Source organism: Enterobacter sp. A103 (assembly GCF_034427535.1).
Lineage (GTDB): Bacteria > Pseudomonadota > Gammaproteobacteria > Enterobacterales > Enterobacteriaceae > Enterobacter > Enterobacter asburiae_B.
In genome coordinates this window covers 1-56,890 of sequence record NZ_JAXQPQ010000006.1, presented here as the reverse complement: position 1 = coordinate 56,890, position 56,890 = coordinate 1, and the positions used below count along the sequence as shown (strand labels likewise).

At 56.4% G+C, this 56,890-nt stretch carries 56 protein-coding genes (1 of these 56 cut by a window edge); 34 read left to right on the top strand and 22 right to left on the bottom strand.

Annotated elements, in window-relative coordinates; all coding sequences use genetic code 11:
• The 4 genes from feoB to greB all read right to left on the bottom strand — a co-directional run.
• A protein-coding gene (gene feoB / locus SPH27_RS16760; protein ID WP_182071596.1) for a Fe(2+) transporter permease subunit FeoB crosses the window boundary here: on the bottom strand, positions 1–1,804 show its 5' portion. Its footprint begins 515 nt before the window's first position; the window shows 1,804 of its 2,319 coding nt (coding positions 1–1,804); it begins with the start codon at positions 1,802–1,804; the stop codon falls past the left edge of the window.
• A 30-nt stretch (positions 1,805–1,834) separates the two neighbouring features.
• Positions 1,835–2,062 carry a ferrous iron transporter A gene (gene feoA, locus SPH27_RS16755; protein WP_008503050.1) on the bottom strand — a complete coding sequence of 76 codons (228 nt, stop codon included), beginning with the start codon at positions 2,060–2,062 and terminating at the stop codon, positions 1,835–1,837.
• Positions 2,063–2,398: 336 nt separating this feature from the next.
• Positions 2,399–4,729, bottom strand: a complete 2,331-nt coding sequence (locus SPH27_RS16750; protein WP_182071595.1) for a Tex family protein — start codon at positions 4,727–4,729, stop codon at positions 2,399–2,401.
• 87 nt (positions 4,730–4,816) lie between these two features.
• On the bottom strand, positions 4,817–5,290 hold the full coding sequence (greB, locus tag SPH27_RS16745) for a transcription elongation factor GreB (RefSeq protein ID WP_014885539.1): 474 nt from the start codon (positions 5,288–5,290) through the stop codon (positions 4,817–4,819).
• A gap of 232 nt (positions 5,291–5,522) precedes the next feature.
• Here greB and ompR point away from each other — a divergent pair, with 232 nt between their 5' ends.
• On the top strand, positions 5,523–6,242 hold the full coding sequence (gene ompR / locus SPH27_RS16740; protein ID WP_001157751.1) for a two-component system response regulator OmpR: 720 nt from the start codon (positions 5,523–5,525) through the stop codon (positions 6,240–6,242).
• Positions 6,239–7,585 (top strand): two-component system sensor histidine kinase EnvZ, encoded by a 1,347-nt coding sequence (gene envZ, locus SPH27_RS16735; protein ID WP_010436407.1) that lies wholly within the window; start codon positions 6,239–6,241, stop codon positions 7,583–7,585. Before ompR ends, envZ begins: the two co-directional genes overlap by 4 nt.
• A gap of 96 nt (positions 7,586–7,681) precedes the next feature.
• Here envZ and pckA read toward each other — a convergent pair whose 3' ends face one another.
• The 5 genes from pckA to SPH27_RS16710 all read right to left on the bottom strand — a co-directional run bounded on the left by pckA (position 7,682) and on the right by SPH27_RS16710 (position 13,879).
• On the bottom strand, positions 7,682–9,301 hold the full coding sequence (pckA, locus tag SPH27_RS16730; protein WP_023309493.1) for a phosphoenolpyruvate carboxykinase (ATP): 1,620 nt from the start codon (positions 9,299–9,301) through the stop codon (positions 7,682–7,684).
• 391 nt (positions 9,302–9,692) lie between these two features.
• Positions 9,693–10,577 carry an Hsp33 family molecular chaperone HslO gene (gene hslO, locus SPH27_RS16725; protein ID WP_161495995.1) on the bottom strand — a complete coding sequence of 295 codons (885 nt, stop codon included), beginning with the start codon at positions 10,575–10,577 and terminating at the stop codon, positions 9,693–9,695.
• A gap of 17 nt (positions 10,578–10,594) precedes the next feature.
• The gene (gene hslR, locus SPH27_RS16720; protein WP_029740483.1) at positions 10,595–10,996 is read right to left on the bottom strand and encodes a ribosome-associated heat shock protein Hsp15; all 402 of its coding nucleotides are present in this window, start codon (positions 10,994–10,996) and stop codon (positions 10,595–10,597) included.
• Positions 10,993–11,676 carry a GMP/IMP nucleotidase gene (gene yrfG / locus SPH27_RS16715; RefSeq protein ID WP_182071594.1) on the bottom strand — a complete coding sequence of 228 codons (684 nt, stop codon included), beginning with the start codon at positions 11,674–11,676 and terminating at the stop codon, positions 10,993–10,995. The genes hslR and yrfG overlap by 4 nt, the downstream gene beginning before the upstream one ends.
• A gap of 67 nt (positions 11,677–11,743) precedes the next feature.
• A complete protein-coding gene (locus SPH27_RS16710; RefSeq protein ID WP_182071593.1) occupies positions 11,744–13,879 on the bottom strand; it encodes an intracellular growth attenuator family protein in 2,136 nt (711 codons plus the stop codon).
• A gap of 324 nt (positions 13,880–14,203) precedes the next feature.
• On the opposite strand from SPH27_RS16710, the gene nudE reads away from it, so the two are divergent.
• Entirely contained in the window at positions 14,204–14,764 is a 561-nt protein-coding gene (gene nudE, locus SPH27_RS16705; protein WP_008503041.1) for an ADP compounds hydrolase NudE, read from the top strand.
• 88 nt (positions 14,765–14,852) lie between these two features.
• On the opposite strand, the gene mrcA is transcribed toward nudE, so the two are convergent.
• Complete coding sequence (gene mrcA / locus SPH27_RS16700; protein WP_048981436.1) at positions 14,853–17,405, bottom strand: peptidoglycan glycosyltransferase/peptidoglycan DD-transpeptidase MrcA; 2,553 nt, start codon at positions 17,403–17,405, stop codon at positions 14,853–14,855.
• Positions 17,406–17,525: 120 nt separating this feature from the next.
• On the opposite strand from mrcA, the gene pilM reads away from it, so the two are divergent.
• The 12 genes from pilM to trpS all read left to right on the top strand — a co-directional run bounded on the left by pilM (position 17,526) and on the right by trpS (position 27,491).
• Positions 17,526–18,302 (top strand): pilus assembly protein PilM, encoded by a 777-nt coding sequence (pilM, locus tag SPH27_RS16695; protein WP_182071592.1) that lies wholly within the window; start codon positions 17,526–17,528, stop codon positions 18,300–18,302.
• Positions 18,299–18,793: a PilN domain-containing protein gene (locus SPH27_RS16690; RefSeq protein WP_047059815.1), complete on the top strand. Its 495-nt coding sequence runs from the start codon at positions 18,299–18,301 to the stop codon at positions 18,791–18,793. Before pilM ends, SPH27_RS16690 begins: the two co-directional genes overlap by 4 nt.
• A 3-nt stretch (positions 18,794–18,796) precedes the next feature.
• On the top strand, positions 18,797–19,252 hold the full coding sequence (locus SPH27_RS16685) for a HofO (RefSeq protein ID WP_094934891.1): 456 nt from the start codon (positions 18,797–18,799) through the stop codon (positions 19,250–19,252).
• Positions 19,242–19,646 carry a HofP DNA utilization family protein gene (locus SPH27_RS16680; protein ID WP_182071591.1) on the top strand — a complete coding sequence of 135 codons (405 nt, stop codon included), beginning with the start codon at positions 19,242–19,244 and terminating at the stop codon, positions 19,644–19,646. The genes SPH27_RS16685 and SPH27_RS16680 overlap by 11 nt, the downstream gene beginning before the upstream one ends.
• Positions 19,558–20,796 (top strand): DNA uptake porin HofQ, encoded by a 1,239-nt coding sequence (gene hofQ, locus SPH27_RS16675; RefSeq protein WP_182071590.1) that lies wholly within the window; start codon positions 19,558–19,560, stop codon positions 20,794–20,796. The genes SPH27_RS16680 and hofQ overlap by 89 nt, the downstream gene beginning before the upstream one ends.
• A gap of 286 nt (positions 20,797–21,082) precedes the next feature.
• Positions 21,083–21,604, top strand: coding sequence for a shikimate kinase AroK (aroK, locus tag SPH27_RS16670; protein WP_003861630.1), 522 nt, complete (start codon positions 21,083–21,085; stop codon positions 21,602–21,604).
• 57 nt (positions 21,605–21,661) lie between these two features.
• Positions 21,662–22,750 (top strand): 3-dehydroquinate synthase, encoded by a 1,089-nt coding sequence (gene aroB, locus SPH27_RS16665; RefSeq protein ID WP_069303369.1) that lies wholly within the window; start codon positions 21,662–21,664, stop codon positions 22,748–22,750.
• Positions 22,751–22,842: 92 nt separating this feature from the next.
• Positions 22,843–24,141, top strand: a complete 1,299-nt coding sequence (gene damX / locus SPH27_RS16660) for a cell division protein DamX (protein WP_033146809.1) — start codon at positions 22,843–22,845, stop codon at positions 24,139–24,141.
• Positions 24,142–24,208: 67 nt separating this feature from the next.
• Entirely contained in the window at positions 24,209–25,021 is an 813-nt protein-coding gene (gene dam / locus SPH27_RS16655; protein ID WP_033146808.1) for an adenine-specific DNA-methyltransferase, read from the top strand.
• 41 nt (positions 25,022–25,062) lie between these two features.
• Positions 25,063–25,740 (top strand): ribulose-phosphate 3-epimerase, encoded by a 678-nt coding sequence (gene rpe / locus SPH27_RS16650; protein ID WP_024907923.1) that lies wholly within the window; start codon positions 25,063–25,065, stop codon positions 25,738–25,740.
• Positions 25,733–26,494: a phosphoglycolate phosphatase gene (gene gph / locus SPH27_RS16645; protein WP_033146807.1), complete on the top strand. Its 762-nt coding sequence runs from the start codon at positions 25,733–25,735 to the stop codon at positions 26,492–26,494. Before rpe ends, gph begins: the two co-directional genes overlap by 8 nt.
• A complete protein-coding gene (gene trpS / locus SPH27_RS16640; protein ID WP_023309477.1) occupies positions 26,487–27,491 on the top strand; it encodes a tryptophan--tRNA ligase in 1,005 nt (334 codons plus the stop codon). Before gph ends, trpS begins: the two co-directional genes overlap by 8 nt.
• A 142-nt stretch (positions 27,492–27,633) precedes the next feature.
• Here the strand turns inward: trpS and SPH27_RS16635 are convergent, their stop codons facing one another.
• The 4 genes from SPH27_RS16635 to nirB all read right to left on the bottom strand — a co-directional run bounded on the left by SPH27_RS16635 (position 27,634) and on the right by nirB (position 32,323).
• Positions 27,634–27,804: a YhfL family protein gene (locus SPH27_RS16635; protein ID WP_322435723.1), complete on the bottom strand. Its 171-nt coding sequence runs from the start codon at positions 27,802–27,804 to the stop codon at positions 27,634–27,636.
• A 143-nt stretch (positions 27,805–27,947) separates the two neighbouring features.
• Complete coding sequence (gene cysG / locus SPH27_RS16630; RefSeq protein WP_069303366.1) at positions 27,948–29,321, bottom strand: siroheme synthase CysG; 1,374 nt, start codon at positions 29,319–29,321, stop codon at positions 27,948–27,950.
• A 135-nt stretch (positions 29,322–29,456) separates the two neighbouring features.
• Entirely contained in the window at positions 29,457–29,783 is a 327-nt protein-coding gene (gene nirD, locus SPH27_RS16625; RefSeq protein WP_023309475.1) for a nitrite reductase small subunit NirD, read from the bottom strand.
• Entirely contained in the window at positions 29,780–32,323 is a 2,544-nt protein-coding gene (gene nirB / locus SPH27_RS16620) for a nitrite reductase large subunit NirB (protein WP_182071589.1), read from the bottom strand. The genes nirD and nirB overlap by 4 nt, the downstream gene beginning before the upstream one ends.
• 239 nt (positions 32,324–32,562) lie before the next feature.
• Here nirB and SPH27_RS16615 point away from each other — a divergent pair, with 239 nt between their 5' ends.
• On the top strand, positions 32,563–33,879 hold the full coding sequence (locus SPH27_RS16615) for a cytosine deaminase (protein WP_182071588.1): 1,317 nt from the start codon (positions 32,563–32,565) through the stop codon (positions 33,877–33,879).
• A gap of 3 nt (positions 33,880–33,882) precedes the next feature.
• On the opposite strand, the gene tsgA is transcribed toward SPH27_RS16615, so the two are convergent.
• Entirely contained in the window at positions 33,883–35,067 is a 1,185-nt protein-coding gene (tsgA, locus tag SPH27_RS16610; protein WP_182071587.1) for an MFS transporter TsgA, read from the bottom strand.
• 278 nt (positions 35,068–35,345) lie between these two features.
• Between tsgA and ppiA the strand changes: the two genes are divergently transcribed.
• From ppiA to argD, 4 genes are all read left to right on the top strand, one after another.
• A complete protein-coding gene (ppiA, locus tag SPH27_RS16605; RefSeq protein WP_023309471.1) occupies positions 35,346–35,918 on the top strand; it encodes a peptidylprolyl isomerase A in 573 nt (190 codons plus the stop codon).
• Positions 35,919–36,024: 106 nt separating this feature from the next.
• Positions 36,025–36,609, top strand: coding sequence for a putative adenosine monophosphate-protein transferase Fic (locus tag SPH27_RS16600; protein WP_207167869.1), 585 nt, complete (start codon positions 36,025–36,027; stop codon positions 36,607–36,609).
• A 30-nt stretch (positions 36,610–36,639) separates the two neighbouring features.
• Complete coding sequence (gene pabA / locus SPH27_RS16595; protein WP_047059796.1) at positions 36,640–37,203, top strand: aminodeoxychorismate synthase component 2; 564 nt, start codon at positions 36,640–36,642, stop codon at positions 37,201–37,203.
• Between the two features lie 87 nt (positions 37,204–37,290).
• Entirely contained in the window at positions 37,291–38,511 is a 1,221-nt protein-coding gene (gene argD / locus SPH27_RS16590; protein ID WP_182071585.1) for a bifunctional acetylornithine/succinyldiaminopimelate transaminase, read from the top strand.
• Here argD and SPH27_RS16585 read toward each other — a convergent pair.
• Entirely contained in the window at positions 38,508–40,595 is a 2,088-nt protein-coding gene (locus SPH27_RS16585; RefSeq protein WP_033146797.1) for a YccS/YhfK family putative transporter, read from the bottom strand. The two genes, argD and SPH27_RS16585, sit on opposite strands and share 4 nt — an antisense overlap.
• Positions 40,596–40,652: 57 nt before the next feature.
• On the bottom strand, positions 40,653–41,285 hold the full coding sequence (gene crp, locus SPH27_RS16580) for a cAMP-activated global transcriptional regulator CRP (RefSeq protein WP_000242758.1): 633 nt from the start codon (positions 41,283–41,285) through the stop codon (positions 40,653–40,655).
• A 311-nt stretch (positions 41,286–41,596) separates the two neighbouring features.
• Between crp and SPH27_RS16575 the strand changes: the two genes are divergently transcribed.
• Entirely contained in the window at positions 41,597–42,001 is a 405-nt protein-coding gene (locus tag SPH27_RS16575) for an OsmC family protein (protein WP_008503018.1), read from the top strand.
• 66 nt (positions 42,002–42,067) lie between these two features.
• Here SPH27_RS16575 and SPH27_RS16570 read toward each other — a convergent pair whose 3' ends face one another.
• The 4 genes from SPH27_RS16570 to SPH27_RS16555 all read right to left on the bottom strand — a co-directional run bounded on the left by SPH27_RS16570 (position 42,068) and on the right by SPH27_RS16555 (position 46,222).
• A complete protein-coding gene (locus tag SPH27_RS16570) occupies positions 42,068–42,937 on the bottom strand; it encodes a phosphoribulokinase (protein ID WP_322435722.1) in 870 nt (289 codons plus the stop codon).
• Positions 42,938–42,967: 30 nt separating this feature from the next.
• Positions 42,968–43,186 carry a YheU family protein gene (locus SPH27_RS16565; RefSeq protein WP_008503016.1) on the bottom strand — a complete coding sequence of 73 codons (219 nt, stop codon included), beginning with the start codon at positions 43,184–43,186 and terminating at the stop codon, positions 42,968–42,970.
• Positions 43,183–44,205: a hydrolase gene (locus SPH27_RS16560; RefSeq protein ID WP_039263094.1), complete on the bottom strand. Its 1,023-nt coding sequence runs from the start codon at positions 44,203–44,205 to the stop codon at positions 43,183–43,185. Before SPH27_RS16560 ends, SPH27_RS16565 begins: the two co-directional genes overlap by 4 nt.
• Before the next feature lie 112 nt (positions 44,206–44,317).
• Positions 44,318–46,222, bottom strand: coding sequence for an ABC transporter ATP-binding protein (locus SPH27_RS16555; RefSeq protein WP_033146795.1), 1,905 nt, complete (start codon positions 46,220–46,222; stop codon positions 44,318–44,320).
• 135 nt (positions 46,223–46,357) lie between these two features.
• Here SPH27_RS16555 and kefG point away from each other — a divergent pair, with 135 nt between their 5' ends.
• From kefG to slyD, 4 genes are all read left to right on the top strand, one after another.
• The gene (gene kefG / locus SPH27_RS16550; RefSeq protein WP_021242220.1) at positions 46,358–46,912 is read left to right on the top strand and encodes a glutathione-regulated potassium-efflux system ancillary protein KefG; all 555 of its coding nucleotides are present in this window, start codon (positions 46,358–46,360) and stop codon (positions 46,910–46,912) included.
• Complete coding sequence (kefB, locus tag SPH27_RS16545) at positions 46,912–48,717, top strand: glutathione-regulated potassium-efflux system protein KefB (protein WP_029741377.1); 1,806 nt, start codon at positions 46,912–46,914, stop codon at positions 48,715–48,717. Before kefG ends, kefB begins: the two co-directional genes overlap by 1 nt.
• A gap of 13 nt (positions 48,718–48,730) precedes the next feature.
• A complete protein-coding gene (locus SPH27_RS16540; protein ID WP_033146793.1) occupies positions 48,731–48,931 on the top strand; it encodes a YheV family putative zinc ribbon protein in 201 nt (66 codons plus the stop codon).
• 94 nt (positions 48,932–49,025) lie between these two features.
• Complete coding sequence (slyD, locus tag SPH27_RS16535) at positions 49,026–49,616, top strand: peptidylprolyl isomerase (protein ID WP_014833521.1); 591 nt, start codon at positions 49,026–49,028, stop codon at positions 49,614–49,616.
• A 54-nt stretch (positions 49,617–49,670) separates the two neighbouring features.
• Here slyD and SPH27_RS16530 read toward each other — a convergent pair whose 3' ends face one another.
• On the bottom strand, positions 49,671–49,889 hold the full coding sequence (locus tag SPH27_RS16530; protein WP_023309461.1) for a protein SlyX: 219 nt from the start codon (positions 49,887–49,889) through the stop codon (positions 49,671–49,673).
• A 238-nt stretch (positions 49,890–50,127) separates the two neighbouring features.
• Between SPH27_RS16530 and fkpA the strand changes: the two genes are divergently transcribed.
• The 9 genes from fkpA to SPH27_RS16485 form a co-directional block, all read left to right on the top strand.
• On the top strand, positions 50,128–50,946 hold the full coding sequence (gene fkpA / locus SPH27_RS16525) for an FKBP-type peptidyl-prolyl cis-trans isomerase (protein ID WP_023309460.1): 819 nt from the start codon (positions 50,128–50,130) through the stop codon (positions 50,944–50,946).
• A 166-nt stretch (positions 50,947–51,112) separates the two neighbouring features.
• On the top strand, positions 51,113–51,835 hold the full coding sequence (locus SPH27_RS16520; RefSeq protein WP_014171909.1) for a helix-turn-helix transcriptional regulator: 723 nt from the start codon (positions 51,113–51,115) through the stop codon (positions 51,833–51,835).
• Positions 51,835–52,221, top strand: a complete 387-nt coding sequence (tusD, locus tag SPH27_RS16515) for a sulfurtransferase complex subunit TusD (RefSeq protein WP_033146792.1) — start codon at positions 51,835–51,837, stop codon at positions 52,219–52,221. The genes SPH27_RS16520 and tusD overlap by 1 nt, the downstream gene beginning before the upstream one ends.
• A complete protein-coding gene (tusC, locus tag SPH27_RS16510) occupies positions 52,221–52,580 on the top strand; it encodes a sulfurtransferase complex subunit TusC (RefSeq protein ID WP_033146791.1) in 360 nt (119 codons plus the stop codon). The genes tusD and tusC overlap by 1 nt, the downstream gene beginning before the upstream one ends.
• A 7-nt stretch (positions 52,581–52,587) precedes the next feature.
• Positions 52,588–52,875, top strand: a complete 288-nt coding sequence (gene tusB / locus SPH27_RS16505; protein ID WP_033146790.1) for a sulfurtransferase complex subunit TusB — start codon at positions 52,588–52,590, stop codon at positions 52,873–52,875.
• 124 nt (positions 52,876–52,999) lie between these two features.
• Positions 53,000–53,374 (top strand): 30S ribosomal protein S12, encoded by a 375-nt coding sequence (rpsL, locus tag SPH27_RS16500; protein ID WP_000246815.1) that lies wholly within the window; start codon positions 53,000–53,002, stop codon positions 53,372–53,374.
• A gap of 96 nt (positions 53,375–53,470) precedes the next feature.
• On the top strand, positions 53,471–53,941 hold the full coding sequence (gene rpsG / locus SPH27_RS16495; RefSeq protein ID WP_004106370.1) for a 30S ribosomal protein S7: 471 nt from the start codon (positions 53,471–53,473) through the stop codon (positions 53,939–53,941).
• Between the two features lie 96 nt (positions 53,942–54,037).
• Complete coding sequence (fusA, locus tag SPH27_RS16490) at positions 54,038–56,152, top strand: elongation factor G (protein ID WP_008503004.1); 2,115 nt, start codon at positions 54,038–54,040, stop codon at positions 56,150–56,152.
• A 69-nt stretch (positions 56,153–56,221) separates the two neighbouring features.
• On the top strand, positions 56,222–56,890 hold a 669-nt coding region (locus SPH27_RS16485; RefSeq protein ID WP_232926194.1), incomplete at its 3' end, for a GTP-binding protein.

Sequence of the window (56,890 nt, the reverse complement as noted above, 5' to 3'; positions counted from 1 at the left end):
ATTCCTGTTCCTGAATGTTCTCGGCGGTGTAAAGCGTGTTCAGGGTGCCGACAACCACCTCTTTCGCCATCGCGCCGGTGAACAGCCCGACGGTCGCCTGCCAGTTATCCTCATGCACACCAATCGGTTTGAAGACCGGCGTGATGATGCGGCTGACGGAGGCGAGGGCAGAGTCGTTGATGTTATCTGCCGCCTGCCCGCTGAGGGTGAAGCTGTTCAGCGCGCTCAGGAAAATGCTGACGATGACAATCACCTTACCGGCGCGCAGCACAAAGCCCTTCAGGCGCTGCCAGGTCTGGATCGCCAGGCTTTTCAGATGCGGCACGTGATACACCGGCAGCTCCATCACAAACGGCGACGCTTCACCGCGCATAATGGTGTGCTTCAGCATCAGACCGGTGAGGATCGCCATCACGATGCCCAGCACGTACAGCGAAAAGACCGCCAGCGCGCCCTGCTGACCAAAGAAGGCTGCGGCAAAGACCGCAAAGATAGCCAGACGGGCACCGCAGGACATAAACGGCGCCATCATGATGGTCATCAGACGTTCACGCGGCGCATCCAGGGTGCGTGCGCCCATCACCGACGGTACGTTACAGCCGAAGCCGACAATCAGCGGGACGAAGGATTTACCCGGCAGACCCAGCGCCTGCATCAGACGATCCATCACGAACGCGGCGCGCGCCATGTAGCCGGAATCTTCCAGGAACGAGAGGAACAGATACATCATGCCGATCTGCGGCACCAGAGGCAGAACGGTGTTGATACCGCCGCCGATCCCCTGTGCGAGGAAGATGGTTAACCATTCAGGGAAGTGCAGAGTGTAACCCACCCACTGAATTCCGTGGACGAAGACCGCGACGGAACCGGCGTCGAAAATGGGCTGGAGGGCGCCGCCGATGTTAATGGCGAGCAGGAACATCACGTACATCACCAGCAGGAAGATGGGCAAACCGAGGAAGCGGTTAAGCACAACTTTATCCACCGCTGCCGTAAAGCGGCTGGGCTCTGCCGTCAGGGCGTTACTGACAACGTCGCAAATCGAGGCGATGGCCTGGTAACGCGCATCGGCGATGTGCAGCGCTGGGTCGTCCAGCTCGTCGCTAAGACGGGCCACCGTGGCGTCCAGCTTATCGGCCGCATGCCCGGCGTAAGCGCGGCTGTAGATATCCCCTTCCAGCATCTGCAGGCCAAGCCACAGGCGCTGTTTCGCAGGCATGCTTTTGTCCATCTCCTGCGCCAGCACATTGGCTTCGCGCAGGAGAGGCTTCGCGTAATGCACCAGCTCAATGTCATGATTTCCCTGGTGACGGTCAATGGCCAGCTTCAGCGCATCAATACCGCGAGCGCGCGTCGAGACCAGCGGAACGACCGGGCAACCCAGGCGCGCGGAGAGGGCATCGACGTCGATACGAAGCTTTTGTTTCTCCGCAATGTCGAGCATGTTGAGCGCCACGATGCAGGGGATGCCCAGCTCCAGCAGCTGCAGCGTCAGATAAAGGTTACGTTCGAGATTGGAAGCGTCGACCACGTTGATCAGCAGGTCCGCGTCGCCGCCAAGAATATAGTGGCAGGCAATCTGCTCATCGAGCGAGGTTTGCGACGAAATGGTGGTTAAGGAGTAGGTGCCTGGAAGGTCAACCAGCGTCACCTGGTTGTCCGTTGTCGTGAACTGGCCCTCTTTACGCTCAACCGTCACGCCCGCCCAGTTGCCCACGCGCTGGCGGGCTCCGGTTAGCTGGTTAAAAAGCGTCGTCTTGCCGGAATTAGGATTGCCAATTAAGCCAATAGTTAACTTTTTCATTTTTTTAGACTCACTGAAACCGCTGGCTTGTTATCGGGATAAGGCTTCGACTTCTATTAACGCGAGGTCTTTCTTACGCAGCACCAGATTCACGCGGCGGGTTTCGATATGAACCGGATCGCCCAGCGGCGCCACGCGCACGACCTGGAATGACGAGCCGGGCAGCATGCCCAGCGACAGCAGCTTTTGCCGATAGGCTGGGCTAATTTCGCGGGTAAAACCGGTAATCTTCCATGCACTGTCTGGAGTGAATTGCATAACGCCTGATTCCACGAAAGGTTAAATTATCTACTATGGGATGATAATGAGAATAGTTTTTATCAGCAATATTAAAACTGTGACGGAATGTTGTTTACGGTATTAATTTACGGCCTGTTTGACCTGGCTCAATATTTGCTGAATTGCCTGGAAAACAAAAAGGGGAGTATTTGTTAACGGGGTGATAATTCGTGGTTTAAATATGGCTATGCAATCGGTTTCATATATTTCGATATGAATTTATTCCCCCCATCCATGAGGACGAGGGGGAAAGACTGCACCGTGCGATCCCTCTCCCCTTTGGGGAGAGGGTTAGGGTGAGGGGCATTGACAGCCTTAGCGTTTCTTACCCATCGCTGCCGCCAGCGCATCCATCATCGCGCTGTTGCCAGCAGGCTGAGCGTCACGTCCGCGCGGTTTTGCCGCTTTTGCGGCCGGGCGCTGCTGCTCGCGGCCACCGCCATTGCCGCCGCGGCGCGCGCTGGTGTCGCCCGGCTGCTCGTCCAGACGCATGGTCAGCGCGATACGCTTGCGCTGCAGATCGACTTCCAGCACTTTCACCTTCACGATGTCGCCCGCTTTGACCACGGTGTGCGGGTCTTCAACGAACTTGTCGGCAAGGGAAGAGATATGCACCAGACCGTCCTGATGCACGCCGATATCCACAAACGCGCCAAAGTTAGTGACGTTGGTCACCGCGCCTTCCAGCACCATGCCGGGCAGCAGGTCGTTCATGGTTTCCACGCCGTCAGCAAAGGTCGCCGTCTTGAACTCAGGACGCGGATCGCGGCCCGGCTTTTCCAGCTCTTTGATGATGTCGGTGACGGTGGGGACACCAAATTTGTCATCGGTGAAATCAACGGCTTTCAGGTTGCGCAGGGCGCTGCTGTCACCCATAAGATCTTTCAGTGCCTGCTGGGTGGCGGCCAGAATGCGCTCCACAACCGGGTACGCTTCCGGGTGAACGGTGGAGGCATCCAGCGGGTTATCGCCGTGGTTGATGCGCAGGAAGCCCGCACACTGCTCAAAGGCTTTTGGCCCCAGACGGCTCACCTTCAGCAGCTGCTGACGGTTCTGGAACTGGCCGTTCTCATCACGCCAGGCGACGATGTTCTGCGCCATCATGCGGGTTAAGCCCGCCACGCGGGTCAGCAGGCGAACGGAAGCGGTATTCAGGTCAACGCCGACGGCGTTTACGCAGTCTTCCACCACCGCATCCAGCTTGCGCGCCAGCTGAGTCTGGCTCACGTCGTGCTGATACTGGCCCACGCCGATGGATTTCGGGTCGATCTTCACCAGCTCCGCCAGCGGATCCTGCAGGCGGCGTGCGATAGAGACCGCACCGCGCAGGGAAACGTCCAGGTCCGGGAACTCCTGGGCCGCCAGCTCGGACGCAGAATAGACGGATGCTCCCGCTTCGCTGACTATCACTTTCTGTGCCGTCACTTTCGGGAACTGCTTCTGCACGTCGAGGTAGAAACGCTCGGTTTCGCGTGAGGCCGTACCGTTGCCGATGGCAACCAGCTCGACGTTGTATTTTTCGCACAGCGCCGCCACGACGACGGCCGCTTTCGCTGCCTGGCCGGTGTGCGGATAGATGGTATCGGTCGCCACCAGCTTGCCGGTGCCGTCAACGACGGCGACCTTCACGCCGGTACGCAGACCCGGATCGAGACCCATAGTCGCGCGCAGGCCGGCAGGGGCTGCCATCAGCAGGTCGTGCAGGTTACGGGCGAAGACGTTAATCGCTTCATCTTCGGCGCGCTCGCGCACGGTGCCCATCAGCTCGGTTTCGAGGTGCATCAGCACCTTGATGCGCCAGGTCCAGCTCACCACGCCTTTGCGCCAGCTGTCCGCCGGGGCGTTGTTCAGGCGCAGGCCGAGATGGTCGATAATGATCTGCTCGCAGTGGCTCTCTTTCGGCGGCTCGTCAAACTGCGGGTCGGCGTTCAGGGAGAGCTGGAGCACGCCTTCGTTGCGGCCGCGGAACATCGCCAGCGCGCGGTGTGAAGGGGCGGTAGAGATCGGTTCGTGGTGATCGAAGTAGTCGCGGAATTTCGCGCCTTCTTCCTCTTTACCCGCGACGACGGTAGAGACGATGTGGGCATTCTTCCACAGGTAATCACGCACTTTAGCGAGCAGGGCGGCGTCTTCGGCGAAGCGCTCCATCAGAATGTAGCGCGCGCCGTCAAGGGCGGCCTTGGTGTCCGCTACGCCTTTGTCGGCGTCGATGAATTTCGCCGCTTCGGTTTCCGGATCGTGGGACGGCTCGTTCCACAGCAGGTCGGCCAGCGGCTCAAGACCCGCTTCAATCGCAATCTGCCCGCGCGTGCGGCGCTTCGGTTTGTACGGCAGATAGAGATCTTCGAGTTCGGTTTTGCTCAGGGTGCCGTTGATGGCGCTTTCAAGCTCGCTGGTCAGCTTGCCCTGTTCGCCGATAGATTTAAGGATCGCCTGACGACGTTCTTCCAGCTCGCGCAGATAGCCCAGACGGGTCTCCAGGTTACGCAGCTGCGTGTCATCCAGACCGCCGGTGACTTCCTTACGATAGCGTGCAATAAACGGCACGGTGTTCCCTTCATCAAGCAGGCGAACGGCAGCTTCTACCTGTTCGGCTCTGGCCTGAATATCACCCGCAATAATGCGGCAGAGCGAATCATTCATCATGGCTTTATCATCTGTTGAGTCGAAAAATCAGGGGATAGTTATACGGGCTGACACGGCAAAATGCCAGCCGGTGAGGGCGCTCTCGGACTATTTTACGTAGACGATCTCATTGACGTACCAGCTGGCTTCACCGGCTGGGGTCTGAACGACGGCCAGATCGCCCACTTCCTTTTTCAGCAGCGCGCGGGCCATCGGGGAGTCGATAGAGATGTAGTCCTTACGACCAAAAATTTCATCGTAGCCGACAATGCGAAAACGCAGAGTGTCGCCATCGTCGTTTTCAATCTCCACCCACGCGCCGAAGAACACTTTGCCCTCCTGCTGCGGGGAGTAATCGACAATTTTGAGATTCTCGAGACACTTCGTCAGGTAGCGAACCCGGCGGTCAATTTCGCGCAGCCGCTTTTTGTTGTACTGGTAGTCAGCGTTTTCGCTGCGATCGCCCAGGCTTGCCGCCCAGGTCACCTTTTTGGTTACTTCAGGACGCTCTTCGCGCCAGAGGTAATCCATCTCTTTTTTGAGCTTTTCGTACCCTTCGCGGGTGATCAGGGGCGTTTTCATGATAAAGCCTTTGCTGCCTGCCGGTTAACTGTCTTGCGCACAATACGTACCGCACAGTGTAACAGACAGGATTAATAATGATTTATGTGATGAAATGAGCAGATAAGCTGCTGTTAAATATGCTTTGTAACAATTTCGACTAGAATTTATACCAGAATTAACTGGTCGAATACGTGCACTTTTTTAGAATACGCTGTTACAAAGACTATCCGAACCTTTGGGAGTACACACAATGCAAGAGAACTACAAAATTCTGGTCGTGGATGACGACATGCGCCTGCGCGCGCTGCTGGAGCGTTATCTGACCGAGCAGGGCTTCCAGGTTCGTAGCGTCGCGAACGCTGAGCAGATGGACCGTCTGCTGACCCGTGAATCTTTCCACCTGATGGTTCTCGACCTGATGCTGCCTGGCGAAGACGGGCTTTCTATTTGCCGCCGTCTGCGCAGCCAGAGCAACCCGATGCCGATCATCATGGTGACGGCGAAGGGTGAGGAAGTTGACCGTATCGTCGGCCTCGAAATCGGCGCGGATGACTACATTCCAAAACCGTTTAACCCGCGTGAACTGCTGGCGCGTATTCGCGCTGTGCTGCGCCGTCAGGCGAACGAACTGCCTGGTGCACCGTCTCAGGAAGAAGCCGTCATTGCCTTCGGCAAGTTCAAGCTGAACCTCGGCACGCGCGAGATGTTCCGTGAAGACGAGCCAATGCCGCTCACCAGCGGCGAGTTTGCGGTCCTGAAAGCGCTGGTCAGCCACCCGCGTGAACCGCTTTCCCGCGACAAGCTGATGAACCTGGCGCGCGGTCGCGAATACTCCGCAATGGAACGCTCTATTGACGTGCAGATCTCTCGCCTGCGCCGCATGGTGGAAGAAGATCCTGCGCATCCTCGTTATATTCAGACCGTATGGGGTCTGGGCTACGTGTTTGTCCCGGACGGCTCTAAAGCATGAGGCGAATGCGCTTCTCGCCGCGTAGCTCGTTTGCCCGCACCCTGTTACTGATCGTCACCCTGCTGTTCGTCAGCCTGGTGACGACCTATCTGGTGGTGCTGAACTTTGCGATCCTGCCGAGCCTCCAGCAGTTTAATAAGGTCCTGGCCTACGAAGTCCGTATGCTGATGACCGATAAACTACAGCTGGAGGACGGCACGCAGCTTGTTGTTCCCCCGGCGTTTCGTCGTGAAATCTACCGTGAGCTGGGCATTTCGCTCTACTCCAACGAAGCGGCGGAAGACGCTGGCCTGCGCTGGGCGCAGCACTACGAATTCCTCAGCCAGCAGATGGCGCAGCAGCTGGGCGGCCCAACGGAAGTGCGCGTTGAGGTCAACAAAAGCTCGCCCGTCGTCTGGCTGAAAACCTGGCTGTCACCCAATATCTGGGTTCGCGTTCCGCTGACCGAAATCCATCAGGGCGACTTCTCGCCGCTGTTCCGCTACACCCTGGCGATTATGCTGCTGGCGATAGGCGGCGCGTGGCTGTTCATCCGTATACAGAACCGACCGCTGGTCGACCTGGAGCACGCCGCGCTGCAGGTCGGTAAAGGGATTATTCCACCTCCGCTGCGCGAGTATGGCGCCTCGGAAGTCCGTTCGGTGACGCGCGCGTTTAACCATATGGCGGCAGGCGTGAAGCAGCTGGCGGACGATCGTACGCTGCTGATGGCGGGCGTCAGCCATGACCTGCGCACGCCGCTAACGCGTATTCGTCTGGCGACGGAGATGATGGGGGAAGAGGACGGTTATCTCGCCGAGTCCATTAACAAGGACATCGAAGAGTGTAACGCCATCATCGAGCAGTTTATCGACTACCTGCGCACCGGGCAGGAGATGCCGATGGAGATGGCGGATCTGAACGCGGTGCTGGGCGAGGTAGTGGCGGCGGAAAGCGGCTACGAGCGGGAGATTGATACCGACCTGCAGGCGGGTGAAATTCAGGTACGCATGCACCCGCTCTCCATTAAGCGCGCGGTGGCGAACATGGTGGTCAACGCGGCGCGCTACGGCAATGGCTGGATCAAAGTCAGCAGCGGGTCTGAACTCAACCGCGCCTGGTTCCAGGTGGAAGACGACGGTCCTGGCATCAAGCCCGAGCAGCGTAAGCATCTGTTCCAGCCGTTTGTGCGCGGCGACAGCGCGCGCAGCACCAGCGGCACGGGCTTAGGCCTGGCGATTGTTCAGCGTATTATCGATAACCACAACGGACTGCTGGAGATTGGCACCAGCGAGCGGGGTGGGCTGAGCATTCGCGCCTGGCTGCCGGTACCGGTGACGCGGGGGCAGGTGAAAGAGGGTTAAAAAAAGGTGCGGCCTGATGCCCTCACCCCGGCCCTCTCCCACGGGAGAGGGAGAAAACATTAAAAAAGGCAACTTTCGTTGCCTTTTTGCTTTGACCTACAGCTTCGGTCCCGCGCTCACCAGCGCAGCACCCGCCGGGGTATCGGTATACTTCTCGAAGTTCTCGATAAACAGCTTCGCCAGAGATTCCGCCTTCTCGCGCCACTGCTCTGGAGAACCGTACGTGTTGCGCGGGTCGAGGATATGCGTATCCACACCCGGCAGCGACGTAGGGATCGCCAGGTCAAACATCGGCAGCGTGAAGGTTTCGGCGTCGTCCAGAGAACCATCCAGAATGGCGTCGATAATCGCGCGGGTATCTTTGATGGAGATACGTTTGCCGGTACCGTTCCAGCCGGTGTTCACCAGGTATGCCTGCGCGCCGGATGCCTGCATGCGTTTCACCAGGACTTCAGCGTACTGCGTCGGGTGCAGCGACAGGAAGGCCGCGCCGAAGCAGGCGGAGAAGGTTGGGGTTGGCTCCGTCACGCCGCGCTCGGTACCCGCCAGCTTGGCGGTAAAACCGGAGAGGAAGTGATACTGCGTCTGGCTGGCCGTCAGGCGAGACACCGGAGGCAGCACGCCGAACGCATCCGCGGTCAGGAAAATGACCTTCGTGGCATGACCCGCTTTTGACACCGGCTTCACGATATTGTCGATGTGGTAGATCGGGTAAGAGACGCGGGTGTTTTCCGTTTTCGACGCATCGTCGAAGTCGATGGAGCCGTCGGCACGCACGGTGACGTTTTCCAGCAGCGCATCGCGACGGATCGCGTGGAAGATATCAGGCTCGGCCTCTTCAGACAGGCGAATGGTCTTCGCGTAGCAGCCGCCTTCAAAGTTGAATACGCCGTCGTCATCCCAGCCGTGTTCGTCATCGCCAATCAGGCGACGTTTTGGATCGGTGGACAGGGTGGTTTTCCCGGTGCCGGACAGGCCGAAGAATACCGCCACGTCGCCTTTTTCACCGACGTTAGCCGAGCAGTGCATGGAGGCGATGCCCCGCAGCGGCAGCAGGTAGTTCATGACCGAGAACATCCCTTTCTTCATTTCGCCGCCGTACCAGGTACCGCCTATCAGCTGGATACGCTCGGTCAGGTTGAAGGCCACAAAGTTTTCGGAGTTCAGACCCTGCTCTTTCCACTGTGGGTTAGTGCATTTCGCACCGTTCATCACGATGAAATCCGGGGTGAAATCCTGCAGCTCTTCGTCGGTTGGACGAATAAACATGTTTTTCACGAAATGCGCCTGCCAGGCCACTTCAGTGATAAAACGCACGGAGAGACGGGTGTCGGCGTTTGCGCCGCAGAAAGCGTCGACAATGAACAGACGCTTGCCGGAAAGTTGATGAGTGACGAGCCCTTTCAGGTGCTGCCAGGTTTCCGGGGAGAGCGGTTTATTGTCGTTCTTCCCTTTGCCCTTGTCAGCCCACCACAGCGTATCGCGGGTGGTTTCGTCTCGGACGATATACTTATCTTTCGGCGAACGACCGGTAAAAATACCGGTATCGACGGCGATAGCACCAAGATTCGTCAACACACCACGCTCGTATCCTTCCAGTGCTGGATTGAGCTCTTCCTGATACAGCGTATCGTAGTCGGGGTTGTAGACGATTTCCTGGACGTCGTGAATACCATAAGCCTTGAGATCTTGCGGGGTTAAACCAGTAACACGCATATCACTGCTCCTTAGCCAATATGTACTGCCTGAAATTGTAGGGTTTTTCTGAGGTTGTTAACCGCGACGGGGCTCATAGATTTACGCATCTGGACAAAACCCTTACTAACGGAAAACGCTGCGACTCCAGTCACAGCGCAGGCGGATTATCGCAGGAATCGCTTTTTGGTTGGGGAAAATGTTCCGAAAAGGTTAAAGAGTGGTGATTTTATCGGAAGGAATGTGAATGTAATCGCATACACGTAAGAAAATTACGTAAGAGTTACATAAGGAAAACGATTCAGCTTGGGGGGAGTTTTTTACCCCTCACCCCAGCCCTCTCCCCAAAGGGGAGAGGGGGTTCAAGTTCCCTCTCCCCTTTGGGGAGAGGGCTGGGTGAGGGGAAAGAGGTTTAGTGAACCTGCGGATCCGCTGGGGAGGCGTTATTGCGGATCTCAGCGATATCCATCGAATTGAACACGTAGTGCGTACCGCAGTAGTCACAGTGCATATCAATTTCGCCGTCTTCCGCCATGATGCTGTCGATCTCTTCATCCGGCAGGGTTTTCAGCGCGCCAGCACAGCGCTCGCGTGAGCAGGTGCACTTAAATTCCACGGACTGCGGGTCGTAAACCGTTACTTCTTCTTCGTGGTACAGACGCCACAGCACGTCGGTCGCCGACAGGTTGAACAGCTCTTCCGCTTTGATGGTTTCGGTCAGCGTCGCCAGGTGCTCAAAGTCATTGGTTTGTGCGTCCTGCGCAGGCAGAACCTGCAGCAGCATACCGCCCGCAGCAGGCTGACCGTCCACTTCACCGGTGCGGATGAAGAGACGCGTCGGCAGCTGTTCAGAACGCATGAAGTAATCTTCCAGGCAGGCTGCCAGGGTATCGCCTTCCAGACCCACCACGCCCTGATAGCGCTCGCCTTCCTCTGGGGAGATGGTGATCACCAGGTAGCCATTACCCACCAGCGTTTTGAGGTCTGCATTTTCAGGCACGTCGCCCTGAACGCGCGCCACGCCGCGCATCTGCTGCTGGTTATTGCCGTTGATCACCGCCAGCGTCATCGGGCCGTCACCCTGCAGCTGCACGGTGATATCACCGGCAAACTTCAGCGTCGCCGTCAGCAGGCTGGTGGCAACCAGCAGTTCGCCCAACAGGGTCTTCACCGGCAGCGGGTAGTTGTGGTTTTCCAGAATCTGTTTCCAGGTTTCGGATACGGTGACCAGCTCGCCGCGCACGGCGAATTGTTCAAACAGATAGCGGTGTAATTGGTCGTGTTGGGCCATTTTCATCTCTCGTGCGGGTGAGGTTAATCAGTCTCACCGTGTTTAAATTTCATTAGATCGCGGCGCTCTTTTTTATCCGGTCGCCGGTCCGGGTGGGGCATCGTCAGCGCGTTCATTTTGCGCGCCAGCGCGGTCTTCTCGCGCTTTTCAATGCTCTCCGCCGTCTCTTCATAAAGCAGTACGGCTTCCGCTGCAGGTCGACGCTGTTCGGTAATGGCTTTAATCACCACCGTACGTTCATCGTTGCCCTGACGCAGCGTTAAGGTGGCATTCAGCTCAACCAGCTTGCTCGGTTTGCTGCGCTGGCCGTTGTAATGCACTTTTCCGCCGTCAACCATCTCGCGGGCAAGGGCGCGTGTTTTATAAAAACGCGCCGCCCACAGCCATTTATCCAGTCTTACCCCGTCGGAGGGTTTTTCTTTCATGGCGTCTCCTTCACGGTCAGTGAGGGGATCATCTGGCGATAGTCGTTCAGCCCAGAGTGGCGCAGATAGCTTTTTTCAGCCAGGCCAGAGTCAGGATTGGTCACGCCCAGACAGTAGCGAATGCCAAACCTTGCCGCGGAATCCAGAATGGGCTCGCTGTCATCAATGAACAACGTACGTTCTGGCTGCAAACCCGTCTCTTCCCTCACCGCATGCCACAACCGCTGATCCTCTTTCGGATAACCATATGTGTGGGTGGAAAGTAATAAATCAAGGTGCGACGCCAGACCCGTATGCTCCAGCTTCACCGCCAGATTATGTGGATGCGCGTTGGTCAACAAAATACGGCGCTTGCCGCTCGCTTTCAGCGCATCCAGAAAGGGCACGGTATCCTCGCGCAGAACGGCGCGCGGGCCCTGGGCGGTGGTCATGGCACAAATATCCAAACCGAGGCGCTCGCTCCAGTAGTCAAGACAGTACCAGTTTAGCGTATGTTGCACCGCGCTATATTGCGAACGAATGAATGCCTGCGCTTCTGCCGGGGAGATCCCCTGCTGCTCGCCATAAGTTTCAGGAACCAGCGTTTGCCAGAAATAGTTATCAAAGGCGAGATCGAGCAGCGTGCCGTCCATATCCAGCAGAACGGTATCGACCTCCTGCCAGGCGATATCAAGATGCATAAGGGGGAACTCCAGCCAGAAGAAACGTGCGCGACAGGGTAGCACATCTTGCCGCGCAACGACGTTATCAGATCAGGCTCTCAGACGAGGGGATCAGCTTTGGATTGAGGCAGTTTTCATAATACTGCTGAATGTCGGCAAGCCGGGTGCGCGAGCGCTGGTAGCGGCGCAGGGCCATAAAGCCGTTCCAGAAAATGGCGATCAGCATCGCGATCATCAGCAGAGAGGTGCCGATGTAACGCCACAAGCCTGCGCTATCCGGCATCCGGTGCAGGCCGATATGGCGAGTGCCGTTGGCGTCGGTATAAATACTCGTAACAATTCCTTCGGCGCTGAACGGCGTTTGCATCAGCATCTGCGCCAGGCGCTGGAACTGGCTCCACTGCTCCTGTGCCGGGTAGTCATAAAGCGCAACCTGCGGGTAGGGCTGATCGACAAGGTCGCTGCCTTCATCGCTTGCTATCACAAAGCCGCCCGGCGCCGGGCTGTTCAGCGCCTGAGCCGCACGGGTGGTCTCGCGCATCATGAACGGCGACGTCGAGGTGGCGACCAGGTTATCCAGCGATTCCGCGCTCACCGGACGCAGCAACACGTTAACGCCATCCAGTCGTCCCGCTTCGGCGCGTTTTACCAGCGAGTCCCAGTCTTTGCTGTTCCCCAGGTTTACCAGGGCGTTTTTAAGGCGTATGCACTCATCCTGAGAGGAGCATAAATCCTGCGTTTTCAGGACGATGTCACCAAAATCATCCAGCAGAACCATGCCTGATTTCTGAATGGCCGAGCGCAGCGCGGGGCTGACGCGCGAATCATCGTCCGGTTTCGGGTGCAGCTGGCGGTTAACCGTCTGGGTAAGAGCCGTGGCCTTGTTCACCACTTCGGATTCCGGCAGCGGCAGCGGCGGCGCGTCGTTCCAGATAATTTGCGAACAGTCGAACGGCATGAACGGCGAGCTCTGACGCGTGTTCCACGCCCCCGGGGTGTGAATATTACACATCCCGGTTCCCTTCAGGCGCAGCGTGTCCCCCACGCGTACACCGGCTTCATCCAGTTTGTTGACGCTTGTCGCTTCAATGGTTTGCGCCCCTTTGATCCACGACAGGGTGAATTTAATGGGCATATCCAGCGGCACGAAAAGCAGCAGCATGGCTAAGACCAGCGCGGCGCCGCCGGCAATGACCGTACTGCGTAGCCAGTGCTGAAGCGGGAAATTTTTCACTTCATCATGCAGGGATAAGAAGCGCCCCTGGCGCACAACGTGGCGGTCAAGGTAGATATCAATATCGGTTTTCTGCCCTAAATCCTGTGCGATCCACGGCTGCCAGTGGCGCGGGTAGATCAGGTCGATAATACCGAGCGAGATATTGTTGAGATGCTCCTGATCGTTTTCACCGAACAGGCCCCAGCGCTTTGGCGTCCCGCGCAGGCAGTGGATCTCGCGCAACGAGGTTTTAGCCGGTGGAGCAAAGAGACCCCAAAGCCCGCCGGCCAGCAGCAGCACCGCGCCGCCAGCCAGCCAGGGGACAAACACATCCGGCGTGAGCAGGCAGATAAAAAAGAGCAGGAAGGCAGCAACGATCAGAATGGCTTCACGGATGCCGTCCGGGCGGCTCAGGGCGTACTCTTCATGCGTTTCCTGGCGAATGTTCAGCAGTTCGATCTGCTCTGTCTCTTCGCCACGAATGGACGCCTGCGTTGAACTCGCGCGCTCCAGCGCAAAACGCGGGGCTTCCTGAAGGTATTCATTCAGCGTATGGCCGTTAAGCGTGATAACCAGAGGCAACGAATCGGTGTGAATCAGCTCAACGCTGTTTTCGTCATTAATGTATTGCTCCCAGGACGGGGGCAGATGCACTTCGACGGAATCAAGGTAATAGCGCCATTTGTTTGGGTCATCAGTGGTGATGCCATAGCGCGTGATGGAGCGCGTCACGCAGAGCACGGTATCACTTTGCGCATTCAGCTTTAGCGCGACGGGCGCAGCGGTGGCTCCCGTTGGCCCAGGCGTTAACTGAGTACGGTTCAGGATTTCGAGATAGTTTTCAACCGCATCGCGCTCGTCCTGCGTGAGTTTACGCGTGCTTGCACCCGCAAATGCGTTTAAAAAAGGCAGACGATAACGGCGCTGTACGCGGCGCCTGTACAACCACCCTGCAACCAACGCGCCGGCCAGCATAGCAGCGAGAACAATCAAAATGGTGCTCATGCTTTCCCCATCTTACTTATCTTCTTACAGGTGTAGTCAGTAGCACCTTTACATTGAATGAGAGTCTGTGGCTGGCTATCGGCAAGTATGGAGTCGAACTTGAGCATTCTGAAGCGCATCCCAGTGACCGGTGATGATAGCAAAGCCTGTTATGGCGCGATATCAGCAAATTCCTGGAAACATTTCAACCTCTTGACATTTGTTTTGAATTGAGGATTGATCCCTGATACGTTGCACAAATGTAAATAAAGAACGATTGACATTGCCGAAACCGTGCGGCATATCGCACAATAACGCCAGTTCTCACTGCTAAGACCCATCAAGATGAGCAAACCATTACAAAAACCCACCATTCTGAATGTTGAAACTGTCGCCAAATCGCGCCTGTTTAATGTCGAAAGTGTGGACCTGGAGTTTAGCAACGGTGTGCGTCGCGTTTATGAACGTATGCGCCCCTCTTCGCGCGAAGCGGTGATGATTGTTCCCATTGTCGACGATCATCTGATTTTGATCCGCGAATACGCTGTGGGAACGGAATCTTACGAGCTTGGGTTCTCGAAAGGGCTTATCGACCCGGGTGAAACCGTCTTTGAAGCGGCAAACCGCGAGCTAAAAGAAGAGGTCGGCTTCGGTGCGAATGAGCTTTCATTCCTGAAAAAGCTGAGCATGGCACCGTCCTATTTTTCCAGCAAAATGAATATCGTGGTGGCTGAAGATCTCTATCCTGAATCGCTGGAAGGGGATGAGCCGGAGCCGCTGCCGCAGGTTCGCTGGCCGTTAGCGCACCTGATGGATCTGCTTGAAGACCCTGACTTTAATGAGGCTCGCAACGTGAGCGCGCTGTTCCTGGTACGGGAGTGGTTGAAGGGGCAGGGGCGACTGTAGTGGCCTGATGCCCTCACCCCAACCCTCTCCCACGGGAGAGAGAGCAAACACAAAAACGGCAACCAGAGGTTGCCGTTTTGCTTTGTTGTCAGAACAGCTCGTGCGTCTCGCCGTTATCAATAATCTCTGTCCCCACCTCGTGCACCGCCTGGGTGGTTGGCTGCGTGCCCTCGATGAAATACTCTTCGCGACTATTACCGCCGTTGGCGAGCTGACCCGTGCTGCGGTCGATATTAACCGTCACCACGCCTGGCGGTGGCGTTAACGGCTGCTCCGGCACGCCTTCAAGAACAGACTTCATGTAGGCGTCCCAGGCCGGCTGCGCGCTCTTCGCACCGCCTTCGTAGCCGGAAATCTGATCCTTAATCGCGCCGGAGGCCGTTGTACGACCTAAGTCACGGCGGTGATCGTCGAAACCGATCCAGACCGACGTCACCACGCCCGGGCCGTAGCCGGAGAACCACGCGTCTTTCGAGCTGTTGGTTGTCCCCGTTTTACCGCCGATGTCATGGCGCTGCAAATCGCGCCCTGCGCGCCAGCCTGTGCCCTGCCAGCCCGGTTCACCGAAGATGTTGGTGTTCAGCGCGCTTTTGATCAGGAACGACAGCGGCGTGTTGATCACGTGCGGGGCATACTCCGGCGCGCCGGTCTGTGCCACCAGCGACTGGTTAGCCTGCTCGAGCTGCGGCTGCGGCACGACGCCGTTCTGCTGCTCCTGAGACACGGCAGGGTCTTCCATGTCCTTATTCTCAAGCACCTCGGATTTCGGCGTATTGCCATAAATCACCGGAATATCGCAGTCAGGGCAGGCAATTTTCGGCTTCGCTTCGAACAGCACGCCGCCCTGGTCGTTCTCGATCTTGCTGATGAAGTACGGGTCAATCAGGAAGCCGCCGTTGGCCATCACCGAGTACCCGCGTGCGACCTGAAGCGGCGTAAACGAGGCGGAGCCTAACGCCAGCGACTCGGTGCGAACGATGTTCTGCGCCGGGAAACCGAAGCGCTGCAGATACTCTGCGGCATAGTCGACGCCCATTGCGCGCATGGCGCGCACCATCACCACGTTTTTCGACTGTCCCAGGCCCTGACGGAGACGAATTGGGCCGGCATACTCCGCAGGAGAGTTCTTCGGCTGCCAGTCGGAACCGGCACCGGCATCCCAGCGGGAGATTGGCACGTCGTTAAGGATGCTGGCGAGGGTCAAGCCCTTATCCATCGCTGCCGTGTAGAGGAACGGTTTGATATTGGAACCGACCTGACGCAGCGCCTGAGTGGCGCGGTTAAATTTGCTCTGGTTGAAATCAAACCCGCCGACCAGGGCCAGGATGGCACCGTTCTGTGGATTGATAGAGACCAGGGCCGAGTTTACGTCCGGCACCTGCGCCAGCCACCAGGATTCGCCTACCTTGCGCACCCAGATTTGCTGCCCGGTCTGGACTGCATCGGTCACTTTACGCGGCGTTGCGCCCTGCAGGGTATCCGAGCGGTAAGGACGCGCCCAGCGGATACCGTCCATACGCAGGGAGACGGACGTACCGTCCGCGAGCGTCGCAACGGCTTCCTGAGGATCGGCCTGCGTTACCACGGCAGGAAGGAGCGGACCATAGGTTGGCAGCGCCTTCAGCGTACTGGTGATTTTTTTGCTGTCCCACGCGCTTTCGCCCACTTTCCAGAGCACGTTTGACGGGCCGCGATAGCCGTGACGCATATCGTAGTCCATCACGTTGTTCCGCACCGCTTCCTGAGCCGCCTGCTGGACCTTACGGGTGACGGTGGTGTACACGCGATAGCCATCTTCGTAGGCCTTGTCACCATAGCGATTCACCATCTCCTGGCGAACCATTTCGGTCAGGTAAGGGGACGCGAAGGCGATCTCAGGGGCGTGGTAGTTAGCGTCAATGACATCGTTACGCGCCTGGTCGTACTCGCTCTGGCTGATGTAGCCTTCGCTCAGCATACGTGACAAAACGACGTTACGGCGCGCGGTGGCGCGATCGAGCGAGTAGAGCGGGTTAAACGTGGACGGCGCTTTCGGCAGACCGGCGATGGTTGCCATTTCGCTTAAGGTGAGCTGCTCAACGGGCTTACCGAAGTACACCTGTGCGGCAGCCCCCACGCCATAGGCGCGGTAACCCAGGTAGATTTTGTTGAGGTACAGCTCAAGGATTTCGTCTTTGCTCAGCAGCTGCTCAATACGGATCGCGAGGAACACCTCTTTGATCTTGCGTATCAGCGTCTTTTCAGGGCTGAGGAAGAAGTTACGCGCCAGCTGCTGCGTAATGGTACTCGCCCCCTGAGAGGCGTGACCAGAGAACAACGCAATGCTCGCGGCACGGAAAATCCCCACCGGATCGACACCGTGGTGCTCGTAAAAACGGCTGTCCTCCGTGGCGATAAAGGCTTTCACCATCACGGGTGGAATTTGGTTTAAGGTCAGCGGAATACGACGCTTCTCGCCATACTGCGCCATCAGCTCGCCATCGGCGCTATAGACTTGCATCGGGATCTGGAGGCGCACATCGCGAAGCGTGGCGACATCAGGTAGCTGTGGCTCAATATATTTGTATAAACCGTAAATCGAGCCTGCTCCCAGCAGAATGCAAAAGACTGCAAGGATGAATAAATACTTTACGAACTTCACCGGAGATTTCCCATTTGGTTTCACTTGGGCAGTTTCTAAACAATCGCGCGGTAGTATAAAGGCAAGCCTGATTCATTGATATAGCCGTCAACCCGACGGGCGATAAGGAGATCGTGAAGCATGGCTTTCAAAACATGGCAAACGGGCGTTCATATTCAACAGGATAGGGTGCAGATCGTCGCCCTGGCCCGGGAGAAGTCGGGCTGGTGCTTGCGCCGCTGGTGGGCGATTCCTCTGGACGAGGGCATCATTCGTGACGGCAAAATTTGTCAGCCAGAACAGCTGGTTGATGCGTTACGCGACTGGCGGAAAACGCTGCCGCACTACCATCGGGTGTTCCTCTCTTTCCCGGCAGCACGCACCCTGCAACGGTCGCTCCCCCGTCCGACCGTTGCGCTGCGCGACAGCGAGCAGCTCTCATGGCTTGGCGCGGCGCTCGCGCGCGAACTGGAGATGTCTGCCGATACGCTCTGTTTCGATTACGCGCAGGATACCTTCAGCAATACCTTTCACGTGACCGCCGCGCAAAACAACGAGGTTGATACCCTACTGGCGCTGGCGAAAACGCTGCGTTTGCGGCTGGTGGCCATTACGCCGGATGCCAGCGCGCTGGCGAATCTTCTTCCTGCGGTGGCGCCAGCGACGTGCGTCGCCTGGCGCGACGACCGGCAGTGGCTGTGGGCGATGCGCCACCAGTGGGGACGCCGCTTTACGACAGAAGCCGAAAGCGTGGCCGAGCTGGCGGCGCTGCTGGCGCTTGGTCCGGATGACATCGCGCTGTTTGATAGCCGACGTGACCCGTGGGAAATCCTGGAGCGCTGCCATGCCCCGCTACCGGACTGCGGCGCTGATTATACCGTTGCGCTGGCGCTGGCCATGAGCGAGGTGCCCGGATGAGCCTCATGAACTTTCTGCCCTGGCGACAGCAGCGGCGCGCACGATGCCTGCGTTTCTGGGGGGCAATGTGTGTCGGCACCGTGCTGTTGATGTTCGCGATCATTTTCTGCCTGCGGATAAACCCTGTTATGAGGCTGCACGCGCTGCAAACGGAGCTGACGGGAATGCAGACCGTGCAGCATGCGCTTGCCTCCCGGCAGAAACTCGCCTCACAGGCGCAGAAGCCAGCGCAGACACGTCAACAACGCGCATGGCAACCGGTGCTGGAATCCCTTTCCCGCGCCACTCCTTCACAGGTCTGGCTGACAGAGCTTCGCTATCAGCCTCCTGCTCTGATGTTGAGCGGGTATGCCATAACTCTGCCAGCCCTGTCTGCTTTGCGCGATGCGCTGGGCCAAATAGCGGGTTTTACGCCCGGAACGGCGGGTGAGCTTCGGCAGGACAGCCAGGGGCGCTGGATGTTCACCCTCCATCTTAAAAGCGAGGGGTAACGCATGGATACCTTGTTAGAACGCTGGTGCGAAAGCCGTCCCTGGTATCGGGTGCTTTTCTGGTGTCTGGGGAGCCTCCTGGCAGGACTGGCCGCGTGGGGCACCTTGCTCAGACCGCTAGACAGGCAGTGTGCTGAACGACAGCGACAGCTGATTCAGGACGCGAGGACGAACGCGGCGTTATGGCCTGCCGTCAGAAAGGTGCCGTTTCGTACGGAAACAACGGAAGTACGCGAGCTGACGCCGTTTTCCCCGCTCGATTTTCAGGGGGATAACGCAACGCTGGTTCACTGGAAGCCGCTGCAGAACGGAGGGGAACTGATGCTGGAGGTGGAGTGGCAGGCTCTCCCGGCGCTTTTTTCCCGGCTGGCGCAGCGGGATGTGCAGATCGCCGCTTTCGCGATTGCACCACAAGGTACAGCGTTGCGCCTGCGGCTGGAGCTGGAACATGCGAAATAGCGCGCGATATTTGCTGGTTTGCTCAGCGCTGCTATTGACCGGCATGCGCGATCCGTTTCGCCCGCCGGACGATCCCTGTGCCATTGGCGAGCTGGCGCAGTGGCGCTATCGCGGCATGGTGGTAGGACAGCAGGCTATCGGCATTTTACAGGATGGGCAAAAGCGCTGGTACCGGCTGAAAACGCATGAACGCTTCCCGGCGGGCTGGACGATAACAGCCATAAATGAAACGGAGCTGGTTGTTAATGTGGGTGACACATGTGAACCAGGAACATGGACGTGGCAACGAGAAGGAACGAATAAGAATGAATTTATGGATAATGCTGTGGCTGCTGGCGTTCAGCCATCCGCTGTGGGCCGCCGCGCCAAAACCGGTCACGCTGGTGGTGGATGACGTGCCTGTAGTCCAGGTGCTGCAGAGCCTGGTCGCACAGGAGAACCGAAATCTGGTGATATCACCTGACGTCGGCGGCACGCTGTCGCTCAACCTGACGCGCGTCCCCTGGCGGCAAGCGTTACAGACGGTTGTCACCAGCGCTGGCCTCGTTTTGAGAGAGGAGGGCGGCATTTTTTATGTGCATACCGCGGCCTGGCAGCGTGAACAGCAGGAGCGCTCAGAACAGGAGCGAACGCGTCGACAGCTTGATGCGCCGCTGGTGTCTCACAGCATCGCTTTTTCCTATGCCGATGCCGGCGAGCTGCAAAAAGACGCGGAAAAGCTCCTGAGCCCCAAGGGAAGTTTGTCTCTCGACAAACGCACCAACCGGCTGCTGATTCGCGATAACCAGACGGTGGTGGAGACGCTGCAGCGCTGGGCCGCTCAGATGGATATTCCCGTCGAGCAGGTCGAGCTGGCGGCGCATATTGTGACCATTAATGAAAAAAGCCTGCGTGAGCTGGGGGTGAAATGGAATCTCGCCGACGCCGCCGACGCGGGCAAGGTTGGCCAGCTCACCACGCTTGGCAGCGATCTTTCCGTCGCCAGCGCCACCAGCCACGTGGGTTTTAACATCGGACGGATCAATGGTCGGCTGCTGGATCTGGAACTTTCTGCGCTGGAGCAAAAACAGCAGGTCGATATCATCGCCAGCCCGCGGCTGCTGGCCTCGCATATGCAACCGGCCAGCATCAAGCAGGGGAGTGAAATCCCGTATCAGGTCTCAAGCGGTGAAAGCGGCGCAACCTCCGTTGAGTTTAAGGAGGCGGTATTAGGGATGGAGGTCACGCCGGTGGTCTTACCGGGAGGGCGCGTGCGCCTGAAATTGCACATCAGTGAAAATATGCCGGGACAGGTTCTGCAGCAGGCGGACGGCGAAACGCTGGCGATCGACAAACAGGAGATAGAAACCCAGGTGGAGGTAAAAAGTGGAGAAACGCTGGCGTTGGGCGGAATTTTTTCGCAGAAGAACAAAACCGGCAGCGACAGCGTGCCGGGGCTGGGGAAAATCCCCTGGCTTGGGCAGCTTTTTCGCCACGATGGGAAGGATAATGAACGGCGCGAGCTAGTGGTGTTTATTACACCACGTCTGGTCGGTATTCGCTGACGGGTAACGATCCCCGCAATGATTTTGCATTCAGTTTGTTGCAGATGTTTGACGTGGGGCATGAATTAGCATACAAGGAGTACCGATTTGAGTTGGACTTACGTCTTATTACCTTATGCGCCCGGCGCGGTGATTTAATCAGTTGCCAAACAAGCCGGAGTATTGAGATAATTTTTAGTCTGACTCTCGCTCTATTGCATATGAGGTTTCAGTTCATGTCCTGCTACGCTGGGTGTCTGCGAAGCGGGAATTACCATTAACGAATAGTCTTAGTAGTACCGATAAAATGGCAGAGAAACGCAATATCTTTCTGGTTGGGCCTATGGGTGCCGGCAAAAGCACTATTGGGCGTCAGTTAGCTCAACAACTCAATATGGAATTTTACGATTCTGATCAAGAGATTGAGAAACGAACCGGAGCTGATGTGGGCTGGGTTTTCGATGTAGAAGGCGAAGAAGGTTTCCGTGACCGAGAAGAAAAAGTGATCAACGAACTCACGGAAAAACAGGGCATCGTTCTGGCAACAGGCGGCGGTTCTGTGAAATCTCGCGAAACCCGTAACCGTCTCTCCGCCCGTGGCGTAGTGGTCTATCTTGAGACGACCATCGAGAAACAGCTGGCACGTACGCAGCGCGATAAAAAGCGCCCGCTGCTGCAGGTTGAAACGCCACCACGCGAAGTTCTGGAAGCGTTGGCCGATGAACGCAATCCGCTGTATGAAGAGATTGCCGACGTGACCATTCGTACTGACGACCAGAGCGCTAAAGTGGTTGCAAACCAGATTATTCATATGCTGGAAAGCAACTGATTCTGGCTTTATATACACTCGCCTGCGGGTAAAAGCATTAAAGGTGGATGTCGCGTCATGGAGAGGATTACAGTTACTCTCGGGGAACGTAGTTACCCTATCACCATCGCGGCTGGTTTGTTTAACGACCCAGCTTCCTTTTTACCACTGAAAGCGGGTGATCAGGCGATGCTGGTCACCAATGAGACGCTGGCTCCGCTTTATCTCGACCGCGTGCACCACCTGCTTGAGCAGGCGGGCGTAAAAGTCGACAGTGTGATTCTCCCCGATGGCGAGCAGTATAAAAGCCTGACGGTACTGGATACCGTCTTTACCGCATTGCTGCAAAAACCGCACGGTCGCGATACAACACTGCTTGCCCTGGGCGGCGGTGTTGTGGGCGATCTGACCGGCTTTGCGGCCGCAAGCTATCAACGTGGCGTCCGTTTTATTCAAATCCCGACCACGTTGCTGTCCCAGGTCGACTCCTCTGTGGGTGGCAAAACGGCAGTCAACCATCCGCTCGGCAAAAACATGATTGGCGCGTTCTACCAGCCCGCATCGGTGGTGGTGGATCTCGACTGTCTGAAAACCCTGCCGAAGCGCGAACTGGCTTCGGGTCTGGCAGAAGTGATCAAATACGGCATTATTCTCGATGGCGAGTTCTTTAGCTGGCTTGAAGAGAATATGGATGCGCTGCTGTGCCTGGATGAGGCTACACTGGCATACTGCATTCGTCGTTGTTGTGAACTGAAAGCAGAAGTTGTCGCTGCTGACGAGCGTGAAACGGGCTTACGTGCTTTACTGAATCTTGGGCATACGTTTGGCCACGCCATTGAAGCCGAGATGGGTTACGGCAACTGGCTGCACGGTGAAGCCGTCGCGGCCGGTATGGTCATGGCAGCGCGCACCTCTGAACGTCTGGGGCAGTTTAAACCTGAAGAGACGGCACGCATCATTGCGCTGCTTGAGCGTGCAGGTTTGCCGGTAACCGGGCCGCAGGAGATGTCGGCGCAAGCGTATTTACCCCACATGATGCGCGATAAAAAAGTATTGGCAGGTGAGATGCGTCTTGTACTCCCGCTTGCAATAGGGAAGAGTGAAGTGCGCGGCGGAGTGCCGCACGATGTCGTTCTTGGCGCTATCGCTGATTGTCAGCAGGCGTAACAACTAGAAAGGTCAGGCCACTGTCGCAGGTGGTCGTTTAGCTTCAGGTGAAATGCAAAGTCGTTAGCATAAGCCTTTGAGTGGGGTGTTAAATGGATGAATTCAAACCAGAAGACGAGCTGAAACCCGATCCCAGCGATCGTCGTACTGGTCGTTCTCGTCAATCTTCAGAACGTGATAACGAGCCGCAGATCAACTTTGACGATGTTGATCTGGATGCAGACGATCGTCGCCCTTCGCGCAGCCGCAACGCGCACGAAGAGCGAGCAGAAGAGGATTATGAGTCCGAAGAAGATTCAATGGACGAACAGCCTGTAGAGCGTCGCCCACGTAAACGTAAAAAAGCCGCTGCGCCGAAACCGGCTTCCCGCCAGTACATCATGATGGGCCTGGGCGTTCTGGTGCTTGTGCTGCTGATTGTCGGCATTGGCTCCGCGCTTAAAGCACCGTCAACGAACTCAACCGAGCAAACTGCTTCCGCTGAGAAGAGCATCAACCTGTCCGGTAACGATGCGACCAATCAGGCGAATGGCGCACAGCCTGCACCGGGTGCGACTTCCGCAGAGCAGACCGCAGGTAACACTACAGCGCCGCAGGATGTTTCTCTGCCGCCCGTTTCTTCAACCCCTGCTCAGGGGCAGGCACCTGCCACGCCTGAAGGCCAGCAGCGCGTAGAAGTTCAGGGTGATCTGAACAATGCGCTGACGCAGCCGCAGAACCAGCAGCAGGTTGATAACGTCGTGGTTAACTCTACGCTGCCAACTGAGCCGGCAACCGTTGCCCCGATTCGCGGTGGTAACGCTCAGCCACAAACGGCTGCGACGGAAACCAAACCGCGCCAGACGCAAACTGCGACGCGTCCTGAACGTAAGCAGGCGGTGATTGAGCCTAAGCGTGAAACCAAACCTCAGGCAGTCGTAAAAGCGCCTGAAGTGAAAGCCGTACCGGCACAGCCGAAACGCACCGAAACGGCTGCGGTGAGCGAGCCTGCTAAAGCGCCAGTCACGCAGACTGCGCCGAAAGCAACGGCAACCACAGCGGCACCTGCAGCAACGGCTCCAGCAGCCACGGCAACAGCCTCCAGCAGCGCCGCAGGCAAAACTGCAGGTAACGTTGGCTCGATGAAGTCTGCGCCATCCAGCAACTACACGCTGCAGCTGAGCAGTTCGTCTAACTATGATAACCTCAACAGCTGGGCGAAGAAATCAAATCTGAAAGACTATGTTGTTTATCAGACGACCCGTAACGGTCAACCGTGGTATGTGCTGGTCAGCGGCGTTTATTCGTCCAAAGATGAAGCGAAACGTGCCGTAGCGGCACTGCCAGCGGATGTTCAGGCAAAAAATCCCTGGGCGAAGCCGATTCATCAGGTTCAGGCCGATCTGAAGTAATGTTTAAAGCGCAGGATGCTGTCGGAGCTTTCTCCACAGCCGGAGAAGGTGTAATCAGTTAGTCAGCATGAAAAAAAATCGCGCTTTTCTGAAATGGGCAGGGGGGAAATACCCCCTGCTCGATGATATTAAAAAGCACCTGCCAAAAGGCGAGTGTCTAATCGAGCCTTTCGTGGGCGCAGGATCGGTGTTCCTGAACACTGATTTTTCTCGTTATATCCTGGCGGATATCAACAACGACCTCATCAGCCTCTATAACATTGTTAAGCTGCGTACCGAAGAGTATGTCGCAGAGGCGCGCAAACTGTTTACGCCGGAGAATAATCAGCCGGACGTTTACTACCAGTTCCGCACTGAGTTTAATCAGAGTCAGGATCCGTTCCGTCGGGCGCTGCTGTTCCTCTATCTCAACCGTCATGGTTACAACGGCCTGTGCCGCTATAACCTGCGCGGGGAGTTTAACGTGCCGTTTGGTCGCTATAAGCGCCCGTATTTCCCGCAGGACGAGCTGTACCACTTTGCCGAAAAAGCGCAGAACGCAGAGTTTCATTGCCTCTCCTATGAAGAGTGTATGGAGCTGGCAGGCGTAAACTCGGTGGTTTACTGTGACCCGCCTTACGCACCACTGTCTGCAACGGCGAATTTCACCGCTTATCACACCAACAGCTTCAGCCCGGCCGAACAGGCACGTCTGGCGGAGATGGCAGAAAAGCTGGTCAGCAAAAGAATTCCGGTGTTAATTTCGAATCACGACACGCCTGATACGCGCGAATGGTATAAAGCCGCGAAGCATTTTCAGGTCAAAGTGCGGCGTAGCATTAGCAGCAACGGCGGCACACGTAAAAAGGTGGACGAACTTCTGGCTCTTTATCGCCCCTGAGCCGTTTTGCCCGCCGGTAAACACATTTCAAGGAGAAGCGGATGAAACAGTTTTTGATTGCTCCCTCAATTCTGTCGGCCGATTTTGCCCGCCTGGGTGAAGACACCGCCAAAGCTCTCGCGGCTGGCGCAGATGTTGTCCATTTCGACGTTATGGACAACCACTACGTCCCTAACCTGACCATTGGCCCAATGGTGCTCAAGGCATTACGCAACTATGGCATTACCGCGCCGATCGACGTTCACCTGATGGTTAAGCCTGTTGATCGCATCGTGCCTGACTTCGCCGCAGCGGGTGCCAGTATCATCACTTTCCATCCTGAAGCCTCTGAACACGTGGACCGCACGCTGCAGCTGATCAAAGAGAACGGCTGTAAGGCGGGCCTGGTGTTTAACCCGGCCACGCCGCTGAGCTATCTCGACTATGTCATGGACAAGCTGGACGTGATTCTGCTGATGTCCGTTAACCCGGGCTTTGGCGGTCAGTCGTTCATTCCCCACACGCTGGATAAGCTGCGTGAAGTGCGCCGTCGTATTGATGAGTCAGGTTACGATATTCGCCTGGAAGTGGACGGCGGTGTGAAAGTGAATAACATTGGTGAAATTGCGGCAGCCGGCGCGGATATGTTCGTTGCAGGTTCGGCAATTTTCGACCAACCGGATTACAAAAAAGTCATTGATGAAATGCGCCGTGAGCTGGCGAAGGTAAGTCATGGATAAATTGCAGGCAATTCGGGGTATCGCATTTGACCTCGACGGCACGCTGGTCGACAGCGCGCCGGGCTTAACGAGCGCCGTAGACCAGGCGCTGTACGCCCTTGAACTCCCCGTTGCGGGGGAAGAGCGTGTGGTAACGTGGATTGGCAACGGCGCCGATGTCCTGATGGAGCGCGCGTTGACGTGGGCGCGTCAGGAGCGCGCGTCGCAGCGTTCCGCGCAGGGTAAACCGAGCGTTGACCACGCTGACATCCCTAAGGATGAACAGCTGCGGATTCTGCGCAAACTGTTCGATCGTTTCTACGAAGAGACCGTCGAGGAGGGCAGTTTCCTGTTCCCGGACGTTCAGGAAACGCTGAGCGCGCTGCACGCGAAGGGCATTCCGCTGGGGCTGGTGACCAACAAACCGACGCCGTTTGTTGCACCGCTGCTGGAAGCGCTCGATATCGCGAAGTATTTCTCCGTGATTGTGGGCGGCGACGACGTGCAGAACAAAAAGCCGCATCCGGAACCGCTGTTGCTGGTGGCAGGAAAATTATCCTTAACGCCTGCGGAGCTGCTCTTTGTCGGGGATTCGCGCAATGATATTCTGGCTGCCCGAGCGGCTGGGTGTCCTTCCGTCGGATTAACCTATGGCTACAACTACGGTGAAGCCATCACGCTAAGTGAGCCGGATGTGGTCTTCGACCACTTCAAAGATTTGTTGCCCGCACTCGGGCTTTCGCACAGTGAACATCAGGAATTGAATAATGACTAAGCCCATCGTTTTTAGTGGCGCACAGCCTTCAGGTGAATTGACCATTGGTAACTACATGGGTGCGTTACGTCAGTGGGTCAGCATGCAGGATGAGTACCATTGCATTTACTGCATCGTCGATCTCCATGCGATTACCGCGCGTCAGGATCCTGAGAAGCTGCGTAAAGCCACCCTGGACACCCTGGCGCTGTACCTGGCCTGCGGCATCGATCCTGAGAAGAGCACCATTTTCGTTCAGTCGCACGTGCCGGAGCACGCGCAGCTGGGCTGGGCGCTGAACTGCTACACCTATTTCGGCGAGCTGAGCCGTATGACCCAGTTCAAGGATAAATCCGCGCGCTACTCTGAAAACATCAACGCCGGTCTGTTCGACTATCCGGTGCTGATGGCGGCGGACATCCTGCTGTATCAAACCAACCAGGTACCGGTAGGTGAAGACCAGAAGCAGCACCTGGAGCTGAGCCGCGATATCGCCCAGCGCTTTAACGCGATTTACGGCGATGTGTTTAAAGTGCCAGAGCCGTTTATTCCGAAGTCCGGCGCGCGCGTGATGTCGCTGCTGGAGCCGACCAAGAAGATGTCCAAGTCTGACGATAACCGCAACAACGTTATCGGCCTGCTGGAAGATCCGAAATCCGTCGTCAAAAAGCTCAAGCGCGCGGTCACCGACTCCGACGAGCCGCCTGTAGTGCGCTACGACGTGCAGAACAAAGCGGGCGTCTCCAACCTGCTGGATATTCTCTCCGGCGTGACCGGCCAGAGCATTCCTGAACTGGAAAAACACTTCGAAGGCAAGATGTACGGCCACCTGAAAGGTGAAGTGGCAGACGCCGTTTCCGGCATGCTGACCGAGCTGCAGGAGCGTTATCACCGCTACCGTAACGATGAAGCTTTCCTGCAGAAGGTGATGAAAGACGGCGCGGAAAAAGCCAGCGCGCGCGCGTCCGAAACCCTGAAAGCGGTGTACGAAGCGATTGGGTTTGTGGGTAAACCGTAGGTAAAAGCAAAACGGTAACCACGTTACCGTTTTTAGGGTTGTACCCTCTCACTGTGGGAGAGGGTCAGGGTGAGGGCATCAGGCCGCACTTCCCTACACAAAAAAACCGGGGTATCCCGGTTTTTTTACGCCTGAAGAACGCTTACTGATCCGCCGCCGGGCCGCCAACGCCGATGATCTTCGACATGGAGATCGCCGGGTGCAGCAGGTAATCGTAGCTGCAGTTATTTTTGGTGTTCTGTACATGACCGGTGCAGGCAGTCAGAGTCGATAACAGGCCAACCAGAACGGCGGCTTTTGCCAGTTTGAACATACGCATTCCTTGTCTTAAAAACGAAAGTTGGATGTAACTCAGGGGAATAAAGGGAGAAATTCCACTTCGGGGCGGTATGTTATCGACAGCAGTAAGAGGGGAGTAGTCCGCATAAGGACTACTCCGCAAAGGAAGAATATGCGTTAGTGATTTGAGAACCAGTTCAGCTTATCGCGCAGCTCAACCACACGACCCACGACAATCAGCGCCGGGCTTTCGACCTGCTGCGCAAGCTCACCGAGCTGCGTCAGTACACCATTCACCACGCGTTGCTTGATGGACGTACCGTTTTCCACCAGCGCAACCGGCATATCAGCCTCCATGCCGTGCTCCAGCAGCTTCGCCTGAATCGTCGCGGCCTGGTTCAGCCCCATGTAGAAGACCAGCGTCTGCTTTTCCGCGGCCAGGTTATGCCAGTCCAGCTCGCAGCCGGTTTTCAGATGGCCCGTCACCAGACGCACGCTCTGGGCATAGTCGCGGTGGGTCAGCGGAATGCCAGAGTAAGCTGAGCAGCCGGATGCCGCCGTAATGCCCGGCACGACGGAGAACGGAATACCCGCGTCACACAGGGTTTCCAGCTCCTCGCCGCCGCGACCAAAGATAAACGGATCGCCACCCTTAAGGCGCACCACGCGCTTACCTTTCTGCGCCTCGCGCAGGAGGATCTGGTTAATCTCCTCCTGCGGCACGCAGTGATAGCCCGCCCGTTTACCAACGAATACGCGGTCGGCATCGCGGCGTACCAGGTTCATGATGTCATCAGAGACCAGGCGATCGTAAACTACGGTATCGGCCTGCTGGATCTGCTGTAGCCCTTTCAGCGTCAGCAGGCCCGCATCGCCGGGGCCTGCGCCCACCAGCACCACTTCACCGCGATGGTCCAGCGGCTCGCTGAGCAGCTGTTCGGTCGTCTCTTCAACGGCTTTGGTGTCCTGATTCGCCAGCGACTGCGCCAGCCTGTCGTTCACAAAGAATTTTTCCCAGAAGCGGCGGCGCTCACCCACGGTCGAGAAGGTTTGCTTCACGCGGGAGCGGAGCTGCCCGGCGTAATGCGCAATCTGACCAAGGTGCTGCGGCAGCACGGCCTCCAGCTTTTCCCGCAGCAGGCGGGCGAGAACCGGCGAGCGTCCGCCGGACGACACTGCAATCATCAGCGGCGAGCGGTCGATAATCGACGGCATAATAAAGCTGGCCTCTTTCGGCGCATCCACCACGTTGCAGAAGATTCGACGCGCTTCGCAGGCGTCGCTGACGCGCTGGTTCACTTCATCGTCGTCCGTTGCGGCAATCGTCAGCCAGCAGGTATCGAGCAGGGATTCATCAAACTCACCCTGTTCCAGCGTGAGCATCCCTTCCTGAGCCCAGACCTCAAACTGTGGGGCGAAGGTGAGGGCATTGACGGTGAGCCGGGCGCCAGCCTCTAGCAGCAGGCGCGCTTTGCGTTCAGCCACGTCGCCGCCGCCCACGAGCAGGCAGTCGCGGTTGCGTAGTTGACAGAAAATCGGCAGGTGATCCACGACGTTACCTCGCAGCTTTCATGGAGGGGGTAAGAATTGACGTCAGGATAACAGCAGGAATCGTACAAAACATACGGTTTTTCCTGCCGTTACCCATAAGGGGTCATAAGCTTTTCGTATTGAAAAGGCGGGGGATTAGCCTTTCAACTGCACCTTGCCGTCCTTCACGCGAACGTCATAGTGCTTCACTGAATGACTCTCATCTTCCATGCAGTAACCGTCGCTTAAGCGGAAACGCTGCTTTTTCAGCGGGCTGGCGACCCACAGTTCGCCCTGATGCTCGGCAATAAGTCCGCGGGAAAGCACGCTGGCCTCGAAGAACGGGTCGATATTGCTGATGGCAAAAACCTGTTCATCGTGGCGAGGGCGGAAAATCGCAACCTGCTCGCTGCCCAGCAGCGCGCATACGCCGGTGGCCGGGATGATGTCGTTAATATCGCAAATGTTTATCCACTGGCTCATGCGTTTTCCTCCACCAGCTTGACCGGAATTCGTTCATACGGTGTCGCTGGACGATGCTGTTCACGCTCGGGCACTACCTGTACGTTCGGGTCGCGCTGGGTGCTGTTGATGAAGTGTTTGAAGCGCGTCTGCGCCGCCGGGGTGTTGACGGTTTCAGTCCACTCGCAGATCACCGCCTCGCGCAGGCGCGCCATCTCGGCTTCCAGATGTTCATTCAGGCCCAGTTTGTCGTCGATGATCACCGCTTTCAGGTAGTCGATGCCGCCTTCCAGGTTATCGAGCCAGGAGGCGGTACGGGTCAGCTTATCGGCGGTGCGGATATAGAACATCATGAAGCGGTCTAGATACTGAATCAGCGTGTCGCGATCGAGATCCGCCGCCAGCAGGTCCGCGTGGCGTGGCTTCATCCCGCCGTTGCCGCAGACGTACAGGTTCCAGCCTTTTTCGGTGGCGATAATACCCACGTCTTTACCCTGCGCTTCCGCACATTCGCGGGTACAGCCGGAGACGCCAAACTTCATTTTGTGCGGTGTGCGGATGCCTTTGTAGCGGTTTTCCAGCTCCACGCCGAAGCCCACGCTGTCGCCGACGCCGTAGCGGCACCAGGTGCTCCCCACGCAGGTTTTCGCCATGCGCAGCGCTTTGGCGTACGCGTGACCGGTTTCGAAGCCGGCTTCAATCAGCTGACGCCAGATTTCCGGCAGATCGTCTTTCTGCGCGCCAAACAGGCCGATACGCTGGGAGCCGGTAATTTTGGTGTAGAGGTTAAATTCACGCGCAATACGACCCACGGCGACCAGCCCTTCCGGCGTGATTTCGCCCCCGGCTGAGCGTGGAATAACGGAGTAGGTGCCGTCTTTCTGGATGTTCGCCAGGAAGTTGTCGTTGGTGTCCTGCAGCGGCGTGTGTTCCGGATTGAGTACGTACTCGTTCCAGCAGGAGGCCAGCAGGGAGCCGACGGTCGGTTTACACACTTCGCAGCCGTAGCCCTGGCCGTGTTTCGCCAGCAGCTCGTCGAAGGACTTGATGCCTTCCACGCGGATCAGGTGATACAGCTCCTGGCGAGAATACGCGAAGTGCTCGCACAGGTTGTTGTTCACTTCGATGCCCTGTTTCGCCAGTTCGGCGTTCAGCACCTGAGTGACCAGCGGAATACAGCCGCCGCAGCCGGTACCGGCTTTGGTTTCCGCTTTCAGCGCCGCCACGGTGTGGCAGCCTTTGTTGATGGCGGAGATCAGCATGCCTTTGGTGACGTCGAAGCAGGAGCAAATCTGCGCGCTGTCCGGCAGTTTATCCACGCCGATAGACGGCTTGCCGCTGGAAGCGTGCGCCGGGAGGATCAGCGCATCCGGGTTTTCCGGCAGTTCGATGGCGTTCAGCACCAGCTGGAGCAGGTTGCCGAAGTCGCTGGTGTCGCCCACCAGCACCGCGCCGAGCAGGGTTTTGTTGTCCTGGCTGACGATGAGGCGTTTGTAGACTTCTTTGCTTTCGTCGAGATAGACATAGCTGCGGGAATTCGGGGTGCGGCCATGCGCATCGCCAATACCGCCCACGTCCACGCCCAGCAGCTTCAGCTTGGCGCTCATGTCTGCACCGGTAAACGCGTTTTCGCTGCCGAGGATATGGTCCACGGCAACCTGCGCCATTTTGTAGCCCGGTGCCACCAGACCGTAGACGCGGTTGTTCCAGCTGGCGCATTCGCCGATGGCGTAGATATCCGGATCGGAGGTCTGGCAGGCGTCGTTGATCATGATCCCGCCGCGCTGCGCCACGGCCAGCCCGCACTGGGTCGCCAGCTTGTCGCGCGGACGAATACCGGTGGAGAAGACGATGAAGTCCACTTCCAGCTCGCTGCCATCGGCAAAGCGCATGGTTTTGCGCGCTTCAGTCCCTTCCTGAACGATCTCTTTGGTGTTTTTGCTGGTGTGAACCTTCACGCCCATGCTTTCGATTTTACGACGCAGCTGGTCACCGCCCATGTGGTCGAGCTGTTCGGCCATCAGCATCGGGGCAAATTCGATGACGTGGGTTTCAACGCCGAGGTTTTTCAGCGCGCCTGCCGCTTCCAGACCCAGCAGACCACCGCCGACCACCGCGCCGCGACGGCTGCGACGGGCGCAGGATTCGATGGCATTGAGGTCTTCAATGGTACGGTAGACGAAGCAATCCTGAGTTTCCGAGCCTTTGATCGGCGGGATCCACGGATAGGAGCCCGTCGCCATGATCAGCTTGTCGTAAAAAACCGTACGCCCGGCGCTGGAGTGGATCACTTTTTCCTGACGGTTGATGGTGATAGCGCGTTCGCCCACCAGCACTTTTACGCCATGCTTCTCGTAGAAACCTTCGCGCACCAGAGAGAGCTCTTCGGCGGTATGATGGGAGAAGTAGGAAGACAGGTGCACACGGTCGTACGCCTTGCGGGGTTCTTCACAGAACACGGTAATATCGAACTGCCCAGCATCGGCCTTATCGAGAAGATCCTCGATAAAGCGGTGGCCGACCATGCCGTTACCGATGATAGCGAGTCTGACTTTGCTCATTATTGCCTCGATTTCTTTTCTATTATTGCCTACCTTAACGATTCAGCAGGGGCGCTTATTGATGCAAATCAAATACGTCTTCGCCTACTCCTTAGGTGGTATGCGACTGATTTGTCAGGATTTTTATAAGTGGCGGAAATCGCAGGCTTTTCACGCTCGTTGAATTTGTGTACAAATCAGGGGCGGTTTTGCCAAAATCGATACGCCTGAATATCAGCGGCGTTTTTTAGGGGAAGGGTATGTCTACAACACCGTTATGGCTTGTTCAGAATGTTCGTTTACCGGGTCACGAAGGGCTGTGGCAGCTCGCCATTGAGAACGGGCGATTTGGTGACATCACCCCGATGGACGACACCCACGCCGAAAGTTATGAAGTATTGAACGCGCGCGGTGGGCTTGCTATTCCGCCGTTCATTGAGCCGCATATCCATCTTGATACGACCCAGACCGCGGGTGAGCCGAACTGGAACCAGTCCGGCACGCTGTTCGAAGGCATTGAGCGCTGGGCGGAGCGCAAGGCGTTGCTCAGCCATGAGGATGTCAAAGCGCGCGCCTGGAAAACGCTGAAGTGGCAAATTGCCAACGGCATCCAGTTTGTCCGTACTCATGTGGATGTCTCCGACCCGACGCTCACCGCCCTGAAGGCGATGCTGGAGGTGAAGCAGGAGGTTGCCCCGTGGGTGACGCTGCAAATCGTTGCGTTCCCGCAGGAAGGTATTCTCTCTTACCCGAACGGCGCGGCGCTGCTGGAAGAGGCGTTAAAGCTGGGGGCCGACGTGGTGGGGGCGATCCCGCACTTCGAGTTCACCCGCGAGTATGGCGTGCAGTCGCTGCATATCGCTTTTGAACTGGCGAAGAAATATGACTGTCCGCTGGATATCCACTGCGATGAAATCGACGACGAGCAGTCGCGGTTTGTCGAGACGGTGGCAGCGCTGGCGTATGAGGCCGGTATTGGCCCGCGCGTGACGGCCAGCCACACCACCGCCATGCACTCCTACAACGGCGCTTACACCTCGCGGCTCTTCCGTCTGCTGAAAATGTCGGGGATTAATTTCGTTGCCAACCCGCTGGTCAATATTCATCTTCAGGGGCGCTTTGATGACTATCCGAAGCGCCGCGGCATCACCCGCGTGAAAGAGCTCCAGGAAGCGGGCATTAACGTCTGCTTCGGCCATGACGACGTCTTCGACCCGTGGTACCCGCTCGGCACCGGCAACATGCTGCAGGTGCTGCATATGGGGCTGCACGTCTGTCAGATGATGGGCTATCCGCAAATCGACAGCGGCCTGGATCTCATCACCCATAACAGCGCCCGCACCTTCGGCCTGAGCGATTACGGTATTGCCACGGGGAACCCGGCGAACCTGATTATTCTGCCTGCCGAGAGCGGGTTTGAAGCGGTGCGCTGTCAGGTGCCGGTGCGCTGGTCGATTCGTCAGGGACGGGTGATCGCCACGACGCAGCTGGCGCAGACGTGGATCCAGATGGATATCGGAGGGGAAGAGGTAAGTTTTGCCAGAAACAGCCCCTCTGCCGAGCGCAAAGGGGCGTAGGGGTTAGTGAGACGCTGCCGCCGCGTTGTGCTGGCGGTGGCGGGTCACGAAGCCCAGAACGAAGCACATGATGAACACCACGGCATACAGACCGTTCGCGGTGTGCAGCGCCGCCAGCGGACCGCTGTGGGCGACGATCGGGCCGGTGACCACGAAGGTCAGCATGGTGCCGATGGTGCCGCAGGTCAGGACGAAGTTAACCAGCTTCGGCGAGGCCACTTTGGTCTGCAGGGAGCCCAGGGTGATGATCGAGGTATAAATGGCGCTGGAGAAGAAGCCCAGGGTCAGAATGAACCATGGCATATGCTCCGGTGAACCGTTGATGAACAGGTACATCAGCACGGTCGCCAGCCCCGCCAGCACGGTCAGAATGCGCTGCAGGTCGAAGAAGCGCAGGATGAAGCTAAACGCCCACATGCCGAACATGTAAGACATCCAGAAATCGCTCACCAGTTGACCCGCATCGTTCAGGCTCATGCCCAGACCTTTTGCGTATTCCGGTACCCAGGAGATAAAGCCCAACTGGCCCAGGATGTAGCACAGGGCGGCAACGGAGAGGAACAGCACGCCGATGCCCCATTTTTCTTTCGCAACAGGCTCTGCGGTGGTTTGCGCTTTCTTGCCCAGCACCGGGAACTTGCAGCCGAAGGTCAGAATAAAGATCGCCACGTAGACCAGGCCGATGCAGGCATAGACCCAGTACCACTCAATGCTGCGCGCCAGCAGAACCGCCGCGAGCATCGGAAAAATCATTCCGGCCATGCTGAAGAAGGAGTCGGTAAACAGCAGACGCGCGCCGCGCTGGCGGCCTTCATACATGTGGGTAATCAGGAACGTACCGATCGACATGGTGATCCCGCTCACCAGACCGAGCACGAACATGGCGGCGGAGAACAGGGCGATGCTGTGGCTCAGCATCAGGCCCGCCACGGCGGCAACCATCAGCACAAAGCCAAAGCGCAGCTGGGTTTTCAGCGGGACGATTTCCATCAGCCAGGCATTTAGGAAGATAGAGATCAGGATCCCCGCGTTGAGGAAGGTAAAGGTGTTACTCATGCTGGAAACGGGCAGCTGAAAGTAGTCTGCGATATTCCCCATCACCATCCCGGTGACGATCACCAACGCGCCGGTCAGGGCGTAGGAGAAGAAGCTGATCCATGTGAGCTTGATGCGATTGCTGTTAGTCATGTCTGGCCTGTTCAGAAAAAGAAAAGCGCCCAAGGGGCGCTGAGAGCGGGCAGATTTTAGACATTAAAGTGATCTATTCATATCTTTTAAGAGAAATTAGAAGTTCATTGCATGGTTTTGTGTGATCGTGATCACACAAAAAGGCGCGAAAGCCAACCGTTTGCGCAGTTACAACTGTTTCAATTTCGTAAAATTAGGTAAAAGGCTGGTCTCCGTTCATACTGCTCTTTAGAATCAAGCCATTCGCTTTTTATACTGCGCTTTGTTAAGGAATTCTCATGCTCAAATCAACACTGGCGGCTGTCGCAGCTGTGTTTGCTCTTTCTGCCGTTTCCCCTGCTGCGCTGGCAGCCAAAGGGGACCCTCACGTTCTGCTGACCACCTCCGCCGGGAATATTGAGCTGGAACTGAATAGCCAGAAAGCCCCTGTTTCCGTGAAAAACTTCCTCGACTATGTGAACAGTGGTTTCTATAACAACACCACCTTCCATCGCGTGATCCCAGGCTTTATGGTGCAGGGCGGCGGCTTCAACGAGCAGATGCAGCAGAAGCAGCCGAACCCGCCTATTAAAAACGAAGCGGACAACGGCCTGCTGAACAAGCGCGGCACCATCTCCATGGCGCGTACCGCAGACAAAGACAGCGCGACCAGCCAGTTCTTCCTGAACGTGGCGGATAACGCCTTCCTCGACCACGGTCAGCGCGACTTTGGCTATGCCGTTTTCGGTAAGATTGTGAAAGGCATGGACGTGGCCGATAAGATTTCTCAGGTGCCTACTCACGACGTCGGTCCGTACCAGAATGTGCCGTCAAAACCGGTGGTTATCCTCTCCGCAAAAGTTCTGCCGTAATTCTTCTGAACGCGGGCTTCTTCTGCCCGCGTTATATGACCCTCCCTGCGAAAGCGCGTTTTGCTGCTTATACTTGTGGCAAACGGACTATTCAGGGAGGCGTTAAGTGAAAAAGCTCACCGACAAGCAAAAATCCCGTCTCTGGGAACAGCAGCGTAACGTCAATTTACAGGCCAGTTGTCTCCTTGAAAAAGGTAATGGTCCCTCAGAGCCCCATATTGAGACGCTGGAGCTTGGGCCTTCCGCGCCCGGGTTGCCCCATCTGTGCCTTATTCATCGTCATTTGTACCGCAGCGAGATGAAGCGGGCAGGCGAGTTACGTACCGACGATATTTTTAAGGGTGACATTCCTTTCTGCCATTTCGAATACATCGAGAAGATGGGCAACGAGCTGATGGCGGCGCTGGAAAGCGAAAAGTATCTCGTGGGTCTTGAGAAAGCGGCGTTTGTTGACCGGGTTAGCCACTATTACTGCGAAATCAACATGCTGCATCCATTTATGCGCGGCAACGGTATTGCCCAGCGCGTTTTCTTCGAGCAGCTGGCGCTCCACGCGGGCTACGCGCTGGACTGGCGCGATATCGATCCCGACCAGTGGGTGACGGCTAACCGAAGCGGCGCAACGGGAGATTTAACCGCGCTCAACGCTATCTTTGCCAAAGTAGTGAGCGAAGCGCGGGAATCTGAGTAGAATAGGGCGGCATTTTTTTCGGGAGCCGCCATGATTCTGCTGATTGATAACTACGATTCCTTCACCTGGAACCTTTACCAGTATTTTTGTGAACTGGGTGCAGAGGTGGTTGTCCGCCGTAACGACGAGATCGGACTGGCCGATATCGGGACGCTGGCTCCGCAGAAAATCGTGATTTCTCCGGGGCCGTGTACGCCGTCAGAATCGGGTATTTCTCTGGATGTTATCCAGCACTATGCCGGCAAGCTGCCGATCCTGGGCGTCTGTCTGGGCCATCAGGCGATTGCTCAGGCGTTTGGTGCCACCATCGTGCGCGCCGCGAAAGTGATGCACGGTAAAACCTCTCCGGTCACCCACGCCGGCACCGGGGTATTCACGGGGCTCAATAACCCGTTAACCGTGACGCGCTACCATTCCCTGGTGATTGACCCGTCGACGCTGCCCGACTGCTTTGAGGTGACCGCCTGGAGCGATACGCAGGAGATCATGGGAATTCGCCACCGCGAATGGGACCTCGAAGGCGTGCAGTTCCACCCGGAAAGCATCCTCAGCGAGCAGGGGCACGCGCTGCTGGCAAATTTCCTCAATCGCTGAATATCTGTTGCCTTGCTGTGATTTTTTATGCATATTTTATGATTATATTTTCACAATCACTGTGACATAAAAATGGATGGTCATGACATGGCAACTGAACAACCAGCAATTACCCGCGCGACATTTGATGAAGTGATCCTGCCGATTTATGCACCGGCTGAGTTTATCCCGGTGAAGGGGAAAGGCAGCCGCGTCTGGGATCAGCAGGGTAAAGAGTATGTGGATTTCGCGGGCGGTATTGCGGTCACGGCGCTGGGTCATTGCCATCCCGCGCTGGTTGAGGCGCTGAAAACCCAGGGCGAAACCCTGTGGCATACCAGCAATGTGTTCACCAACGAACCGGCGCTGCGCCTGGGCCGCAAGATCATCGATGCGACCTTTGCCGAGCGCGTGCTGTTTATGAACTCCGGCACTGAAGCCAACGAAACTGCGTTTAAGCTGGCGCGCTACTACGCGACAACGCGCCACAGCCCGTACAAAACCAAAATCATCGCCTTCCACAATGCCTTCCACGGACGCTCCTTCTTTACCGTCTCCGTTGGCGGCCAGCCGAAGTATTCCGACGGGTTTGGCCCGAAACCGGCCGACATCGTCCACGTGCCGTTTAACGATCTGCACGCGGTGAAAGCGGTCATGGACGACCATACCTGCGCCGTTGTTGTCGAGCCGATCCAGGGGGAAGGCGGCGTGACGGCGGCAACCCCGGAATTCCTGAAAGGGCTGCGCGCGCTGTGCGACGAGCATCAGGCGCTGCTGGTCTTTGATGAAGTGCAGTGCGGGATGGGGCGTACCGGCGATCTGTTCGCTTATATGCACTACGGCGTGACGCCGGACATCCTGACCAGCGCCAAAGCGCTCGGCGGTGGTTTCCCGGTGAGTGCGGTACTGACGACGCAGGAGATCGCCTCCGCGTTCCACGTCGGTTCTCACGGTTCCACCTACGGCGGTAACCCGCTGGCGAGCGCCGTGGCGGGTGCCGCATTCGACATTATCAACACGCCGGAGGTGTTGAACGCCGTGAGCGCGAAGCGCGAGCTGTTCGTAAAACATCTGCAAAAGATTGATGAGCAGTACGATGTGTTCAGCGAAATCCGCGGGATGGGGCTGTTGATTGGCGCCGAGCTGAAGCCGCAGTACAAAGGCCGGGCGCGCGACTTCCTGCACGCCGCCGCGCACGAAGGGGTGATGGTGCTTAATGCCGGGCCTGACGTGATGCGCTTTGCGCCGTCGCTGGTGGTAGAAGACAAAGACATCGAAGAGGGGTTAACCCGCTTTGCTGCCGCGGTCGAGAAGATTGTAAAAGGCTAATACTCGGTTCGCTTTAACCGGCGCGTTAACCAAATGCCGTGATGCGGACGCTGACGCCATGCCACCGACGAAATGGTGTGCATGGTGTTCAGATGCCCCAGAACGCGCTGCAAGTGCTGCTCCAGCGTACTCATTGGCCCGTGGGTTAACGTCTCCGGCGCTTCCAGAATGTTTGAGTCGCCTGACTCGCCCGGCGCGTCATACTCCAGACGCTGCTGACACCTCTGCAACGCAATTTCACATGACTGCAAATAGCGCTGCGCCAGATCCGGCGTCAGCATCGTGTGCTCGCGCGCCAGCGTGGTCATGGCGTTAATGTGCTCGACGATAAACTGGCTGTGCGTCACCCAGAGCTTCATGTCTGCCAGATAATGCGAGTTAAAGCCTGGCTCCTGCATCGCCTGGTTGAGCGAGTTAAACAGGGCGTTGTGCGCCTGGTTGACCTTCATTCGCTGATAGGCCAGCGGCGAGGGCTGCGGGTCGTCGCTCAGGATCAGGCGAATAGCCTGCTGGTCGGCTTCCAGCGCGTCGTGGGCGTTCTGCCTCAGCAGCCCGCTCTGCCACTGCGGCCACAGCCAGACCATGCCGCCAAAGGCAATCAGGCAGCCGATCAGGGTATCAATCAGCCTGGCGACAATAAATTGTTCGCCATTGAGCGTGAGCAGCTGCAGGGTATATACCGCCGTCACCGTAAAGCCCACCATCGCCCAGCCGTAATTTTTGCGGATAATCAGATAGCTCACCAGCGTAATCGCCAGCATCCCTGCCAGGGTATAGCCTTCCGGCACGTGGAAGTGCAGCGTCACGCCCGCAATGATCAGCCCGGCCAGCGTTCCGCCAGCCCGATGCAGAATACGCACCCGCGTGGCGCCGTAGCCGTTCTGGGTGACAAACAGCACGGTCATTAAGATCCAGTAGGGTTTCGGCAGGTGCAGCGCCATGCCCATCAGGCTGGCGGTACTGAGCATCACGCTGATCCTTGCGGCGTTGCGCAGAGCGGACGATTTAAGAGAAAGATAGCTTTTGAGCGCGGGCAATAGCGGAAGCCGTTTTTGCTTATCCGCCATCAGGTCGCGGGGATAAAGCGGGCGCTGGGTGCGCAACACGCGGGCGATGCGGCTGAAGTGCCAGGCGGCAAACTGGCCGACCGGGTTATCGGGATGCTGGCGGGCGATTTTCTCCAGCGCGCCCAGCTGTTTTTCCATGTTAAAGCGCGTCGGGTAGCGGTGGTAGAGAATATCATCGGCCAGCACGCGCAGACGTGCCGAGACGGTCTGCGCGTTCCAGCGGATCACCGCTTCGGCGTGGCTGCGCTCGACCAGCTTTTGCACCTCCTGCGGGTGGTGAAGGCTTACGGAGATATGCTCCTGTAGATCCAGCCCGACCTGGAAGGTGCGCAGCAGCCGCTTGTACTCGTGGTTCTTGTTGGCGGCGAGCATATGCAGCTGCTGATAGCACTGGCTTATGAGATCCACCACCTTCTGCTGGCGCGTCAGCAGCGGCGGTAAGGATTTTTCCGGGTCGGTATGCTGGGTGAGCAGGGTGTATTTGGCTTCGCAGTAATCCGCAAGCTGCACATAGAGCAGGCTCAGGGATTCACGCAGCGGCTGCTCCCGCCACAGCCAGAACCAAAACCAGTTAAACAGCCCGTACCATAATGTCCCCAGGGCGTAGATCAGCAGCGGCTCCCACACCGGCATGTTCCCGGCGAGGCTCAGCGTGAAAATGGCCGCAATCAGCGAGGCGGGAAGCAGGCGGGCGTGCAGCGAACTGATTTCCGCCGTGACGCCAAGGGTCATCGCCAGTACGGTCAGGATCAGCGGCAGCGGGATATCACGAGCCAGTAACAGCTGTACGGCGAGGCTACAGCCCGCAAACAGGCAGCCGCCGATAATCAGGCGTTTGAAAAAGCGCTTATGCGGCGTGTCCAGACCGGCGATGTTGCAGCAGGCGGGCACGAGGGAAAACAGCAGGCCTTGCTGAAGATGTCCGAGGATCAGGCCTATGGCCACAGGAAGACACAACACCAGCGTTTGTCGCAGTGCGTAGTTAACTTCCGGGTGATAGATCAGCCTGCGCCACATGGGGAGTAGAGACAAAAACGGCGTGACACCTTGCGATGGCACGCCGTTTAAGCGGAATTAACGCGTTCCGTAGACCACGATGGTTTTACCGTGGGCGGAGATCAGGTTTTGATCTTCCAGCATTTTCAGGATACGGCCTACTGTTTCACGGGAGCAACCGACGATCTGACCAATTTCCTGACGGGTAATTTTAATTTGCATGCCGTCCGGGTGGGTCATGGCGTCTGGCTGTTTCGCCAGGTTCAGCAGAGTTTGTGCGATACGGCCGGTAACGTCCAGGAAGGCGAGGTTACCCACTTTCTCTGACGTGACCTGCAGACGGCGCGCCATCTGGGAAGAAAGACGCATCAGGATGTCAGGGTTAACCTGAATCAGCTGACGGAACTTCTTGTAAGAAATTTCAGCCACTTCACATGCTGTCTTTGCACGAACCCAGGCGCTACGTTCCTGGCCCTCTTCAAACAGGCCCAGTTCACCGATGAAATCGCCCTGGTTCAGATAAGAAAGGATCATCTCTTTCCCTTCTTCATCTTTGATCAGCACTGCCACCGAGCCTTTAACGATGTAATACAACGTTTCCGCTTTTTCACCCTGGTGAATCAGCGTGCTCTTCGATGGGTACTTATGAATGTGGCAATGAGACAAGAACCATTCGAGAGTCGGGTCTGTTTGCGGTTTGCCAAGCACCATGCGCTGTTATCCTCTGTTATAAGCTGTCACCAGAGTCATCAGATGCATCCGGACTCTGGGGTTGCAATCGAATTCTTACCCATACCCTGGGAAGTCGGCTACCGTAACGTTTCGCAGCCAGTAAAGTTTGATGTCCTCTGCATACACGTGTAACGTCAATGTATTACTGTAGCATCCTGAGTGTTTTAGCATAGCTTTCGCCGCGTGTCTCCTGGTGTCTCGCTTCAGCATGATGCAGGTCGCCTTCCATTGCGAGAAATGTAACGCACGCGTAATCTGTCACCAAAAATGCAACGTTGGAGTTAATGAATATGCAAGCGCGCGTGAAATGGGTTGAAGGTTTAACGTTCCTGGGCGAGTCCGCGTCAGGACACCAGATTTTGATGGACGGTAACTCCGGCGATAAAGCACCCAGCCCAATGGAAATGGTGCTGATGGCGGCAGGCGGATGCAGCGCAATTGATGTGGTGTCGATTCTGCAAAAAGGACGTCATGACGTGACGGATTGTGAGGTTAAACTCACGTCAGAGCGTCGCGAAGAGGCGCCACGCCTGTTCACCCATATTAACCTGCACTTTGTGGTCACCGGTAAAGAACTAAAAGACGCGGCGGTCTCGCGTGCGGTGGACCTGTCTGCGGAGAAGTACTGCTCTGTGGCGTTAATGCTGGAGAAAGCGGTAAAAATCACGCATTCGTATGAAGTGATCGAGGCGTGATTGATGGGGCATCGTGCGTGTTGATGCCCTCACCCTAACCCTCTCCCACAGGGAGAGGGAACATGCTCAAGCGATCTGCTTCCCTTCCATCAGTCGCTCCACCAGCGGCGTCATGATGAGCTCCATCGCCAGCCCCATTTTCCCGCCCGGCACGACTAACGTATTCATGTGCGAAATAAACGAGCCCTGCAGCATTGCCAGCAGCCAGGGGTAATCAATGCCTTCGAGATTGCGGAAATGGATCACCACAAAGCTCTCATCCAGCGACGGGATGCTTTTGGCCGCGAACGGGTTGGAGGTGTCCACCGTCGGCACGCGCTGGAAGTTGATATGGGTGCGGGAGAACTGCGGCGTCAGGAAGTTAATGTAATCCTCCATGGAGCGCACCACGGAGTCCATCACCGCCTCTCGCGAATGGCCGCGCTCGCTCATGTCGCGCGTCAGCTTCTGGATCCACTCCAGGTTAACGGTAGGGACAACGCCGACGAGCAGATCCACGTGGCGCGCCACGTCGTGTTGAGGGGTGACCACGCCGCCGTGCAATCCTTCGTAAAACAGGACGTCGGTGGGTTCCGGCAGCGGCTGCCACGGGGTAAAGGTTCCCGGCACCTGATTCCAGGGTACGGCTTCATCATAGGTGTGCAGATACTTGCGGGACTGCCCTTTGCCGCTCTTACCGTACTCTATAAAGGTTTGTTCCAGCAGGCCGAAGTCATTGGCCTCCGGGCCGAAGTAGCTGATGTGTTTACCCGAATCGCGCGCCTTACGAATGGCCATGTCCATCTCCGGGCGCGTGTAGCGGTGAAAGCTGTCGCCTTCGACCTCCGCCGCACGGAGATTCAGCTGGGCGAAAATCTTGCGAAATGCGAGGCTGGTGGTGGTGGTTCCCGCACCACTCGACCCCGTAACGGCAATAACCGGATGTCTGGCAGACATAGCAACTCCCTGACTGAAAAGGGTGGAAGATCAGCCGTGAAACGCGTTGCGGGGCATGATATTGACCGTCTCATGCAGTTCTGACCACACCAGCACCACGTCGCCGCTTTTCAGCTGGCGCTTAACATCGTTGACCTTTTGCTCAAGCGAGCGTTCCTGTTCACCATAATCGGTGCCTTCGCGTAATACAAAGCTTTCAATCAGATTATCGAGCGTTTCGGGAGCCAGATCCTGCCAGGGAATAATCATTTTGCACCGTCCAGATAAGGGGTCAGCCAGTCAGGAATTCGCGCCTCAAGCCACATTTTCGGGCGGCGCAGCGTGCCCCCGATAAACCCGACGTGGCCGCCATGCTCGGTCAACTGATAGTGAACGTTGTCGGGCAGGAATTCCTGAGCGGGGATCGAGTGATGATCCATAAACGGGTCATCTTTGGCATGAATAATCAGCGTCGGCTGCGTGATCTTGCTGAGCAGCGGCATGGCGCTGCACTGACGATAATAGTCAATCGCATCGGCGAAGCCGTGGATTTTCGCGGTGATCAGGTCGTCGAACTCACGGATACGACGCACCTTTTTCAGCTGGCGCAGGCTTACCGGCAGGGTATCCGGGTAGGCCTTCAGCTTACGCGCCGCGTTGGCCTTCAGAAGGTTGAGCAGATAGCGCTGATAGACGCGGGAAAAGCCCTTATCCATGTGGTAGCTACACTGCTCGAGCATAAACGGCGCGGAGACAATGACGGCGGCATCCAGCGGTACGCTTTCACCCTCTTTGGCCAGCAGACAGGCCAGCATATTGCCGCCCAGCGAGTAGCCCACGGCGGCCGTTGGCACGGTGCCATAATTTTCCCGCAGCCAGTGTAAAAACCACGTCCCGTCTTCGGTTTCACCCGAGTGATAAATGCGTTTCTGACGATTCGGTTCGCCGCTGCAGCCGCGAAAATGCATCACCACGCCGAGCCAGCCGCGCGCTTTTGCTGCCTCAATTAGCCCATGCGCATACGGGCTGTGCAGGCTGCCTTCCAGACCGTGGAAAACCACCAGACGCGGCTTATGGCGGGCCTGTTCAGGCGCTTCGCTCCAGGCGAGATCCAGAAAATCACCGTCTGGCAGGTCAAGCCGTTGCCAGTGCGGGGTGAACTGAACCTTGCGGCGGATCAGTCGCGGCAGCATGGTCTGCAAATGGGGATTGGCCACGCCGCGCATAGGCACGAACTCAGTGCTGTCTTCGGCCGCAATGTCGAAGTCTGATGGAATGATTTGGGTCATAAGCGCGATGCTGATTCTTGTCGGAAATTTACGATACTTTCCGAATTGTACCCCGTTTAAGCTGGATTTCCGAACCCGGTACGGATTCTGCTCTTCAAACGGGGTAAATAAGTCAGTCAGCCTGCAGCATCGCTTCCAGCTGTTCCTGCGCGTCGAGCCACGCCATCTCGCACTCTTCGAGACTGGATTTGGTCTTCGCCTGGGTTTGCAGGCAGTCGGTCAGCTCAGCCTTGCGGCTCTGGTCATACAGGCCGCTATCGCCGAGCTTCTCTTCAACGATAGCCAGCGTGGCGTTGAGTTTTTCCATCTCTTTTTCGAGACGGGTAATCTCTTTACGCAGGGGCTGCGTCTGGGTGCGCAGCTCCGCCTCACGGCGCTTCTGATCTTTACGCGCCTGCGCGCTGTTGGCGTTGTCTTTCGCTGACTCTTCCGGCTGGTTTTCCTGCTTCTGCACGTCCGTCAGCCACTGCTGATAGTCTTCCAGATCGCCGTCGAACGGTTCGACTTTGCCGCCGTGCACTAAATAGAGATCGTCCGTGGTGGAGCGGATCAGGTGACGGTCGTGCGAAACCACCACCAGCGCGCCTTCGAACTCAATCAGCGCTTCGGTCAGCGCCTGACGCATGTCGAGATCCAGGTGGTTGGTCGGTTCATCGAGCAGCAGCAGGTTCGGGCGCTGCCAGACGATCAGCGCCAGCACCAGGCGGGCCTTTTCGCCGCCGGAGAAGCGCTCGGTGTTTTCAGTCACCTTATCGCCCTGGAAGCCGAAGCCGCCGAGATAGTCGCGCAGCTTCTGCTCCATCTCCTGCGGCGCAAGACGCGCGAGGTGCTGAATCGGCGATTCATCCGCGCGTAAAAATTCCAGCTGATGCTGGGCGAAGTAACCCAGTTTGATGCCCTTCGCCAGGCCGATTTCGCCGCTGACCGGGTTAAGCTCGCCCGCCAGCAGTTTGATCAGCGTCGATTTACCGGCGCCGTTACGCCCCAGCAGGCCAATGCGGGAACCCGGCACCAGGTTGAGCTTGATGGAGTCGAGAATAATGCGGTCGGCATAGCCAGCGCTGACTTTTTCCATTTTCAGCAGCGGGTTAGGCAGGCTTTCCGGCTCGCGGAAGCTGAAGTGGAACGGGTTATCCACGTGCGCCGGGGCGATCATCTCCATGCGTTCCAGCATCTTGATGCGGCTCTGGGCCTGCTTGGCTTTTGAGGCTTTGGCCTTAAAGCGATCCACGAAGCTCTGCAGATGCGCCACGCGCTGCTGCTGGCTTTCGTACATGGACTGCTGCTGGGCGAGACGCGTCGCGCGCTGGCGCTCGAAGGAGCTGTAGTTGCCGGTGTACTCGAACATCGTTTGCTGTTCGATATGAATAATTTTATCCACCACCGGGTCAAGGAAGTCGCGGTCGTGGGAGATCAGAATCAGAGTGCCCTGATAGCTCTTGAGCCACTTCTCCAGCCAAATAACCGCATCGAGATCGAGGTGGTTGGTCGGTTCGTCGAGCAACAGCAGGTCAGAGCGGCAGATCAGCGCCTGCGCCAGGTTGAGGCGCATACGCCAGCCGCCGGAGAAGTCGCTGACCGGACGTTCCAGCTGTTCGTTGCTGAAGCCCAGGCCGTGCAGCAGGCTGGAGGCGCGGGAGCGAATGGTCCACGCATCGATGGCGTCCAGCTTGCCGTGAACGGTGGCGATGGCGTGACCGTCGTTGCGCTCGTTAGCAGAATGAAGTTCCGCTTCCAGCTTGCGGTATTCACGGTCGCCGTCGATAACATAGTCGAGTGCCGGTTCGCTCAGCGCAGGCGTCTCCTGGTTTACCCAGGCGAGCTGCCAGTTCCCCGGGAAGGTAAAGTTACCGCCATCCGCGCTAATCTCGTTTTTCAGCAGCGCCAGCAGGGTGGATTTACCGCAGCCGTTTTTGCCGACCAGACCCACTTTTTGGCCCGGGTTGATGGTAGCAGTGGCGTTATCCAGCAGGACGCGCACGCCGCGACGAATTTGTAACGAGGAGAAAACAATCATAGAAGCGCCGTATGTTCCGACTATGTTAATTTGTCATTATGATAATGTAAGGTGTGGGCCATTTTCCGCACCGGGCCGCCATGGTAGCCCAAAACAGCGACGATACACAAAAACAGAAACAAGACCGGGAGGGGAATGATGTCTCAGACAGCAAAAGTGCTGCTGCTATATGCCCATCCGGAATCTCAGGACTCGGTGGCAAACCGGGTGCTGCTTAAACCGGCCACACAGCTTAGTAACGTAACGGTGCACGATCTCTACGCGCACTATCCTGATTTCTTTATTGATATCCCTTACGAGCAGGAGCTGCTGCGTCAGCATGACGTGATTGTGTTCCAGCATCCGCTTTATACCTACAGCTGTCCGGCGCTGCTGAAAGAGTGGCTGGACCGCGTGCTGAGCCGGGGCTTCTCCAGCGGGGTGGGGGGCAACCAGCTGGCGGGAAAGTACTGGCGTAGCGTGATTACGACCGGTGAACCCGAAAGCGCTTACCGTCACGACGGGCTGAACCGCTATCCGATGAGCGATATCCTCAGGCCATTCGAGCTGACGGCGGCGATGTGCCGTATGCACTGGATGAGCCCGATTATTGTCTACTGGGCGCGGCGTCAGGATCCGAAAGAGCTGGCAAGCCACGCCAGAGCCTACGGTGAATGGCTGGCGTCACCTATCCCGGCAGGAGGTCGTTAATGGAAGGATCGAATTTACTCCTCGCCGGGGTGCTGTTTTTATTTGCGGCCGTCGTCGCGGTGCCGCTTGCTGCACGCATTGGTATCGGTGCGGTGCTGGGGTATCTGCTGGCGGGGATCGCGATTGGCCCCTGGGGGCTGGGATTCATCAGCGATGTCGATGAGATCCTCCATTTCTCCGAGCTGGGCGTGGTGTTCCTGATGTTCATCATCGGCCTGGAGCTGAATCCTTCGAAATTGTGGCAGCTCCGACGCTCTATCTTTGGCGTGGGCGCCGCGCAGGTGTTGTTCAGCGCCGCGATCCTGGGTGGCCTGTTAATGCTGACAAACTTTTCATGGCAGGCGGCGGTGATTGGCGGGATAGGCCTTGCGATGTCGTCGACGGCGATGGCGCTGCAGCTGATGCGCGACAAAGGGATGAATCGCAACGAAGCCGGTCAGCTGGGCTTTTCGGTGCTGCTGTTCCAGGATTTGGCGGTGATCCCGGCGCTGGCGCTGGTGCCGCTGCTGGCGGGGTCCGGGGACGATCACTTCGACTGGGCAAAAATCGCCATGAAGGTGCTGGCCTTCGCGGGCATGCTGATTGGCGGTCGTTTCCTGCTACGTCCCGTGTTCCGCTTTATTGCCGCGTCGGGCGTTCGCGAGGTGTTTACCGCCGCGACGCTGCTGCTGGTGCTGGGATCGGCGTTGTTTATGGACGCGCTTGGTCTGTCGATGGCGCTCGGGACCTTTATCGCCGGGGTGCTGCTGGCGGAGAGCGAGTATCGGCACGAGCTGGAAATTGCCATCGATCCCTTCAAAGGGCTGCTGTTAGGCCTGTTCTTTATTTCGGTGGGGATGGCGCTCAACCTCGGTGTGCTCTATACCCATCTGCTGTGGGTGGTCGTGAGCGTCGCCATCCTGGTGGCGGTGAAGATGCTGGTGCTGTACGTGATGTCACGTATCTACGGGCTGCGCAGTTCGGAACGCATGCAGTTTGCCAGCGTGTTAAGCCAGGGAGGCGAGTTCGCGTTTGTGCTGTTCTCGACCGCATCCTCCCAGAAGCTGTTTAAAGACGATCAGATGGCGCTTTTGCTGGTGACGGTCACGCTGTCTATGATGACCACGCCGCTGCTGATGAAGCTGGTGGATAAACTGCTGTCGCGCCGCCTGAACCCGACGGACGATGAAGACGAAGCGCCGTGGGTGGAAGACGACAAGCCGCAGGTGATTGTGGTGGGCTTTGGCCGTTTTGGACAGGTGATTGGACGCCTGCTGATGGCGAACAAAATGCGCATTACGGTACTGGAGCGGGATATCAGCGCGGTCAACCTGATGCGTAAATATGGCTACAAGGTTTACTACGGCGATGCGACCCAGCTCGAGCTGCTGCGCTCGGCGGGGGCGGAAGCGGCAGAGTCCATCGTAATTACCTGTAACGATCCGGAAGACACGATGAAGCTGGTGGATCTGTGCCAGCAGCATTTCCCGCATCTGCATATTCTGGCGCGTGCGCGGGGACGTGTTGAAGCTCACGAATTGTTGCAGGCGGGTGTGAAACACTTCTCCCGTGAGACGTTCTCCAGTGCGCTGGAGCTGGGCCGTAAGGCGCTGATCTCGCTCGGCATGCATCCGCATCAGGCGCAGCGCGCCCAGATGCACTTCCGCCGGCTGGATATGCGGATGCTGCGCGAGCTGATGCCGGTACATACCGATACGGCGCAGATCTCCCGCGTGCGGGAAGCGCGTCGCGAGCTGGAGGAGATCTTCCAGCGAGAGATGCAACAGGAACGACGCCAGCTTGATGGCTGGGATGAATTTGAATAAAGGGTAACGAAAGATGGCTGTACGTAAACGCTTTATCGCGGGTGCCAAATGCCCGACCTGCCAGGCGCAAGATACCCTGGCGATGTGGCGGGAAAATAATGTTGATGTTGTTGAGTGTGTTAAGTGCGGTCACCAGATGCGTGAGGCCGATAAAGAGGCCCGCGATCACGTTCGCAAAGAAGAGCAAGTTATCGGGATTTTTCATCCGGACTAGCGATATGCCCTGAGTTTTTTTAAGCTAAAGGGTACACGGGTGCAGATTTCCGCTACAATCTGCGCCAGCAATTTTCCCACGCTCAGGAGATATCATGAAAGTAGCAAAAGACCTGGTGGTCAGCCTGGCCTATCAGGTACGTACAGAAGACGGTGTGTTGGTTGATGAGTCTCCGGTGAGTGCGCCGCTTGACTACCTGCATGGTCACGGTTCCCTGATTTCCGGCCTGGAAAACGCGCTGGAAGGTCATGAAGTTGGCGACAAATTTGACGTTGCTGTAGGCGCGAACGACGCTTACGGTCAGTATGACGACAACCTGGTTCAGCGCGTTCCTAAAGACGTGTTCATGGGCGTTGACGAACTGCAGGTTGGCATGCGCTTCCTGGCTGAAACTGACCAGGGCCCGGTTCCTGTTGAAATCACCGAAGTGGAAGATGACCACGTCGTGGTTGACGGTAACCACATGCTGGCTGGCCAGAACCTGAAGTTCAACGTAGAAGTTGTTGCGATCCGTGAAGCGACCGAAGAAGAGCTGGCTCATGGCCACGTTCACGGTGCGCACGGTCACGACCATGACCACGATCACGGCCACGACGGCTGCTGCGGTGGTCACGGCCACGATCACGACCATGGTCATGACCACGGTAAAGGTGGTTGCGGTAACGGCGGCTGCGGTTGCCACTAATTCCGTCATGCGGAAAATAAAAAAGCGGGATAATAATCCCGCTTTTTTTACGCCTCAATAATGAGGAGGTGGCGTCTCTTCTGACTGAGAGGCAATGTTTGACGGCTGTGTAGCCTTCAGCTTTTCCGTCAGCAGGCGCATATGATCCCGCAGTTTTGCCATTTCGAGCTCATGTGCGGTCACGGTCTGGTTTAGCTCTTCGATGGTGATGTCCTGAAAAGCCAGGCGGCTTTCCAGCTCAGCCATTCTCGCTTCTATTGCTGTATCCTTCATCATTCACCTCGTTTATTTCAGATTCGCCATAATGGCCCTGCGGCGGCGCAGTTTAACTGAGTTTATCCTTAAGTACAGTCCGCATCCCCTTGGCAGGAAACTTATTTAAACAAAAATAGTCTGAAAAGTGGCGAGAATTGGAAGTGTCTGTCTGTAGATTTCTTCCGCAACGTTTTATAGTACGTAACTCATTTACGTTTAACGCTGGGGTGAGAGTCCCCAGGCCCTGGAGATATGGATGAAATCACTGTTTAAAGTAACGCTGCTGGCGACGACGATGGCTGTTGCGCTGAACGCGCCGCTGTCATTCGCTGCTGATACTGCTGCGAAGCCTGCTGCCACTGCAGACAGCAAAGCGGCGTTCAAAAATGACGACCAGAAATCCGCCTACGCACTGGGCGCATCTCTGGGTCGCTACATGGAAAACTCTCTGAAAGAACAAGAGAAACTGGGCATCAAACTGGATAAAGCTCAGCTGATCGCGGGCGTTCAGGACGCATTTGCAGATAAGAGCAAGCTGTCTGACCAGGAAATTGAACAGACTCTGCAGGCGTTCGAAGCGCGCGTGAAGGGTGCCGCGCAGACCAAGATGGACGCGGACGCTAAAGACAACGAAGCGAAAGGCAAAGCCTACCGAGATACCTTTGCCAAAGAGAAAGGTGTGAAAACCTCTTCTACCGGCCTGGTGTACAAAGTTGAGAAAGAAGGCACCGGCGATGCGCCTAAAGACAGCGACACCGTTGTTGTGAACTACAAAGGTACGCTGATCGACGGTAAAGAGTTCGATAACTCTTACACCCGCGGTGAGCCGCTCTCCTTCCGTCTGGATGGTGTGATCCCTGGCTGGACTGAAGGCCTGAAAAACATCAAGAAAGGCGGCAAGATCAAGATGGTTATCCCACCGGATCTGGCCTATGGCAAAACCGGCGTTCCGGGTATCCCTGCCAACTCTACGCTGGTCTTTGACGTAGAGCTGCTGGATATCAAACCGGCACCGAAAGCGGATGCGAAAGCAGACGCACCGGCTGACGATAAAGCCGCTGCTGCTAAGAAGTAATGTTGAAAAAAACCGCCGCCTTTCAGGCGGCGGTTTTTTTATTGTGGGGCAGATATAATTAACACTGGAAAGCGCTACGCACGCTGTATTAATTTAGTTGTCCGTGTAGATAATGAGCCTGCCCTGAAAACCTAACGACAGGCTCCTGAAAAGGAGTGTTTTTTTCATGTCCAGGTCGCTTTTAACCAACGAAACCAGTGAACTTGATTTGCTGGATCAACGTCCTTTCGATCAGACCGACTTCGATATTCTGAAATCCTACGAAGCGGTAGTGGACGGGTTAGCGATGCTCATTGGCTCCCACTGCGAAATCGTATTGCACTCCCTGCAAGATCTGAAGTGTTCCGCCATCCGCATTGCGAATGGTGAGCATACTGGCCGTAAAATTGGTTCGCCAATTACCGACCTTGCATTGCGTATGCTGCATGACATGACCGGCGCGGACAGCAGCGTCTCAAAATGCTATTTCACCCGCGCCAAAAGCGGCGTGCTGATGAAATCAGAAACCATCGCGATTCGAAACCGCGAGCATCGTGTTATTGGGCTGCTGTGCATCAACATGAACCTTGATGTGCCATTCTCGCAAATCATGAGCACCTTTATTCCACCAGAAACGCCGGACGTTGGCTCTTCTGTTAACTTTGCCTCCTCCGTTGAAGATCTGGTGACGCAGACGCTTGAGTTTACGATTGAAGAGGTGAATGCCGATCGCAACGTCTCGAACAACGCCAAGAATCGCCAGATCGTGCTTAATCTCTACGAAAAAGGGATTTTTGATATTAAAGACGCCATCAACCAGGTGGCCGATCGTCTGAACATCTCCAAGCACACGGTCTACCTCTATATTCGCCAGTTCAAAAGCGGCGATTTCCAGGGACAAGACAAGTAATGCGTTTTGCGTTAATGGTGACAGGCCCGGCGTACGGCACTCAGCAGGCCAGCAGCGCGCTGCAGTTTGCGCATGCGCTACTGGCGGCCGGACATGAGCTAGCGAGCGTCTTCTTCTATCGGGAAGGGGTGTATAACGCGAATCAGTTTACGTCACCGGCGAGCGACGAATTCGATCTGGTGCGCGCCTGGCAGGCATTAAACGAAAAGCAGGGCGTAGAACTGCACATCTGCGTGGCGGCGGCACTGCGCCGCGGGGTGACCGATGCAACCGAAGCCGCACGTCTTGGTTTATCGGGTTCTAACCTGCAGCCCGGCTTTTCGTTGAGTGGCCTGGGTGCACTGGCACAGGCGGCATTAACCTGCGACAGAGTGGTGCAATTCTGATGAAGCGTGTCGCGTTTGTTTTTTCCTCCGCACCGCACGGCAATGCGTCCGGCAGAGAAGGGCTGGATGCGCTGCTCGCGACCTCAGCATTGACCGAAGATATCGGTGTCTTCTTTTTGGGCGACGGCGTATTTCAGCTTCTGGCGGGGCAACAGCCTCAGGCCATTCTGGCGCGTGATTACATCGCGACGTTCAAAGTGTTACCGCTTTACGATATCGAAACCTTCTATGTCTGTGCCGACTCCCTGGCTGCGCGCGGCCTAAACGAGGCAACGCCTTTCGTGCTGGATGTGACAGTCTTGTCTTCTGCTGCATTGCGCGAACACCTTTCCCACTACGACACCGTTCTGACTTTCTGAGGCTGACATGCTCCATACTCTGAGCCATTCACCGTGGCAATGTGATATCGACGCGTTACTGAGTATGCTGCGCGAAGGTGATGACCTGCTGCTGATTCAGGATGGTGTGCTTGCCGCACTGGACGGCAGTCGTTTCGTTGAAATTCTCACGAATGCCCCCATAACAGTCTCTGCGCTGAAGGACGATCTGGATGCGCGGGGTCTTTCTGGTCAAATTTCAGCCAAAATTGACGTGGTTGGCTATACTGATTTCGTCAATCTTACTGTGACGCACGCCAGTCAAATGAACTGGTGATTTGAGATCGCTGTATATTTCTTGACACCTTTTCGACGTAGCCCTAAAATTTCGCGTCCTCATATTGTATGAGGTCGTTTTATTACGTGTTTACGAAGCAAAAGCTAAAACCAGGAGCTATTTAATGGCAACAGTTAACCAGCTGGTACGCAAACCACGCGCACGCAAAGTTGCAAAGAGCAACGTGCCTGCGCTGGAAGCCTGCCCGCAGAAACGTGGCGTATGTACTCGTGTATATACCACCACTCCTAAAAAACCAAACTCCGCACTGCGTAAAGTATGCCGTGTGCGTTTGACTAACGGTTTCGAAGTGACTTCCTACATCGGTGGTGAAGGTCACAACCTGCAGGAGCACTCCGTGATCCTGATCCGTGGCGGTCGTGTTAAAGACCTTCCGGGTGTTCGTTACCACACCGTTCGTGGTGCGCTCGACTGCTCAGGTGTTAAAGACCGTAAGCAGGCTCGCTCCAAGTACGGCGTGAAGCGTCCTAAGGCTTAATGGTTCTCCGTTAAGTAAGGCCAAACTGATTTATCTTAATGTCAAACTAAACTCTTTGAGTTTTGGACAATCCTGAATTAACAACGGAGTATTCCCATGCCACGTCGTCGCGTCATTGGTCAGCGTAAAATTCTTCCAGATCCGAAATTCGGATCAGAACTGCTGGCAAAATTTGTAAATATCCTGATGGTAGATGGTAAAAAATCTACTGCAGAAGCAATCGTATACAGCGCGCTTGAGACCCTGGCTCAGCGTTCTGGTAAAAATGAACTGGAAGCTTTCGAAGTCGCTCTCGACAACGTTCGCCCAACCGTAGAAGTTAAGTCCCGCCGCGTTGGTGGTTCTACTTATCAGGTTCCAGTTGAAGTTCGTCCGGTTCGTCGTAATGCTCTGGCAATGCGTTGGATCGTTGAAGCTGCTCGTAAACGCGGTGATAAATCCATGGCTCTGCGTCTGGCGAACGAACTTTCTGATGCTGCAGACAACAAAGGTACTGCAGTTAAGAAACGTGAAGACGTTCACCGTATGGCAGAAGCCAACAAGGCGTTCGCACACTACCGTTGGTAATCCCTTCGGAGTATTAGTCACCAGGCGGGCGCTTCAGAGAAGCCGCCCGCTCTGGGTAACTTAACTGAACGCCTAAAGATATAAACGAGGAATCAAATGGCTCGTACAACACCCATCGCACGCTACCGTAACATCGGTATCAGTGCGCACATCGACGCCGGTAAAACCACTACTACCGAACGTATTCTGTTCTACACCGGTGTAAACCATAAAATCGGTGAAGTTCATGACGGCGCAGCCACCATGGACTGGATGGAACAGGAGCAGGAGCGTGGTATCACTATCACCTCCGCAGCGACTACTGCATTCTGGTCAGGTATGGCTAAGCAGTACGAACCGCATCGCGTAAACATCATCGACACCCCAGGGCACGTTGACTTCACCATCGAAGTAGAACGTTCCATGCGTGTTCTTGACGGCGCGGTAATGGTTTATTGCGCAGTTGGTGGTGTTCAGCCACAGTCTGAAACCGTATGGCGTCAGGCGAACAAATATAAAGTTCCACGCATCGCGTTCGTTAACAAAATGGACCGTATGGGTGCTAACTTCCTGAAAGTTGTTGGCCAGATCAAAACCCGTCTGGGCGCGAACCCTGTTCCGCTGCAGCTGGCAATTGGTGCTGAAGAAGGCTTCACCGGCGTTATCGACCTGGTGAAAATGAAAGCCATCAACTGGAACGATGCAGACCAGGGCGTTACCTTCGAATACGAAGATATCCCAGCTGCAATGCAGGACCTGGCTGACGAATGGCACCAGAACCTGATCGAATCCGCTGCTGAAGCTTCTGAAGAGCTGATGGAGAAATACCTGGGTGGTGAAGAACTGACTGAAGAAGAGATCAAAAAAGCTCTGCGTCAGCGCGTTCTGAACAACGAAATCATCCTGGTAACCTGTGGTTCTGCGTTCAAGAACAAAGGTGTTCAGGCGATGCTGGATGCGGTAGTTGACTACCTGCCATCCCCAGTTGACGTTCCTGCGATCAACGGCATCCTGGACGACGGTAAAGATACTCCGGCTGAGCGTCACGCAAGCGACGAAGAGCCATTCTCTGCACTGGCGTTCAAAATTGCTACCGACCCATTCGTGGGTAACCTGACCTTCTTCCGCGTTTACTCTGGTGTGGTTAACTCCGGTGACACCATCCTGAACTCCGTGAAAGCGGCGCGTGAACGTTTTGGCCGTATCGTACAGATGCACGCTAACAAACGTGAAGAGATCAAAGAAGTTCGTGCGGGCGACATCGCTGCAGCTATCGGTCTGAAAGACGTGACCACTGGTGACACCCTGTGTGACCCGGATCACCCGATCATTCTGGAGCGTATGGAATTCCCTGAGCCAGTAATCTCCATCGCAGTTGAACCAAAAACCAAAGCTGACCAGGAAAAAATGGGTCTGGCTCTGGGCCGTCTGGCGAAAGAAGACCCATCATTCCGCGTATGGACTGATGAAGAATCTAACCAGACCATCATCGCTGGTATGGGTGAACTGCACCTGGACATCATCGTTGACCGTATGAAGCGTGAATTCAACGTTGAAGCGAACGTGGGTAAACCTCAGGTTGCTTACCGCGAAGCGATTCGTGCGAAAGTTACCGACATTGAAGGTAAACACGCTAAGCAGTCTGGTGGTCGCGGTCAGTACGGTCACGTTGTGATCGACATGTACCCACTGGAGCCGGGCTCTAACCCGAAAGGTTACGAGTTCATCAACGACATCAAAGGTGGTGTAATTCCTGGCGAATACATCCCAGCCGTTGATAAAGGCATTCAGGAACAGCTGAAAGCGGGCCCTCTGGCTGGCTATCCGGTTGTTGACATGGGTGTTCGTCTGCACTTCGGTTCTTACCACGACGTTGACTCCTCTGAACTGGCGTTTAAACTGGCTGCGTCTATTGCCTTTAAAGAAGGCTTTAAGAAAGCAAAACCAGTTCTGCTTGAGCCAATCATGAAGGTTGAAGTAGAAACTCCTGAAGAGAACACCGGTGACGTTATCGGTGACTTGAGCCGTCGTCGCGGTATGCTGCGTGGTCAGGAATCCGAAGTAACTGGCGTTAAGATCCACGCTGAAGTTCCGCTGTCTGAAATGTTCGGATATGCAACTCAGCTGCGTTCTCTGACCAAAGGTCGTGCATCATACACCATGGAATTCCTGAAGTATGATGATGCGCCTAACAACGTTGCTCAGGCCGTTATTGAAGCCCGTGGTAAGTAATCCACAGGATTAAAACCTAAGTCCCGTGCTCTCTCCACAGGGGAGAGCACTATAGTAAGGAATATAGCCGTGTCTAAAGAAAAATTTGAACGTACAAAACCGCACGTCAACGTTGGTACTATCGGCCACGTTGACCATGGTAAAACTACCCTGACTGCTGCAATCACTACCGTTCTGGCAAAAACCTACGGTGGTTCTGCTCGTGCATTCGACCAGATCGATAACGCACCAGAAGAAAAAGCTCGTGGTATCACCATCAACACTTCCCACGTTGAATATGACACCCCGACTCGCCACTACGCACACGTAGACTGCCCAGGCCACGCCGACTATGTTAAAAACATGATCACCGGTGCTGCGCAGATGGACGGCGCGATCCTGGTTGTTGCTGCGACTGACGGCCCAATGCCTCAGACTCGTGAGCACATCCTGCTGGGTCGTCAGGTAGGCGTTCCTTTCATCATCGTGTTCCTGAACAAATGCGACATGGTTGATGACGAAGAGCTGCTGGAACTGGTAGAGATGGAAGTTCGTGAACTGCTGTCTCAGTACGATTTCCCGGGCGACGATACTCCAATCGTTCGTGGTTCTGCTCTGAAAGCGCTGGAAGGCGAAGCAGAGTGGGAAGCGAAAATCATCGAACTGGCTGGCTTCCTGGATTCTTACATCCCAGAACCAGAGCGTGCGATTGACAAGCCATTCCTGCTGCCAATCGAAGACGTATTCTCCATCTCCGGT

Bases quoted from the DNA above. Each gene is read 5' to 3' on its own strand.
- feoA (WP_008503050.1), bottom strand. From the start codon at position 2,062: ATGCAATTCACTCCAGACAGTGCATGGAAGATTACCGGTTTTACCCGC.
- SPH27_RS16540 (WP_033146793.1), top strand. From the start codon at position 48,731: ATGGCTGTACGTAAACGCTTTATCGCGGGTGCCAAATGCCCGACCTGC.
- trpS (WP_023309477.1), top strand. From the start codon at position 26,487: ATGACTAAGCCCATCGTTTTTAGTGGCGCACAGCCTTCAGGTGAATTG.
- hslR (WP_029740483.1), bottom strand. From the start codon at position 10,996: ATGAAAGAAAAACCCTCCGACGGGGTAAGACTGGATAAATGGCTGTGG.
- damX (WP_033146809.1), top strand. From the start codon at position 22,843: ATGGATGAATTCAAACCAGAAGACGAGCTGAAACCCGATCCCAGCGAT.
- SPH27_RS16615 (WP_182071588.1), top strand. From the start codon at position 32,563: ATGTCTACAACACCGTTATGGCTTGTTCAGAATGTTCGTTTACCGGGT.
- tusD (WP_033146792.1), top strand. From the start codon at position 51,835: ATGCGTTTTGCGTTAATGGTGACAGGCCCGGCGTACGGCACTCAGCAG.
- argD (WP_182071585.1), top strand. From the start codon at position 37,291: ATGGCAACTGAACAACCAGCAATTACCCGCGCGACATTTGATGAAGTG.
- kefB (WP_029741377.1), top strand. From the start codon at position 46,912: ATGGAAGGATCGAATTTACTCCTCGCCGGGGTGCTGTTTTTATTTGCG.
- ppiA (WP_023309471.1), top strand. From the start codon at position 35,346: ATGCTCAAATCAACACTGGCGGCTGTCGCAGCTGTGTTTGCTCTTTCT.
- rpsG (WP_004106370.1), top strand. From the start codon at position 53,471: ATGCCACGTCGTCGCGTCATTGGTCAGCGTAAAATTCTTCCAGATCCG.
- SPH27_RS16585 (WP_033146797.1), bottom strand. From the start codon at position 40,595: ATGTGGCGCAGGCTGATCTATCACCCGGAAGTTAACTACGCACTGCGA.
- tsgA (WP_182071587.1), bottom strand. From the start codon at position 35,067: ATGACTAACAGCAATCGCATCAAGCTCACATGGATCAGCTTCTTCTCC.
- kefG (WP_021242220.1), top strand. From the start codon at position 46,358: ATGATGTCTCAGACAGCAAAAGTGCTGCTGCTATATGCCCATCCGGAA.
- SPH27_RS16680 (WP_182071591.1), top strand. From the start codon at position 19,242: ATGCGAAATAGCGCGCGATATTTGCTGGTTTGCTCAGCGCTGCTATTG.
- yrfG (WP_182071594.1), bottom strand. From the start codon at position 11,676: ATGCATCTTGATATCGCCTGGCAGGAGGTCGATACCGTTCTGCTGGAT.
- SPH27_RS16750 (WP_182071595.1), bottom strand. From the start codon at position 4,729: ATGATGAATGATTCGCTCTGCCGCATTATTGCGGGTGATATTCAGGCC.
- SPH27_RS16560 (WP_039263094.1), bottom strand. From the start codon at position 44,205: ATGACCCAAATCATTCCATCAGACTTCGACATTGCGGCCGAAGACAGC.
- pabA (WP_047059796.1), top strand. From the start codon at position 36,640: ATGATTCTGCTGATTGATAACTACGATTCCTTCACCTGGAACCTTTAC.
- dam (WP_033146808.1), top strand. From the start codon at position 24,209: ATGAAAAAAAATCGCGCTTTTCTGAAATGGGCAGGGGGGAAATACCCC.
- pilM (WP_182071592.1), top strand. From the start codon at position 17,526: ATGGCTTTCAAAACATGGCAAACGGGCGTTCATATTCAACAGGATAGG.
- SPH27_RS16690 (WP_047059815.1), top strand. From the start codon at position 18,299: ATGAGCCTCATGAACTTTCTGCCCTGGCGACAGCAGCGGCGCGCACGA.
- greB (WP_014885539.1), bottom strand. From the start codon at position 5,290: ATGAAAACGCCCCTGATCACCCGCGAAGGGTACGAAAAGCTCAAAAAA.
- SPH27_RS16635 (WP_322435723.1), bottom strand. From the start codon at position 27,804: ATGTTCAAACTGGCAAAAGCCGCCGTTCTGGTTGGCCTGTTATCGACT.
- nudE (WP_008503041.1), top strand. From the start codon at position 14,204: ATGAGCAAACCATTACAAAAACCCACCATTCTGAATGTTGAAACTGTC.
- tusB (WP_033146790.1), top strand. From the start codon at position 52,588: ATGCTCCATACTCTGAGCCATTCACCGTGGCAATGTGATATCGACGCG.
- nirB (WP_182071589.1), bottom strand. From the start codon at position 32,323: ATGAGCAAAGTCAGACTCGCTATCATCGGTAACGGCATGGTCGGCCAC.
- pckA (WP_023309493.1), bottom strand. From the start codon at position 9,301: ATGCGTGTTACTGGTTTAACCCCGCAAGATCTCAAGGCTTATGGTATT.
- rpsL (WP_000246815.1), top strand. From the start codon at position 53,000: ATGGCAACAGTTAACCAGCTGGTACGCAAACCACGCGCACGCAAAGTT.
- SPH27_RS16575 (WP_008503018.1), top strand. From the start codon at position 41,597: ATGCAAGCGCGCGTGAAATGGGTTGAAGGTTTAACGTTCCTGGGCGAG.
- envZ (WP_010436407.1), top strand. From the start codon at position 6,239: ATGAGGCGAATGCGCTTCTCGCCGCGTAGCTCGTTTGCCCGCACCCTG.
- hslO (WP_161495995.1), bottom strand. From the start codon at position 10,577: ATGAAAATGGCCCAACACGACCAATTACACCGCTATCTGTTTGAACAA.
- aroK (WP_003861630.1), top strand. From the start codon at position 21,083: ATGGCAGAGAAACGCAATATCTTTCTGGTTGGGCCTATGGGTGCCGGC.
- tusC (WP_033146791.1), top strand. From the start codon at position 52,221: ATGAAGCGTGTCGCGTTTGTTTTTTCCTCCGCACCGCACGGCAATGCG.
- SPH27_RS16570 (WP_322435722.1), bottom strand. From the start codon at position 42,937: ATGTCTGCCAGACATCCGGTTATTGCCGTTACGGGGTCGAGTGGTGCG.
- ompR (WP_001157751.1), top strand. From the start codon at position 5,523: ATGCAAGAGAACTACAAAATTCTGGTCGTGGATGACGACATGCGCCTG.
- hofQ (WP_182071590.1), top strand. From the start codon at position 19,558: ATGAATTTATGGATAATGCTGTGGCTGCTGGCGTTCAGCCATCCGCTG.
- fusA (WP_008503004.1), top strand. From the start codon at position 54,038: ATGGCTCGTACAACACCCATCGCACGCTACCGTAACATCGGTATCAGT.
- SPH27_RS16530 (WP_023309461.1), bottom strand. From the start codon at position 49,889: ATGAAGGATACAGCAATAGAAGCGAGAATGGCTGAGCTGGAAAGCCGC.
- slyD (WP_014833521.1), top strand. From the start codon at position 49,026: ATGAAAGTAGCAAAAGACCTGGTGGTCAGCCTGGCCTATCAGGTACGT.
- gph (WP_033146807.1), top strand. From the start codon at position 25,733: ATGGATAAATTGCAGGCAATTCGGGGTATCGCATTTGACCTCGACGGC.
- SPH27_RS16520 (WP_014171909.1), top strand. From the start codon at position 51,113: ATGTCCAGGTCGCTTTTAACCAACGAAACCAGTGAACTTGATTTGCTG.
- rpe (WP_024907923.1), top strand. From the start codon at position 25,063: ATGAAACAGTTTTTGATTGCTCCCTCAATTCTGTCGGCCGATTTTGCC.
- crp (WP_000242758.1), bottom strand. From the start codon at position 41,285: ATGGTGCTTGGCAAACCGCAAACAGACCCGACTCTCGAATGGTTCTTG.
- SPH27_RS16710 (WP_182071593.1), bottom strand. From the start codon at position 13,879: ATGAGCACCATTTTGATTGTTCTCGCTGCTATGCTGGCCGGCGCGTTG.
- SPH27_RS16555 (WP_033146795.1), bottom strand. From the start codon at position 46,222: ATGATTGTTTTCTCCTCGTTACAAATTCGTCGCGGCGTGCGCGTCCTG.
- aroB (WP_069303369.1), top strand. From the start codon at position 21,662: ATGGAGAGGATTACAGTTACTCTCGGGGAACGTAGTTACCCTATCACC.
- SPH27_RS16685 (WP_094934891.1), top strand. From the start codon at position 18,797: ATGGATACCTTGTTAGAACGCTGGTGCGAAAGCCGTCCCTGGTATCGG.
- nirD (WP_023309475.1), bottom strand. From the start codon at position 29,783: ATGAGCCAGTGGATAAACATTTGCGATATTAACGACATCATCCCGGCC.
- SPH27_RS16565 (WP_008503016.1), bottom strand. From the start codon at position 43,186: ATGATTATTCCCTGGCAGGATCTGGCTCCCGAAACGCTCGATAATCTG.
- fkpA (WP_023309460.1), top strand. From the start codon at position 50,128: ATGAAATCACTGTTTAAAGTAACGCTGCTGGCGACGACGATGGCTGTT.